This window comes from Mesorhizobium sp. BR115XR7A, from assembly GCF_020165315.1.
In the GTDB taxonomy this organism is placed as follows: Bacteria; Pseudomonadota; Alphaproteobacteria; order Rhizobiales; family Rhizobiaceae; genus Mesorhizobium; species Mesorhizobium australicum.
This window is the reverse complement of record NZ_JAIUHW010000015.1, coordinates 110654-164195: the sequence shown is the minus strand read 5'-3', so window position 1 is coordinate 164195 and position 53542 is coordinate 110654. Positions and strand designations below refer to the sequence as shown.

Annotated in this window: 50 protein-coding genes; 24 read left to right on the top strand and 26 right to left on the bottom strand. The window is 63.7% G+C overall.

All coding sequences use genetic code 11. The features are described from left to right. Positions 1-157 precede the first annotated feature (157 nt). The 3 genes from LB557_RS27265 to LB557_RS27255 form a co-directional block, all read right to left on the bottom strand. Entirely contained in the window at positions 158-766 is a 609-nt protein-coding gene (locus LB557_RS27265; protein WP_224644335.1) for a glutathione S-transferase family protein, read from the bottom strand. 83 nt (positions 767-849) lie between these two features. Beyond that, on the bottom strand, positions 850-1704 hold the full coding sequence (locus tag LB557_RS27260) for an EAL domain-containing protein (RefSeq protein WP_224644336.1): 855 nt from the start codon (positions 1702-1704) through the stop codon (positions 850-852). Beyond that, positions 1701-2597 carry an EAL domain-containing protein gene (locus LB557_RS27255; RefSeq protein WP_224644337.1) on the bottom strand — a complete coding sequence of 299 codons (897 nt, stop codon included), beginning with the start codon at positions 2595-2597 and terminating at the stop codon, positions 1701-1703. The genes LB557_RS27260 and LB557_RS27255 overlap by 4 nt, the downstream gene beginning before the upstream one ends. A gap of 216 nt (positions 2598-2813) precedes the next feature. Here LB557_RS27255 and LB557_RS27250 point away from each other — a divergent pair, with 216 nt between their 5' ends. Next, positions 2814-4016 carry a pyridoxal phosphate-dependent aminotransferase gene (locus LB557_RS27250; RefSeq protein WP_224529284.1) on the top strand — a complete coding sequence of 401 codons (1203 nt, stop codon included), beginning with the start codon at positions 2814-2816 and terminating at the stop codon, positions 4014-4016. Positions 4017-4087: 71 nt separating this feature from the next. Here LB557_RS27250 and LB557_RS27245 read toward each other — a convergent pair whose 3' ends face one another. Then, positions 4088-4483 carry a cupin domain-containing protein gene (locus tag LB557_RS27245; protein WP_140617749.1) on the bottom strand — a complete coding sequence of 132 codons (396 nt, stop codon included), beginning with the start codon at positions 4481-4483 and terminating at the stop codon, positions 4088-4090. 233 nt (positions 4484-4716) lie between these two features. Between LB557_RS27245 and LB557_RS27240 the strand changes: the two genes are divergently transcribed. The 3 genes from LB557_RS27240 (at position 4717) to LB557_RS27230 (ending at position 9719) form a co-directional block, all read left to right on the top strand. After that, entirely contained in the window at positions 4717-6246 is a 1530-nt protein-coding gene (locus LB557_RS27240) for a putative bifunctional diguanylate cyclase/phosphodiesterase (protein WP_224713130.1), read from the top strand. 190 nt (positions 6247-6436) lie between these two features. Then, entirely contained in the window at positions 6437-8488 is a 2052-nt protein-coding gene (locus LB557_RS27235; RefSeq protein ID WP_224644038.1) for an elongation factor G, read from the top strand. 742 nt (positions 8489-9230) lie between these two features. Continuing rightward, on the top strand, positions 9231-9719 hold the full coding sequence (locus LB557_RS27230; protein WP_224644039.1) for a methyltransferase family protein: 489 nt from the start codon (positions 9231-9233) through the stop codon (positions 9717-9719). A gap of 9 nt (positions 9720-9728) precedes the next feature. Here LB557_RS27230 and LB557_RS27225 read toward each other — a convergent pair whose 3' ends face one another. Together LB557_RS27225 and trxB are read right to left on the bottom strand one after the other, a co-directional pair. Further along, positions 9729-10625, bottom strand: a complete 897-nt coding sequence (locus LB557_RS27225) for a LysR family transcriptional regulator (protein WP_015316165.1) — start codon at positions 10623-10625, stop codon at positions 9729-9731. An 89-nt stretch (positions 10626-10714) separates the two neighbouring features. Continuing rightward, positions 10715-11689 carry a thioredoxin-disulfide reductase gene (gene trxB, locus LB557_RS27220; RefSeq protein ID WP_127873462.1) on the bottom strand — a complete coding sequence of 325 codons (975 nt, stop codon included), beginning with the start codon at positions 11687-11689 and terminating at the stop codon, positions 10715-10717. Positions 11690-11952: 263 nt separating this feature from the next. Between trxB and LB557_RS27215 the strand changes: the two genes are divergently transcribed. Both LB557_RS27215 and LB557_RS27210 read left to right on the top strand, forming a co-directional pair. Continuing rightward, positions 11953-12432 carry an Lrp/AsnC family transcriptional regulator gene (locus tag LB557_RS27215; RefSeq protein WP_023770207.1) on the top strand — a complete coding sequence of 160 codons (480 nt, stop codon included), beginning with the start codon at positions 11953-11955 and terminating at the stop codon, positions 12430-12432. A 241-nt stretch (positions 12433-12673) separates the two neighbouring features. Then, positions 12674-13468, top strand: a complete 795-nt coding sequence (locus tag LB557_RS27210; RefSeq protein ID WP_015316162.1) for a glycosyltransferase family 2 protein — start codon at positions 12674-12676, stop codon at positions 13466-13468. A gap of 3 nt (positions 13469-13471) precedes the next feature. Here the strand turns inward: LB557_RS27210 and gmhB are convergent, their stop codons facing one another. From gmhB to LB557_RS27180, 5 genes are all read right to left on the bottom strand, one after another. Further along, positions 13472-14110 carry a D-glycero-beta-D-manno-heptose 1,7-bisphosphate 7-phosphatase gene (gmhB, locus tag LB557_RS27205; protein ID WP_224644040.1) on the bottom strand — a complete coding sequence of 213 codons (639 nt, stop codon included), beginning with the start codon at positions 14108-14110 and terminating at the stop codon, positions 13472-13474. Then, complete coding sequence (locus LB557_RS27200; protein WP_224585822.1) at positions 14103-14675, bottom strand: SIS domain-containing protein; 573 nt, start codon at positions 14673-14675, stop codon at positions 14103-14105. Before LB557_RS27200 ends, gmhB begins: the two co-directional genes overlap by 8 nt. An 8-nt stretch (positions 14676-14683) precedes the next feature. Next, positions 14684-16177, bottom strand: coding sequence for a D-glycero-beta-D-manno-heptose-7-phosphate kinase (gene rfaE1, locus LB557_RS27195; protein ID WP_224644041.1), 1494 nt, complete (start codon positions 16175-16177; stop codon positions 14684-14686). 136 nt (positions 16178-16313) lie between these two features. Next, complete coding sequence (locus LB557_RS27190) at positions 16314-16946, bottom strand: LysE family translocator (RefSeq protein ID WP_140875467.1); 633 nt, start codon at positions 16944-16946, stop codon at positions 16314-16316. A gap of 447 nt (positions 16947-17393) precedes the next feature. Continuing rightward, positions 17394-17630, bottom strand: coding sequence for a type II toxin-antitoxin system Phd/YefM family antitoxin (locus LB557_RS27180; protein WP_224644042.1), 237 nt, complete (start codon positions 17628-17630; stop codon positions 17394-17396). A 142-nt stretch (positions 17631-17772) separates the two neighbouring features. On the opposite strand from LB557_RS27180, the gene rfaD reads away from it, so the two are divergent. The 3 genes from rfaD to waaC are packed head-to-tail and all read left to right on the top strand — an operon-like array spanning position 17773 to position 20680. After that, a complete protein-coding gene (gene rfaD / locus LB557_RS27175; protein WP_224592734.1) occupies positions 17773-18723 on the top strand; it encodes an ADP-glyceromanno-heptose 6-epimerase in 951 nt (316 codons plus the stop codon). Beyond that, complete coding sequence (waaF, locus tag LB557_RS27170) at positions 18696-19703, top strand: lipopolysaccharide heptosyltransferase II (RefSeq protein WP_140664939.1); 1008 nt, start codon at positions 18696-18698, stop codon at positions 19701-19703. The genes rfaD and waaF overlap by 28 nt, the downstream gene beginning before the upstream one ends. Beyond that, complete coding sequence (gene waaC / locus LB557_RS27165; protein ID WP_224644043.1) at positions 19700-20680, top strand: lipopolysaccharide heptosyltransferase I; 981 nt, start codon at positions 19700-19702, stop codon at positions 20678-20680. The genes waaF and waaC overlap by 4 nt, the downstream gene beginning before the upstream one ends. A gap of 118 nt (positions 20681-20798) precedes the next feature. Here the strand turns inward: waaC and greA are convergent, their stop codons facing one another. Together greA and LB557_RS27155 are read right to left on the bottom strand one after the other, a co-directional pair. Continuing rightward, on the bottom strand, positions 20799-21272 hold the full coding sequence (greA, locus tag LB557_RS27160; protein ID WP_015316152.1) for a transcription elongation factor GreA: 474 nt from the start codon (positions 21270-21272) through the stop codon (positions 20799-20801). A gap of 269 nt (positions 21273-21541) precedes the next feature. Continuing rightward, positions 21542-22078 carry a tetratricopeptide repeat protein gene (locus LB557_RS27155; RefSeq protein ID WP_140617735.1) on the bottom strand — a complete coding sequence of 179 codons (537 nt, stop codon included), beginning with the start codon at positions 22076-22078 and terminating at the stop codon, positions 21542-21544. A 141-nt stretch (positions 22079-22219) separates the two neighbouring features. On the opposite strand from LB557_RS27155, the gene LB557_RS27150 reads away from it, so the two are divergent. From LB557_RS27150 to LB557_RS27140, 3 genes are all read left to right on the top strand, one after another. After that, on the top strand, positions 22220-22645 hold the full coding sequence (locus tag LB557_RS27150) for a DUF3775 domain-containing protein (protein ID WP_224644044.1): 426 nt from the start codon (positions 22220-22222) through the stop codon (positions 22643-22645). Between the two features lie 116 nt (positions 22646-22761). Next, positions 22762-23874, top strand: a complete 1113-nt coding sequence (locus LB557_RS27145; protein ID WP_263496847.1) for an extensin family protein — start codon at positions 22762-22764, stop codon at positions 23872-23874. 117 nt (positions 23875-23991) lie between these two features. Further along, the gene (locus tag LB557_RS27140) at positions 23992-24798 is read left to right on the top strand and encodes an extensin family protein (RefSeq protein WP_140617732.1); all 807 of its coding nucleotides are present in this window, start codon (positions 23992-23994) and stop codon (positions 24796-24798) included. A gap of 7 nt (positions 24799-24805) precedes the next feature. Here LB557_RS27140 and LB557_RS27135 read toward each other — a convergent pair whose 3' ends face one another. Then, complete coding sequence (locus LB557_RS27135; protein ID WP_140721789.1) at positions 24806-25516, bottom strand: gamma-glutamylcyclotransferase; 711 nt, start codon at positions 25514-25516, stop codon at positions 24806-24808. A gap of 111 nt (positions 25517-25627) precedes the next feature. On the opposite strand from LB557_RS27135, the gene LB557_RS27130 reads away from it, so the two are divergent. Both LB557_RS27130 and LB557_RS27125 read left to right on the top strand, forming a co-directional pair. After that, positions 25628-26335: an LssY C-terminal domain-containing protein gene (locus LB557_RS27130; RefSeq protein WP_140789627.1), complete on the top strand. Its 708-nt coding sequence runs from the start codon at positions 25628-25630 to the stop codon at positions 26333-26335. 159 nt (positions 26336-26494) lie between these two features. After that, the gene (locus LB557_RS27125) at positions 26495-27805 is read left to right on the top strand and encodes a hemolysin family protein (RefSeq protein ID WP_015316146.1); all 1311 of its coding nucleotides are present in this window, start codon (positions 26495-26497) and stop codon (positions 27803-27805) included. A gap of 67 nt (positions 27806-27872) precedes the next feature. On the opposite strand, the gene LB557_RS27120 is transcribed toward LB557_RS27125, so the two are convergent. From LB557_RS27120 to LB557_RS27105, 4 genes are all read right to left on the bottom strand, one after another. Next, positions 27873-29192, bottom strand: coding sequence for an HlyD family type I secretion periplasmic adaptor subunit (locus LB557_RS27120; protein WP_224642541.1), 1320 nt, complete (start codon positions 29190-29192; stop codon positions 27873-27875). Between the two features lies 1 nt (position 29193). After that, entirely contained in the window at positions 29194-30930 is a 1737-nt protein-coding gene (locus tag LB557_RS27115) for a type I secretion system permease/ATPase (protein ID WP_224642543.1), read from the bottom strand. 34 nt (positions 30931-30964) lie between these two features. Next, positions 30965-32446, bottom strand: a complete 1482-nt coding sequence (locus LB557_RS27110) for a family 16 glycosylhydrolase (RefSeq protein ID WP_224642545.1) — start codon at positions 32444-32446, stop codon at positions 30965-30967. A gap of 323 nt (positions 32447-32769) precedes the next feature. Then, positions 32770-33696: a DMT family transporter gene (locus tag LB557_RS27105; RefSeq protein ID WP_140823238.1), complete on the bottom strand. Its 927-nt coding sequence runs from the start codon at positions 33694-33696 to the stop codon at positions 32770-32772. Positions 33697-34365: 669 nt separating this feature from the next. Between LB557_RS27105 and LB557_RS27100 the strand changes: the two genes are divergently transcribed. Beyond that, positions 34366-34887, top strand: a complete 522-nt coding sequence (locus tag LB557_RS27100; RefSeq protein ID WP_224529353.1) for a hypothetical protein — start codon at positions 34366-34368, stop codon at positions 34885-34887. 334 nt (positions 34888-35221) lie between these two features. On the opposite strand, the gene LB557_RS27095 is transcribed toward LB557_RS27100, so the two are convergent. Next, entirely contained in the window at positions 35222-35827 is a 606-nt protein-coding gene (locus LB557_RS27095) for an NADPH-dependent FMN reductase (RefSeq protein ID WP_140617723.1), read from the bottom strand. A 90-nt stretch (positions 35828-35917) separates the two neighbouring features. Here LB557_RS27095 and LB557_RS27090 point away from each other — a divergent pair, with 90 nt between their 5' ends. Further along, on the top strand, positions 35918-36286 hold the full coding sequence (locus LB557_RS27090; RefSeq protein WP_023770230.1) for a winged helix-turn-helix transcriptional regulator: 369 nt from the start codon (positions 35918-35920) through the stop codon (positions 36284-36286). Between the two features lie 467 nt (positions 36287-36753). Here the strand turns inward: LB557_RS27090 and LB557_RS27085 are convergent, their stop codons facing one another. Together LB557_RS27085 and LB557_RS27080 are read right to left on the bottom strand one after the other, a co-directional pair. Continuing rightward, entirely contained in the window at positions 36754-37149 is a 396-nt protein-coding gene (locus LB557_RS27085; protein ID WP_140664901.1) for an acyl-CoA thioesterase, read from the bottom strand. 424 nt (positions 37150-37573) lie between these two features. After that, a complete protein-coding gene (locus tag LB557_RS27080) occupies positions 37574-38515 on the bottom strand; it encodes a phosphoribosylaminoimidazolesuccinocarboxamide synthase (protein ID WP_140721768.1) in 942 nt (313 codons plus the stop codon). 248 nt (positions 38516-38763) lie between these two features. Here LB557_RS27080 and LB557_RS27075 point away from each other — a divergent pair, with 248 nt between their 5' ends. Genes LB557_RS27075 through LB557_RS27065 form a run of 3 tightly spaced genes read left to right on the top strand, consistent with a single transcriptional unit; the run spans position 38764 to position 42505 of the window. Next, positions 38764-40380 (top strand): GMC family oxidoreductase, encoded by a 1617-nt coding sequence (locus LB557_RS27075; RefSeq protein ID WP_224642589.1) that lies wholly within the window; start codon positions 38764-38766, stop codon positions 40378-40380. Beyond that, a complete protein-coding gene (locus LB557_RS27070; RefSeq protein WP_015316135.1) occupies positions 40377-41591 on the top strand; it encodes a mandelate racemase/muconate lactonizing enzyme family protein in 1215 nt (404 codons plus the stop codon). The genes LB557_RS27075 and LB557_RS27070 overlap by 4 nt, the downstream gene beginning before the upstream one ends. Beyond that, entirely contained in the window at positions 41588-42505 is a 918-nt protein-coding gene (locus LB557_RS27065) for an NAD(P)-dependent oxidoreductase (protein ID WP_224642546.1), read from the top strand. The genes LB557_RS27070 and LB557_RS27065 overlap by 4 nt, the downstream gene beginning before the upstream one ends. Positions 42506-42848: 343 nt before the next feature. On the opposite strand, the gene LB557_RS27060 is transcribed toward LB557_RS27065, so the two are convergent. Continuing rightward, the gene (locus tag LB557_RS27060; RefSeq protein WP_015316133.1) at positions 42849-43787 is read right to left on the bottom strand and encodes a diacylglycerol/lipid kinase family protein; all 939 of its coding nucleotides are present in this window, start codon (positions 43785-43787) and stop codon (positions 42849-42851) included. 888 nt (positions 43788-44675) lie between these two features. Between LB557_RS27060 and LB557_RS27055 the strand changes: the two genes are divergently transcribed. The 3 genes from LB557_RS27055 (at position 44676) to LB557_RS27045 (ending at position 46932) form a co-directional block, all read left to right on the top strand. Then, positions 44676-45110 carry a hypothetical protein gene (locus LB557_RS27055; RefSeq protein ID WP_140617720.1) on the top strand — a complete coding sequence of 145 codons (435 nt, stop codon included), beginning with the start codon at positions 44676-44678 and terminating at the stop codon, positions 45108-45110. 6 nt (positions 45111-45116) lie between these two features. Continuing rightward, positions 45117-46247 (top strand): hypothetical protein, encoded by a 1131-nt coding sequence (locus tag LB557_RS27050; RefSeq protein ID WP_224642548.1) that lies wholly within the window; start codon positions 45117-45119, stop codon positions 46245-46247. Between the two features lie 163 nt (positions 46248-46410). Continuing rightward, complete coding sequence (locus LB557_RS27045) at positions 46411-46932, top strand: hypothetical protein (RefSeq protein WP_140664885.1); 522 nt, start codon at positions 46411-46413, stop codon at positions 46930-46932. Positions 46933-46949: 17 nt separating this feature from the next. On the opposite strand, the gene LB557_RS27040 is transcribed toward LB557_RS27045, so the two are convergent. Continuing rightward, positions 46950-48572, bottom strand: a complete 1623-nt coding sequence (locus tag LB557_RS27040) for an FAD-binding oxidoreductase (protein WP_224642550.1) — start codon at positions 48570-48572, stop codon at positions 46950-46952. 180 nt (positions 48573-48752) lie between these two features. Next, complete coding sequence (locus tag LB557_RS27035) at positions 48753-48995, bottom strand: DUF1344 domain-containing protein (protein WP_015316128.1); 243 nt, start codon at positions 48993-48995, stop codon at positions 48753-48755. A 439-nt stretch (positions 48996-49434) separates the two neighbouring features. On the opposite strand from LB557_RS27035, the gene LB557_RS27030 reads away from it, so the two are divergent. Continuing rightward, on the top strand, positions 49435-49932 hold the full coding sequence (locus LB557_RS27030; RefSeq protein WP_224642552.1) for a YegJ family protein: 498 nt from the start codon (positions 49435-49437) through the stop codon (positions 49930-49932). A gap of 17 nt (positions 49933-49949) precedes the next feature. Here LB557_RS27030 and LB557_RS27025 read toward each other — a convergent pair whose 3' ends face one another. Beyond that, the gene (locus tag LB557_RS27025; protein WP_224642554.1) at positions 49950-50909 is read right to left on the bottom strand and encodes a hypothetical protein; all 960 of its coding nucleotides are present in this window, start codon (positions 50907-50909) and stop codon (positions 49950-49952) included. Between the two features lie 95 nt (positions 50910-51004). After that, positions 51005-52078, bottom strand: coding sequence for a CapA family protein (locus LB557_RS27020; RefSeq protein ID WP_224642556.1), 1074 nt, complete (start codon positions 52076-52078; stop codon positions 51005-51007). A gap of 143 nt (positions 52079-52221) precedes the next feature. On the opposite strand from LB557_RS27020, the gene LB557_RS27015 reads away from it, so the two are divergent. Then, on the top strand, positions 52222-53478 hold the full coding sequence (locus tag LB557_RS27015; RefSeq protein WP_224642558.1) for a hypothetical protein: 1257 nt from the start codon (positions 52222-52224) through the stop codon (positions 53476-53478). Positions 53479-53542: the final 64 nt, after the last annotated feature.

Below are 53542 nucleotides of genomic sequence, written 5' to 3'. Positions count from 1 at the left end.
ACACCGAAATAACCAGCCCATTCAAACCATAAAAACAAAACCCGCCAAAATTGACGGGGTTTGTCAGCAGTCTGAGGCGGGATTTATCCCGCCTTTTTATTTGTCTGGCGTGCAGAGATCACGCTGTGTTGCCGCTTTCGCCAATCGCCTGCGTCGCCTACCCCACCCACTCGATCGGCACATGCCCCGGGTCCGCCTCCACGCGGGCGAGCCAGGCGACCACCGCCGGATAGGCGTCCAGTTGAAACCCGCCCTGCTCCGCCGTGTGGGTATAGGCATAGAGCGCGATGTCGGCGATGCTGAATGTGCGGCCGGCGAAGAAGGCGTTGTTTTCGAGATATGTGTTCATGACGCCGAGCGCCTTGTTGCCGCGCTCCAGCGTCGCCGCCAGCCGCTCCGGCGTGGCATCCGCTGCGCGTTCCGGAAAGGTCAGCAGCGCCTTGCGCACGGCGATATAGGGCTCGTGGCTGTATTGTTCGAAGAACAGCCACTGATAAGCGAGCCCGCGCTCATATTTGTCCGCGGGCAGCAAGCGTGTGCCTTCGGCGAGATAGAGCAGGATGGCGTTGGATTCTGCCAGCCGCCGGCCGTCGTCCAGTTCCAGCAGTGGCACCATGGCGTTCGGGTTCTTGGCGACGAAATCGGCCTTGCGCGTATCGCCGGTATGCGAACTCACCTCGACGGTGGTGAAGGCCAGGCCGAGCTTGGCCATCAGCAAACGCGGCTTGTAGCAATTGCCGCTATCGATCATGCTGTAAAGTATCATCATGGTTCCCCGGAGCGCTGCTTCTGCGAGCCGATTATCGCAGCGGCGCCATCCTCAACCAATGATTTGTTTTGGCGCGACCATCAGCGCCGCTTATGCAATGGCACGACCTTGTTGTCGAAGCCCAGCAGCGCATCGACGGCAAGCGGCTCTTCGTTGAAGATGGTGCCGGCCAGCGCCGGACGCCCAAGCAGAAAGCCCTGCAGCAAATCGACCCCGCCTTCGAGCGCGACACGCAAATGGGTGGGCTGCTCGATGCCCTCGACCAGCACCTTGGCACCGCGATCGTGGAGGCTGGACACCAGCGGGCGGAAGAAGCGTTCCGCGGCGGCGTGGCGGCAGAATTCCGCGAACCAGCCGCCATCGATCTTGACGATGTCGGGCTGAAGCAGGCTCACCCGCTCCACGGTCGAATGGCCGGTGCCGAAATCGTCAATGGCGATGCGGATGCCGTCGCGCCGCATTTCACGCACCAGCCTGGCCAGCAGCGCATCGTCCGCCGCCTGCTCGGTGATTTCACACACCAGCATGGCCGGTGCCAGGCCGAGTTCATCGAGGTGCCGGCTCATCAGCCGGATCTCGGCCAGCGCCCGTCCGGCATGGTCGTTGACCAGGGGATTGTAGTTGAAGAACAGGTCGAGCCCGTGGACCCCGATATTGTGGAAATTCCTCAGATGCAGCACCCGGCACATTGTTTCGATGTACAGCCGCTCCGGAGCCGCGACGCTGTCGAAGAACACCCGCGGCGACACCGGCCGGCCGGCGCGGTGCGGTTCGATCAGGCCCTCGACGGCCACGGGATGCAAGCTGCCGCCGCGCGGGGCGTAGATCGGCTGGTAGGCGCTGCGCAGGCGGAAGTCGCCATGGATGCCACATTCGATGCCGATCTCGTCGACGAAGATCGCATCGCCGACGGTGCGCCGCCGCTCGACGCTCATGGCGCCACCTTGCGCCCGAAGGCTTTTGCGGGCCGCCCGGTGCGCGGCGCGACGGCGGCGGGAGCGGGCGCATGGCCCAGGGGAGGAACCGGCTCGGGACTGCCCTGGCCGAAAGCGCGGAAACTCGTCGGCGCCAGTTCTGGGCGGGCCAGCACATAGCCCTGGACCATCGAGGCGCCCGATCGTTCGGCCAACTCCAGTTGCCAGCCTTCCTCGATACCTTCGAACACTGTGCGGATGCCCTGGTCCTCGAAGCTCCTGACCATGGATGTCAGCAGCGCGAAACCGGCGCCCGATTCCATCAGTTGCGTGATCCAGTGCGCATCGAACTTGACGATGTCGGGGCGCAATTCCTTGACGCGGGTAATGTCGGAATCGTCAGCGCCATAGTCGTCGACGGCAATCCGGAAGCCGTTGGCCCTGAGCGCGGCGACGAAGCCGTGCAGGGTCTCCTGCGATGCCGATCTCTGCTCCGTCACCTCGCAAACGACGCGGCCCGGATCGATGCCGGCTTCGTGCAGCACCAGCCGCATGTCACGCAAGGCACTGTCGGCGACAGCGCGCTCGGTGAACACCGACGGGTCGAAATTGATGAAGATCGACGCCTCTCGCGGCAGGCAGGCGCCGGCATTGAGCAGATGCAGCGTCCTGGTCAGCGCCTCGACATGCAGACGGTCGGCCGCCGGACAGGTCGAAAAAAAGCTCATCGGCGATTGCGGCTCGCCGTCGCGAAACGGACGGATCAGCCCTTCGAAGGCGGCAACCGAAAGCTTGCCCTCGTTGAAGGCAAAGATCGGCTGAAAAGCGCTTTGCAGCGTATAAATGCCCCAGACACCGCTCGAGGTGCCGTCATCATGACGGGTGATATGGGCAAGTCCGATGCTGCGCGACAAAGGTTCCTCGCTCCGCGACCTGGCGGAATTGAACCGCGATCCTGCCATGCAAGCCTCTACCGCCCGTTAATGAACTTTCTTTTGCCGATCACGCCTCATTGACCGCGCTGCCCCACCTGGCCCAGCCGACAAGGCTTGCGCTGACGGGAATGTTGCGACATGAGAAGCGCCGCGGCCGCTCTTGGCCGCGCCGATCCTTTGGAGAGACAAAAGGTCATGGCCTTTCTTGCCGACACCCTTTCCCGCGTTAAGCCTTCCGCCACCATCGCGGTGACGCAGAAAGCGCGCGAGCTGAAAAATGCCGGCCGGGACATCATTGGCCTTGGCGCCGGCGAGCCCGATTTCGACACGCCCGACAACATCAAGAATGCGGCGATCGAGGCCATTCGCCGTGGCGAGACCAAATACCCGCCGGTTTCGGGCATCGTGCCGCTGCGCGAGGCGATCGCGAAAAAATTCAAGCGCGAGAACAATCTCGACTACAAGCCCGAGCAGACCATCGTCGGCACCGGCGGCAAGCAGATCCTGTTCAACGCCTTCATGGCGACGCTGAACCCCGGCGACGAGGTCATCATCCCCCGCCCCTACTGGGTCAGCTATCCCGAAATGGTGGCGATCTGCGGCGGCACGTCGGTATTTGCCGACACCTCGATCGACAATGGCTTCAAGCTGACGCCGGCGGTGCTGGAAAAGGCAATCACGCCGAAGACCAAATGGCTGCTGATGAACTCGCCGTCGAACCCGTCGGGCGCGGCCTATAGCGAGGCCGAACTGCGGGCGCTCGCCGACGTGCTGCTGAAGCACCCGCAGGTCTGGACGCTGACCGACGACATGTACGAACACCTGACCTATGGCGACTTCGTCTTCAAGACCATCGCCGAGGTCGAGCCCAAGCTCTACGAGCGCACGCTGACCATGAACGGCGTCTCGAAAGCCTATGCCATGACCGGCTGGCGCATCGGCTACGCCGCCGGTCCCGTCCAGTTGATCAAGGCGATGGACATGATCCAGGGCCAGCAGACCTCCGGCGCCTGCACCATCGCGCAATGGGCTTCGGTCGAGGCGTTGAATGGCCCGCAGGATTTCATCGCCAAGAACAAGGCGATCTTTCAAGGCAGGCGGGACCTCGTCGTCTCGATGCTCAACCAGGCGCGCGGCATCACCTGCCCGTCGCCGGAAGGCGCCTTCTATGTCTATCCGTCCTGCGCCCAGTTGATCGGGAAGAAGACCAAGGCCGGCAAGATGATCGACAGCGACGAGGCCTTCTGCTCGGAACTGCTCGAGGCCGAGGGCGTCGCGGTGGTGTTCGGCTCGGCCTTCGGCCTTGGCCCCAACTTCCGCATCTCCTACGCCACCTCGGAGACGCTGCTGGAGGAAGCCTGCACGCGCATCCAGCGTTTTACCGCGTCGCTGACCTGATCTGGTAGATCCGAAACAAACCCGGCGTCACCGCTGTCAGGCGTTACCGCCGGGTTTTGTGGATACAGCAATCAGCCGCCATATTGCGCCGCGGTCACCTCTTCCAGCCAGTCGGCATGGACGCCGTCGAGCGCCTCCTGCATGGCGATGTGCGTCATTGCCGATTTCGGCGCCGCGCCATGCCAATGCTTCTCGCCGGGCGCGAAGGAGATGACGTCACCGGCCCTGATTTCCTGGATCGGCCCGTCCCATGTCTGGACCAGGCCGGCGCCTGCGGTGACATAAAGCGTCTGGCCAAGCGGATGCGTGTGCCAGTGGGTGCGCGCGCCGGGCTCGAAACTGACCAGCGTGGCCCTGAGCCGCGCTGGCGGCTCCTTCTCGATGATTGGCGTCTGCAGAACCCGGCCGGTGAAATATTTTTCCGGCGCTATAACGGTCGGCACGCTGCCGCAAGCAATGATCTTCATCGTCTGTTCCCTGGAACTGGTGGTTGCCGGTGAGATGCCGGCCCGCGAAGTGAGCCGCATTCTCGGTCTGGATCGGCTCTGATGCAACCGCCCTTGTCACCTCGCTTGGACGAAGGCCTGATTCTTAACCATGACACTTGCCGGCACGGGACCGCCAAGCGAAATGCCCGGGAATTCAATGTCTTCTTAACGGCTGCGCACTAGCCGTTGGCCTGCATTACGAGGGCTGGCGGATGAGCATACTGGCGACGATCAAGGACCATAGCGGCCGGATCTATCGCGGTATCCAGTCGCTGCTCGTGATCAGCACCGGCGCGGCGGTGCTTGGCGCTTTCGACGTCTCGCAAAACCTGTCAGCCGGCGGTGCCTTCGCCATCTCGATCCTGGCCACGAGCCTGGCCTTGCTGGCATTGATGTACATGCGCAGCAGCGTCGTCCATCGTCTCCAGTCGGCCGCCGCTGCGGAAGCCGAGAAACATCATTTCCTCACCAGGGATGCGATGACCGGCGCCATGACGAGACGCTATTTCCTCGAAGCGCTGCGCGAAAGCCTGGGCACCAGGCGCGACAGGCGCGAGGCAGCCTTGCTCTTGATCGACCTCGACCATTTCAAGCAGTTGAACGACACGTTCGGACACCAGTTCGGCGACCTCACCTTGGCGCATCTGGTCAAGACCGCGGAGCGCATCTTTGCCGGCGCCATGGTCGGACGCCTCGGCGGCGACGAATTCGGTGTCATCATTCCCCATGGCGACCTGGCGGCCATCAACAAGGATGTCAGACGATTGCTGGATGCCATGCGCGCCGGCAAATCGCATGAAGGCAAGACCATTCCGCTCTCCATCTCGATCGGCGTCGCCCTGGCGCCGGCCCATGCCTCGAACACGACGGAACTGATGCTGGTTGCCGATCTGGCGCTTTATGAAAGCAAGGCAGCGGGCCGTGGCCGCGTCACCGTCTTCGACGAGGAGATGCTGTCCGACAAGCGCTACCGGCGGCTGGTCGAACGGGAATTGCGCGCCGCGGTCTATCTGGGCGAACTCGAACTGCATTATCAGCCGATCGTCGGCCCGGACGGTTCCACCGAGGCGTTCGAGGGGCTGATCCGCTGGCGCCACCCGGTTCGCGGGCTGATCGCGCCGGCCGAGTTCATTGCGATCGCCGAGCGATCGACGTTGATCGACATGCTCGGCGAATGGGTGTTCAAGCGGGCTTGTGCCGACATCGGCCAGTTCGCCGGCCGCCGCATTTCCATCAACGTCTCCGGCGAGCAGCTCAAGCGTGACGAGATCGTGACCATGTGCGACCGCGTGCTGAAGGACACTGGCCGGTCGGCATCACAGTTCATCATCGAGATCACCGAGACGGTGGCGACCGCCGCCACGCCCGAGATCCTGCGGCGCCTCGAAGCATTGCGTGGCCTCGGCTTTCACATCGCCCTCGACGATTTCGGCACCGGCCATTGCGGCTTCAACTATCTGAAGACCTTGCCCGTCGATATCATCAAGATCGATAGCTCCTATATCCGCGCCCTCGCTCACGATCAGGTGGCACAGATATTCGTCTCGGCGCTGGCGCAGATCGCGCGCATCCAGGAGGTCACCATCGTGGCGGAAGGCGTGGAGACGGCAGAAGAATTCGCTCTCGCCAAGGCGGCCGGGTGCAATCGCTTCCAGGGTTATTTCTTCGGCAGGCCGGTGCCTCGCGGCAAGCTCGCGCTGCTTGACGGGCGCTCGGTCGAACCGCGCGCGCTCAGCGCCTGAGACGACCGGCCGTGCCTGCTTCCTATTTTTCTTGCCCTGCCGGCAAACAAGTGGGACGATAATCGCGGGCAGGCCGAAACAGGCCGCCCGCGACGGTCGAACAGGCCGGCCGCCGCTCAGGACCGATTGACCCTGGCCTGAACCATGAATGCCAGTCGGTCCCCAGGAAACGCCTGAGTGGAGGTCAGTCATGGGTACTCGCGCCGGAGGACGACGCACGGGACCGAAATGCATTGCCATAGTCGGTCCCTTCGCAAGCGGTAAGACGACACTTCTCGAAGCCATATTGGCCCGTACCGGCGCCATTCCCCGCCAGAACCCGGTTTCCTCGGGCAATACTGTTTCAGATCATTCGCCCGAGGCCCGCGCCCACGCCATGAGCGTCGAGGCGTCGATCGCCACCACCGAGTTCATGGGCGAGCAGTTCACCTTCATCGACTGCCCCGGATCGATCGAGTTCTCCTTCGAGGCCGAACCGGTGCTGGCCGCCTGCGACGTCGCGGTGGTCGTGGCCGAGGCCGACGAAAAGAAAATCCCCGCCTTGCAGCTCATCATGCGCAAGCTCGACGATCTCGGCGTGCCGCGCATCCTGTTCCTCAACAAGGTCGACAAGGCGATCGCGGGCGTGCGCGATACACTGAAGATGCTGCAGCCGACAAGCGCGGCGCCGCTGCTTCTGCGCCAGATCCCGCTGCGCAAGGACGGCGTCGTGATCGGCTCGATCGATCTGGCGCTGGAGCGCGCCTACATCTACCGCGAATATGCCGAAAGCGAGGTGGCCGAGATACCGGGCGACGACAAGGCGCGCGAACTGGAGGCGCGCTTCTCGATGCTGGAGACGCTGGCCGATCACGACGATGAGTTGATGGAGCAGCTGCTGGAAGAGATAGAGCCGCCGAAGGACGCGATCTTCGACGATCTCGCCGCCGATCTGCGCGAAGGCGCGGTCACGCCGGTGCTGATCGGCACCGCCGAGAAAGGCAATGGCGTGCTGCGCCTCTTGAAGACGATCCGCCACGATGCGCCCGACATCGAGGCGACCCGCAAGCGGCTCGGCGCCCCGGACGGCAATGCGACGGTGGTCCAGGTGATGAAGACCATCCACACGCCGCATGGCGGGAAGCTGTCGGTGTCGCGCATCCTGTCCGGCCAGGTCGCCGACGGCTCGGAACTGTGGCTGCCCGGCGGCGACACCGCCAAGGTTTCCGGAATCTACCGGATGCTGGGCAAGGAACAGGTCAAGCTGACCGCCGCCAGGACCGGCGACACCGTGGCGCTCGGCAAACTGGACGCGGTCAAGACCGGCCAGACGCTCACCTCGGCCAAGGGCGGTGCCAAGCAGCTCTTCGATGTCGAGCCGCCGCAGCCGGTCTTCGCCTTCGCACTGCGCCCCAGGGAGCGCAAGGACGAGGTCAAGATGTCGGCCGCCATCCAGCGCCTGGCAGAGGAGGATCCCTCGCTCAGCCTGCGCCACAATCAGGATTCGGCCGAGACCGTGCTGTCAGGGCATGGCGAGATGCATCTGCGCGTCGTGCGCGAGCGGTTGGAGGGCAAGAACCAGATACCGGTGGAAGGCCATGCGCCGGCGGTGCCCTATCGCGAGACGATCCGAAAGCCGGTGCAGCAGCGCGGCCGCCACAAGAAACAGTCGGGCGGCCATGGCCAGTTCGGCGATGTCGTCATCGAGATCAAGCCGCTGCCGCGCGGCTCCGGCTTCCAGTTCACCGACACCATCACCGGCGGCGTCGTGCCCAAGACCTACATCCAGTCGGTCGAGACAGGCATACGTGACTACCTGAAATCCGGCCCGCTCGGCTTCCCCGTGGTCGATGTCGCGGTCAACCTGTCGGACGGCTCGTACCATGCGGTCGATTCCTCCGACATGGCCTTCCAGATGGCGGCCAAGCTCGCCATGAAGGAAGGCATGGCCGCCTGCTCGCCGGTGCTTCTGGAACCGGTGATGAAGGTAGAGATCGTCACGCCGTCGGACGCGACATCGAAGATCATCGCGCTGATCCCGCAGCGGCGCGGCCAGATCCTCGGCTATGACGCGCGGCCCGACTGGCCGGGATGGGACGTCGTCGAGGCGACCATGCCGCAAGCCGAGATCGGCGATCTGATTATCGAGCTGCGCTCGGCCACCTCGGGCGTTGCCAGCTACCGCGCCGTTTTCGATCACATGGCCGAGCTGACTGGTCGTCTCGCCGACGAAGCGATGAACGCCAACGGCAAGGCTGCCTGATTTCGCCCGGTGCCAGATTCCGAATCATGTGGAGCCCCCTCGAACGATCGAGGGGGCGAAAACCAAAAACGACGCCCGGGGGGGCCGGACGTCGTTTTGTTTGCGGACCGTTTTCTCGGGAGGAAAAACGGCAGGTCCGCCGCATGTCGAGGTCGCCGCGCTTCGGCGCAAAAGGTTCGGACGCGGTAGCCGCCTGAGCCCGGGCCGTACGAGTGATGCCCCCATCTCCCGTCCGAACCACACCGCGTCCTATCATCCACTTAGCAGATGGAGGGTGTCCTTGTCATGTTACCAGAGGTTACATGACACTGTTACGCGGCAATTCCGGTGAATTTTTCAGCCATCCCAGTGGCATGCAGGCAACAAAAAAGCCGGATCAACGAAGATCCGGCTGAATTTGATTGGAAGTGCCTGTTAAGGCTAACCTCCAGAGGGGAACACTCGAGGACGCTAATGGGAGGAGAACGCGTCCAGGAGATGATCTCTATATGTGCTCTTCATGCCCAAGAAACAAGCATCTATTTTGCAACACACACATGCAAAAAGGCACAGGCTGTGGTCCAACTCATTCCAGAAGCCAATAGGACCAGCAGAATCATGAAAATGAGGCGCGATTTCGGGTCATTGTCGTCTCGAAAACGCAGATCCCGACCGATTTTGCTCCCGAATGCCGAAAAACACTGATGATGTGGAATGAGGCAGCGGCGGTTCAATTCCAAGGCAGTCAAGCGAGGATCGACCATTGCGCAGGTTTTCGGCGATCGCCGGCAGCGGCATTTTCCTGATTGCGGCTCCCGGCGTTGTCGCCGGGCTGGTTCCCTGGCTGCTTAGCGATCGCTGGGGCCTGCCATGGTCGCCCCTGCCCTTGTTTGCGCTCACCGGCGGCATGCTCGTCATTGCCGCGGCCGCGGTGCTGCTGCATGCCTTCGTCCGCTTCGCGCTGGAGGGGCTGGGCACGCCCGCCCCCGTCGCACCGACCGAAAGGCTGGTGATCGGCGGCGTCTACCGCCATGTCCGCAATCCCATGTATGTCGCCGTGCTGTCGATCATTCTGGGCCAGGCGCTGCTGTTCTCGAGCTGGTCGATCGCTGCCTACGCGGCAATCGCGGCGGCTGCCATGGTCACCTTCGCCAAGCTCTACGAGGAGCCGACGCTCGCTGACCGCTATGGCGCCGAATACGAGGCCTACCGCCGCAACGTACCGGGTTGGCTGCCGCGGATTACGCCTTGAGAGGATAGGCTAGAACGACCAGCTTCTGGCCTTGGCGATGATGAAGTCGCGAAACACGTGCAGCTTGGCCTGGTTTTTCATCGCGTCGGGGTAGGCGAAATAGGTGTCGAAGGACGGCACCTCGGTCTCCGGCAGCAGCTGCACCAGGCCGGAATCCTTGCTGATCACATAGTCCGGCAGCATGGCGATGCCGGCGCCGCCCTGCACGGCGCGCTTGATCGACAGGATGTCGTTGATCTGCAGCGACGGCACGCGCTGGCCGCTCTCGAAATCGCCGACCGTCTCCAGCCAGTTCAACTCCGACAGATGCGACGGCACGGGCAGGCCGAAGGTGACGATGCGATGGGTTCTCAGCTCCGCGACCGAGCCCGGCTTGCCGTGCTTGGCGACATAGGATGGGGCTGCGTAAAGGTGGAAATGCACGGTGAACAGGCGGCGCTGGATCAGGTCCGGCTGTTGCGGCTGGCGCAGCCGGATGGCGCAATCCGCCTGGCGCATGGTGAGGTCGAGTTCCTCGTTGGCGAGGATCAGCTGTAGGCTGATTTCGGGATAGAGTTCGATGAACTCCTGCACCCGCTCGGTCAGCCAGCCGGCGCCGAGGCCAACGGTCGTCGTTACCCTGAGCACGCCGGACGGCCGGTCCTTGGTCTCGGTCAGCCGCGACTTGATGGTCTCGAGCTTCATCAGCACGTCATGCGCCGTGCGGAACAGCATCTCGCCCTGTTCAGTCAGCACCAGGCCGCGCGCATGGCGGTTGAACAGCGGCACGCCGACATCATGTTCCAGCGCGCTGACCTGCCTCGAGATCGCCGATTGCGACAGATGCAGCGTCTCGGCCGCATGCGTGAACGATCCCGCTTCCGCCGCGGCGTGAAACACGCGTAGCTTGTCCCAGTCCAACGCCATGATTTCCCCTCGTTCCGGTTGGCGTCTGAATGAAAAATCAGGCTTTTACACGGCGTTTCTAAGCCGTTTTATACAGTCTGCGGCGGCCCCTATTCCGCTGCTTCGCGATGCACCTCGATGCCGGCCAGATACTTTTCCGCTTCGAGCGCGGCCATGCAGCCCAGCCCCGCCGCCGTCACGGCCTGCCGATAGATATCGTCGGTCACGTCGCCGGCGGCGAACACGCCGGGCACGTCGGTGCGCGTCGAATCCGGCGCTGTCCACAGATAGCCGTTCGGCTTCTGCTTCAGCTTGCCCGCGAACAGCTCGACCGCGGGCGCATGGCCGATGGCCACGAAGACGCCGTCGATCTTGAGGTGGCTCTCGGCGCCGGTCACGGCATGCCTGAGCTTCAGCCCTTCGACCGAAGGCGGCAGCGGTGCCTTGCCGGGGCGGCCGGTGATCTCGTCGACGATCGTGTCCCAGATGACGCGGACATTGTCCTTTTTCAACAACCGTTCGCGCAGGATGCGTTCGGCACGGAAATCCGAGCGCCTGTGGATGACGGTGACGCTCTTGGCGAGGTTGGATAGATAGAGCGCCTCCTCCACCGCCGAATTGCCGCCGCCGACCACCGCGACATCCTTGCCGCGATAGAAGAAGCCGTCGCAGGTGGCGCAGGCGGAAACGCCGAAGCCCATGAAGTCCTGCTCGGTCGGAATGCCCAGCCACTTGGCTTGCGCGCCGGTGGCGATGATCAGCGCATCGGCCGTGTAGGTCGTGCCGGAATCGCCCTTGGCGCGGAACGGCCGGACGTTGAGGTCAACCTCGGTGATGATGTCGTTGATGATGTCGGTGCCTACATGCTCGGCCTGCTTGAGCATCTGCTCCATCAGCCACGGTCCCTGGATCGGATCGGCGAAGCCGGGGTAGTTCTCGACATCCGTGGTGATCATCAATTGGCCGCCCTGCTGCAGACCGGCGACCAGCATCGGCTTCAGCATGGCGCGCGCGGCATAGACCGCCGCCGTATAGCCGGCCGGACCGGAACCGATGATGAGGACGGGCGCGTGCTTGGTGGTCATTTGGAGCCTCTGCGGGGGCGGACAGCGAGTGTGCCTTGGAAAAAGACGTGGAATATCGCTCTTAATGTAAGGGCTGCAAACCACGCCAGCAAGACGAACGGACCGTCGTCCCCGGAAAGCTTCGGCCCCTATGGATATTCGCGCGATGGCCGCTTTCGTTACCTGTCCACAATCGCGTCGACGAGGGCTGGCTTCGACGCAAAAGTCGTTTAATTACAAAATAGCGAAAGATTCTTGCGCCACACTGATCATCGAGAACCCTGATGCCCCTCAAGGCCGATCTTGACGCCATCGACTGGAAGATCCTGCGCGAGCTTCAGTCGGACGGGCGCATGACCAATGTCGAGCTCTCGAACCGCGTCGGCATTTCGGCACCGCCCTGCCTGCGCCGGGTCAAGCGGCTGGAAGAAGCCGGCATCATTCGCGGCTACCGCGCGCTGCTCAACGCCCCGGCGCTGGGCCTCGATGTCGTTGCCTTCTGCCTGGTCGGGCTGCATCACCAGGCCGATGCCGAACTGCGCATCTTCGCCGAGCGTACGCGCGGCTGGCCGATCGTGCGCGATGCCTGGATGGTATCGGGCGAATCCGACTTTCTGCTGCATTGCGTGGCGAGCGACCTCGGCGCCTTCCAGACCTTCGTCATCGAGGAACTGACCTCGACGCCGAACGTCGACACGGTGCGCACCGCGCTCACCATCCGCCGCGTCAAGGATGAGGGCCTGGTGTCGTTCGAGCGCTCCTGAGCCAGGCGAACGCCTGCGCGATGGGCAAATTCCCGACATTCGCCATACCGGTGCCGCGTTGGTATTCGAAAGACGCTGATGTACAAGGCTGGACGGCTCTGCCGGATTCGCCGCTCAACTGACGCTTCATTGGTTTCCCGAGCATTCCAGCATGTGTAACGGTTTTCCGCCCGGAATTGCTTGAGAACAGATGGCGCCAGCAGCGTATATTCCGGGAAGAATCCGCCATGGGAAGGGGACCATGACCCGTTTTGCAAGCCCGGTCTCGGCGCTGATCATCTGCGTGAACGAGGCCGATATGATCGGCCCGTGCCTGGAAAGCATCGATTTCTGTGCCGAGATCATCATCGTCGATTCCGGCTCGACGGACGGCACCGTCGAATGCGTTGAAAGCTATATCGCCAGGGGCTATCCGATAACGCTGCTGCACAATGACTGGCCGGGCTTCCCCCGCCAGCGGCAATTCGCGCTCGACCACGCCAACCAGCCTTGGTGCCTTTCGATCGACCCGGACGAGCGCGTCGACGACCGATTGCGGCAGTCGATCGTGGCCATCACCCAGGCGGCCGGCGGCAAGGCCAGCGGATGGTACATGCGCCGCCGCGACTGGCTGAAGGGCTACGGTTATGCCCATCGCTGGGTGCTGCACAACAGGCTGCTCAGGCTTTTCCGCAGGGAAGGCGCCAGCATGGATCTAACGGCGCGGGTGCATGAATCCGTTCACGTGCCGGGCGAGACCGACACGATCGAAGAGGGTCTCTTGCTGCATCGCCGTGAAATATCGGTCGAGGAGGATCTTGCCCGGGCCAACACCTATTCCAGCCTCAAGGCGGTGACGCTGGTCGAGAGAGGCAAGAAGCCCGGCCTGGTGCGGCTGGTGCTGTCGCCGTTCGGCAACTTCCTCAAATTCTACCTGGCCAAGCGCTACTTCCTGTGCGGCCGGCATGGCTTCGTCTACTCGATGTCGGTGATGATCTATTCCTTCGCCACCGAAGCCAAGCTCTACGAAGCCTCGCAGCAAAACGACCAGGCTTAGGCCCTACGATCCGAGCGCGTCGATAGCGGCGAGCAGGCCGCCGAGATCGTGGTCGTCATGCAAGCGCCTGATGGCGAAGCCAGGCTGAAGCGCCGCCTCACCGTCGACCAGCCAGCCCTGTGCCAGCCCTGCGCGTTGGGCCGCCTGCATGTCGGCCAGCTTGTCGCCGACCATCAGGGAGCGCTGGAGGTCAAGATCAAGGCGCCTGCCCGCCTCGATCAGCATGCCCGGATTGGGCTTGCGCATCGGATGGTCCGTTATGGCGAGCGGCCCGACGCCCGCCTCGTGATAGGCGCAGGCCAGCACCATGTCGACGAACGCGCCCTGCCTGTCCAGCAAATGGAGCACGCGGTCGTTTACCGCGGCAAAGACGCCCCAGTCGAAATAGCCCCGCGCGATGCCGGACTGATTGGTGACCACGACCACCGGAATGCCGATCCGGTTGGCGGCGGCGATCGCCGGCAGCATCTGCGACCTGAGTTCTATCTCGTCCGGGTCGCTGGGATAGTCGGTGTCGACATTGATGGTTCCGTCCCGGTCGAGGAACAGAGCCGGCGAGCGCGCGGGGAAAACCCGCCCGCCGATCCGCTGGACCCACAGGCCCGGCTCGGCCAGCGGAAACGGCGCTGTCTCGTCAGCCATTCGACAGGCGCGCTTCGACCACCTCGCACAGATAGTGATAGAGGCACAGATGGCCCTGCTGGATGATCGGCGTCGAGGTCGAGGGGACGTTGAGCAGGATGTCGGTGAGCGGCTTGAGCTTGCCGCCGGTATCGCCGGTCAGGCTGATCACCGTCATGTCCATCATGCGCGCCTGTTCGGCCGCGGCGAGAATGCTCGGCGAATTGCCGCTGGTCGAGATCGCCAAAAGCACGCCGCCTGCGACGCCATGCGCTTCGACCTGGCGCGAAAACACCGTGTCGAAGCCGTAATCGTTGCCCCAGGCAGTCAGCATCCCGGCGTTGGCCGGCAGAGCGATCACATTGTAGGCCTTGCGTTCCTTCAGGAAGCGGCCGACCAGTTCGGTGGCGATATGGATGGCGTCGCTGGCCGAGCCGCCATTGCCGCAGACCAGCAGGGCCTTTCCCTGGGAAAGCGCCGCCACGACAGCATTCACCGCACGGTCCATCTCGCCGGTCAGATCTCGCTCGACCGTGGCAGTGATGGCGGCCGCCGAGCGGACCAGATAGTCGTTCAATTCGGACATGAATTCCCTCAGTTGGTGGCGCCGCCGGCGCGCAGTTTGCCGATGGTGCCAGTGGTGCTCTTGCCGGCGACGAGATCGACCAGCACGACGCGCCCGCCCGCCTTTTGCACCACATCGGCGCCTACCACGGTATCGACCGTGTAGTCCGCGCCCTTGACCAGTATGTCGGGCAGAAGCGCCTCGATCAGAGCCAGCGGCGTATCCTCATCGAAGACAATGACGGCATCGACCGAAGCGAGCGCGGCAAGCACGCAGGCGCGGTCATGCTGGTCGTTGACCGGGCGGCCCGGCCCTTTCAGCCGCCGCACCGAGGCATCGCTGTTGAGCCCGAGCACCAGCCGGTCGCACTGGCTGCGCGCTGCGTGCAGCAGGCTGACATGGCCGGCATGCAGGATATCGAAGCAGCCATTGGTGAAGCCGACGCTCAGGCCCTCCGCCTTCCATCCCGCCACCATGCGCGCGGCAGAAGTGGCGTCCAGGATAGCGTCCTTGTGCGCGGTCGGTCCGTGCGAGCGGAACAGTGCGCCGGTGAGTTCCTCGACGCTCAGCCGCGCGGTGCCGCGTTTTCCGACCACGACGCCGCCGGCGGCGTTGGCGATGGAGGCAGCGGCGACAGGATCGGCACCGGCGGCAAGCGCCAGCGCGAAGCTCGCGATCACCGTATCGCCAGCGCCCGAGACATCGAACACCTCACGTGCCTGGGTGGCGATGTGGCGCGCCTCGTCGGGACCGACCACGCTCATGCCCTTCTCGCTGCGCGTGGCGACGACGAAGTCGAAGCCATGCGCCGCAATCAGTTCCCGTGCCGCCGCAACGATCTCGTCATCGGCGAACACCGCATGGCCGACCGCCTCGCCAAGCTCCTTGCGGTTGGGGGTGACGGCGGTCGCACCGGCGTAGCGCGCGTAGTCGCGGCCCTTCGGGTCGACCAGCACCGGCTTGCCCGCCTCGCGGCAGATGGCGATCAATTCGGCGGCGACGCCGTCCAGCAATATGCCCTTACCGTAATCGGACAGGATGACGATGTCGGCCTGCTGCAATGCGTTCCGGAAGCGGCGGGTCAGCTCCGCCCGTTCCGCCTCGGCGAGCGGCTTGATCTCTTCCTCGTCGAAACGCAGCACCTGCTGGTTGAGCGCGCTGAAGCGGCTCTTCGACGAGGTCATGCGGCCGCGCTGCTGTGAAAGGCCCAGTGTCTCGGCGCCAAGCTCGCCCAGCATCCGCACCAGACTGTCACCGGCGGGATCGGTGCCGATCACCGAGACCGGAATGGCGCGCGCGCCAAGCGAGACGATGTTGGCCACGACGTTGCCGGCGCCGCCCATGGCCGAGCTTTCGCCACGCCCATGCAGCACCGGAATCGGCGCTTCCGGCGAGATCCGCTCGATGACGCCATTGACGAAGCGGTCGAGGATGATATCGCCGACCACCAGCACGGCGACGTCGCCGAAGCGCGCAATGGCGCGGTGCAGGGGTTCGGGTGAAGGCGGATTGTGCTTGATCATGTCATCTGCCACGCGCGGGTAACGCCGATCTCAGATAGGTCGAAACACCAGATTTGCGAGGCCGGCCGGTCATGCCTGCCGATATACCGCAATTGGGCACCAACGCAACGCCGGGGCGGAGGCAAACCCGGACAGGTCAGGCCTTCTGCAAGGCGACGTGGACGCCCAGCCCGACCAGCACCGCGCCGCCGGCCTTCTGCATCAGCCGCTGCGCACGGCTCGAACGCCGCAGCCGGCCGATCACGAGACCGGCCAGGAACACGCACACGACATCTGCCGACGAGAACATCAGGTTGACGATGGTGCCCAGCACCACGAATTGCATCCAGACCGGCAACCCCGCCGAGGCATCGATGAACTGCGGCAGAAATGCCATGAAGAAGATCGCGGTCTTGGGATTGAGCACCTCGACCGTGATGCTCTCGAAGAACGCGCGCCGCGCCGACTTCCGCTCGATCGCGGGCAGCGCCACGTCGCCCTCCACGCGCTTGCGAAACAGCGAGACGCCAAGCCAGATCAGGTACAGCGCGCCCACCAGCTTGACGGCCATGTAGAGCGGCGGCACGGCGTGGAACAGCACCGACAGGCCGGCGGCGGCGGCAAAGACATGGACATAGCCGCCCAGATGAATGCCGAGTGCCGCCGTCAGCCCCGACCAGCGCCCCCGGGCCATCGTCTGCGCGGCGGCATAAAGCATGGCGGGACCCGGAATGTAGGCGAAGATCGCCGTGGTGGCGAAAAACGCGATCAGCAGTTCGGTCGGCGGCATTTCTTGTCCCTCATGATCCTGCCCTGTCCGATCGCAGGCCTTTCAGTCAGCCCGTGGGATGGCTTTGGATTGGCCTGCGCGAACAGTTGCCATGAAAGCCGACATGACTTTTTTGTGGAATGACGGACTGAATGCGCCGATACGCGCACCCGGTTCGAAATAAGCCGACGATTCCAGAATATCGTGCTTGTACTCGTCGACTATGACCCAAAGCGGGATAGGGTCAAGGCCGGCGCGGCGCGTTCAATTTCCGGAACGCCAACCGCGACGCGATCACGGCCCGGCTGGGTGGAAGTGATTGCAAGGATGAAAAGGTTCGTGCCTCCGGCTTTTCCGGGAAGAACGGCGACGAAGGCGACAGGCCTCGCCTTGCGGCCTTCGGTCTCGCCGTCTGCATGTTGGCGATGCCACAGATATGGATATCGCCAGACGTCCGCGGCCACTGGTTTAATCACGGTCCAATTCCGCGGCGTACTCCTCCAGCATCTCGACATGTTGCAGCGGTGCATCCTCGGCCGCGTAGACGCAACGGCTATCGTTGCCGAAGCGCGCTTCGTAGGCCTCGATGCTCATCAGGACGTATCTCGGTTTGTTGTGCCGAGTGATGGAGACCGGCTGCTGGCTGGCAGCCGCGAGCACATCGCCGAGATTCTGTTTCAGATCAGTGGATGGATAGCGTTTCATTGGAAACTCCGTTTGCCCATAATAGACAAAGTGGACAAAACAGACAAGCTGAGCGGGCGAGCCCCGAGCGACCGCCTGCTTTGTCGACAGCCTGGCCAGCCTCCCTTATAAGGACCGGAATCGCACGCAACCAGAGGCCTTCATGATCATCGTCACGGGCGGCGCCGGCATGATCGGCTCCAACATCGTCGCCGCGCTCAATGCGGAAGGCCATGACGACATCCTGGTCGTCGACGACCTCACCGACGGCCACAAGATCGCCAACCTGGCCGATTTGACGATAGCCGACTATCTCGACAAGGACGATTTCCTGGCCGGCATGGAGGCCGGCTCGCTTGGCCGCGTCGAGGTCGTCTTCCATCAGGGCGCCTGCTCGACCACCACCGAGTGGAACGGCAAGTTCATGATGGAGGTGAATTACGCCTATTCGAAACGGCTGCTGCATGCCTGCCAGGCGCTGCGCGTGCCCTTCCTCTACGCCTCCTCCGCTTCGGTCTATGGCGGCGGCGCCGAATTTCGCGAGGAGCCGGCGCTGGAGCGGCCGCTCAACGTCTATGCCTATTCCAAGAAACTCTTCGACGATTATGTCAGGCGCAAGGTGTTCGACAGCGATCATTCCCAGGTCGCCGGCTTGCGCTACTTCAATGTCTATGGCCCGCGCGAGGCGCATAAGGGAGCCATGGCCTCGGTCGCCTTCCATCTGTTCAATCAGGTCGAGCGCGGCGAGAATCCAAAGCTGTTCGGCGCTTACGATGGCTTCGGGCCGGGCGAACAGAGCCGCGACTTCATCCATGTCGGCGATGTCGCCGACGTCAATTTATGGCTGTGGAAGCGCGGCGCCAGCGGCATCTTCAACTGCGGCACCGGCCGCGCGCAGCCGTTCCGTGCGATCGCCGAAACGGTCATCGACACGTTGGGCAAGGGCGAGATCGAGTTCATCCCCTTCCCCGACCACCTCAAGGGCAGCTACCAGAGTTTTACCCAGGCTGATATGTCCCGCTTGCGCGCGGCCGGCTATAACGGGCAATTCCGCACTGTAGAAACCGGCGTCAGAGACTATGTCGAATGGCTGAAAGCCCAACGATCCTCGTGATCGGCCCACGCTGGGTGGGCGATATGGTGATGGCGCAGTGCCTGTTCTCGGCGCTGAAGGAACTCCATCCCGATGCCGCGATCGATGTGCTGGCGCCCGCCTGGGCGGCACCTCTGGTCAAGCGCATGCCCGAAATCCGACAGCAGATCGACTTTCCGCTGAAGCCGGGTGCGCTGGAATTCAGCCATCGTCGCCGTTTCGGCCGTCTGCTGCGCGGCCGCTACGACATGGCCTATGTCCTGCCGGGCAGCTGGAAGTCGGCGCTGATCCCGTTCTTTGCCCGCATCCCGCGCCGTTTCGGCCATCTGCGTGAAATGCGCTACGGCCTGCTGACCGACATCGTGCCGCTGCCCGATGCCGTAAAACGACGCACCGCGCAGGCCTATTTCGGCCTCGCCCAGGGTGGCAGTTTCCGCGCCCCCCGGCTGACCGTGGACGTGAAAAACCAGGCCACCCTGCTCGATCGTTTCGGCCTGGCGCCGCGGAAATTCGTAGCCCTGATGCCCGGGGCCGAGTTCGGCCCGGCCAAGCGCTGGCCAAGCGAGAGCTATGCCGGCCTTGCCCGCGAATTCATGGCCAAGGGCCTGGAGGTCGCCCTGTTTGGTTCGAAGAACGACCGCGACGTGACGGCGGAGATCGCAGCCCTTGCGCCCGGCGTCGTCGACCTCGCCGGCCAGACGCGGCTGGAGGACGCCATCGACCTGATAGCGGCGGCAAGGCTCGCGGTCTCCAACGACAGCGGGCTGATGCATGTCGCGGCCGCCGTCGGTACATCCATCGTGGCCGTCTATGGCTCGACCTCGCCTGAAAACACGCCGCCGCTGGCGGAGCGTCGCGAACTGGTCTGGCTCGGCCTGTCCTGCTCGCCCTGCCACCGGAAAATCTGTCCGCTCGGTCATCTCAACTGTCTGAAGACATTGGAAGTCGCGCAGGTCGCCGCGGCAGCGGACCGCCTGCTGGAAGTGCCGGCTGCGGCATGAAGGTACTGATCGTCAAGACTTCGTCGATGGGCGATGTCATCCACACTTTTCCGGCACTTCAGGATGCCTGCCGCGCACGGCCCGATATCGCTTTCGACTGGTGCGTGGAGGAGGCGTTTGCCGGCATCCTCGCGCTGCATCCGGCGATCGGCACCATCCACACGGTGGCGATAAGGCGCTGGCGAAAGAACCTCTTCGACACGAACACCTGGCGCGAGGCGGCGGCCTTGCGCCGAACCTTGCGCAAATGCCGCTACGACCTCGTCATCGATGCGCAAGGCCTGCTGAAGTCGGCCCTGGTGGCACGCCAGGCGCGCGCGCCGATCGCCGGCTTCGACCGGTCGAGCGTGCGCGAGCCCTCGGCGACGCTGTTCTATGATATCACCTATGCGGTGCCGCGCGACCTGCACGCCATCGAGCGGACACGGCGGCTGTTCGGGCTGGCGCTCGGCTATCGGCCGGACCTTTTGACGCTCGACTCGGGCATCGTGGCGCCAGCGGGCATGATCGCCGGCGTCGACGGCAGGACCGCGTTCCTGCTGCACGGCACCAGCCGCGAGGACAAGAAATGGCCGGTCGAGGACTGGATCGGAACCGCCCGCCTGCTGGTCGAGCGCGGCAAGATTCCGGTCACAACCTGGTCGAACGAACGGGAGAAGGTGGTGGCCGAAGCGATCGCCAAGGCCGTGCCAGCCACGGTCGTGATGCCAAAGTCGCCGCTGGACGCCATCGCCGCCATCCTCGGCCGCTCGACGCTGGTCATCGGCGCCGATACCGGGCTGACCCATCTCGCCAGCGCCTTCGGCCTGCCGACGGTCGCCGTGTTCCTGGCGACGGAGCCGGGTTTGACCGGACCGCGCGGGCCGTATGCGTCGACGTTGCTGGCGCCTGGTGGCAGACGCGTGACGCCCTCGGACGTGATGGCGGAGGCTGAACGACTTTTAGAGCTTAGGCGGACAACTACCGGGAAAGACTGAATTTTCGATCGAACGATTGGCAGGGTTGGCGCTGCCCCTCATCTGCCTGCCGGCAGGGGCGGCGCCAACCTCGCGCGAATAGCACCTGTCAGCGCGGAGCTGCGCCCAGCCGACGCCCTCAGATGAACTGCACCTGGACGATCTCGTAACCCCTGGCGCCGCCCGGCGCATTCACCTCGATGGCGTCGCCGACTTCCTTGCCGATGAGCGCGCGCGCGATGGGCGAGGAGATCGAGATGCGGCCGGATTTCACGTCGGCTTCCTGGTCGCCGACGATCTGGTAGGTCTTCTTCTCCTCGGTGTCCTCGTCGACCAGCACCACGGTGGCGCCGAACTTGACCTTTTCGCCGCTAAGCTTGGTCACGTCGATCACTTCGGCGCGCGCGATATAATCCTCGAGCTCGTTGATGCGGCCTTCATTGAGGCTCTGCGCCTCTTTGGCGGCATGGTATTCGGCATTTTCGGACAGGTCGCCATGCGAGCGCGCCTCGGAGATCGCCTCGATGATGCGAGGCCGCTCTTCCTGCTGGCGCCAACGCAGTTCTTCCTTCAATGACGCGAACCCCTCGCCTGTCATCGGGACCTTGTTCATAGTGCCTGACCTTTCCTGCTGCCGCCCCCGCATTTCGGGGGAAGCCTTGTCGTTGGGGTACAAAAAGAAAACGGTCCGGAAGCCTCGGGCTAACGGAACCGTTTCACCGCAATTTCCTTGAATATAGCAATCTTTGCGGGCTTTTCACGCCCAAAAATCGGTTTTGTAAAAATCATCCCTTCTTTTGTAGCAGGGGCGGCCGTGGGACGGAGCCGAACAAAAACGGCCGCGATCGCTCGCAGCCGCTTTGAGACATCAGGAGGGCCCGATCAGCTCCTCATGAAATGGTCGATCTGCTCGGACAGCATGCCGTATTCGCGCGAACCCTTGCCGGTGCGCTTTTCGATTTCCATCAGCTGCTGCTGGGCGCCGGCCAGATCGCCGATCTGCAGATGCGCCTCGCCGAGATATTCGCGCACCAGCGTGTAATCGGGATCGATGCGCAGCGCTTCCTCGTAATAGCCGAGGCCGACGGTGACGCGGCCGGAATGGCGGTGCGAATAGCCGAGATAGTTGAGGATGCGCGGATCCTGCTTGTTGGCGGCAAGAACGAGAACCGAGATCGCCTCGTCATAGCGGCCGGCCATCGCCAGCGCATGGCCTGCATCGTAGATGCTGTCGTCGTCCAGCATGCCTTCCTTCGGCGGTACGCATTTCTGCTTCTTCTTGTCCCAGACCTCGCCTTTCTTGCACTGGGTGACAGTCTGGTCGCTACCACCACTGCTGCCGGCGGCGAACGCCGGAACGGCAAGGAACTGCAGAGCGATAAGCGCGCTCGCCGCCTGGATCAGCACTCTTTTATGCATGGAAACCTCCTGAGGGTGTGACAATGCAACACTAACGCCGAGCGGTCCGCGTTTCATCCCGGAAAAGATCGCCTGGAGAACATGAGGTGACGGATGCCGCAAATCCGGTATCATCCGGCAAACGACTGACGGAGAGGGCCCGTGCAGCGACGGCTCGAAAAGGACTGGGATCTCACGATCGGCCCCGATACCGTACGGCTGTTCATTCTCAAGGCCAAGGCGCTGAGCGCGGGCGTTAACGAGGACTATGCCGACGGCGCCGAACACGAGGTCGAGTTCGACGGCGACACGCATGACAACCACCACCATGACGGCCTTGCCGAGGAAAGCTCGGAGAACCTCACCGAGGAAGAGCTGCGCGAGCTGATCAACGACCTCAATATCGACGAGGCCGCCGAGCTGATCGCGCTGGCCTGGGTCGGCCGCGGCGACTACGACCCCTCGGAATGGACCGATGCCGTAACCGCGGCGCGCGAGCGCGCCAACAAGCGCACGGCGAAATACTTGCTCGGCATGCCGCTGCTCGCCGACTGGCTGGAAGAGGGGCTGGAAGCGATCGGCGCGTAACGCGGAGGTAACCGATTGTGATCGGGTCTAAGCGCCTGTCCAGGCAACTTCGGCCGACTGGCGCCGTTTTGTGGATGATGGCAAAGCTGAGCTTTTCCCGAGGGTACAGGATTGCATTGGCCTTGGCCGTCACGGCTCTGCTGGTCATGCCGGCCGACGCCAAACATCGTAACAAACACCATAGGCCGCTGAGCCCGCGCGTGGAGCAGCCGCTGACACAGCGGGCCGATCAGCCGCTGAAACCGCGCGGCAAGCGGCAGTCGAGAGCGCGAACCAGGCAGCATCTCGCGCCCAATCCGGCACCGCCGGCAACGCAGGATGCTCGGCCGTCTGCCGATGTCCCGGTGCCCGAGCCACGCCCGGTGGACACCCCAAAGTCCCAAGACCAGAACGCTGAAAATCCAAAGAGCGGCGCGGCGCCCAACCCGCCCAAGGACCCCGATCTACCCAGCGACGAAGAGTCCCATCAGAAAGGCCCGAAACCACCGGAACCACCAGCCGAAACCGAAGGCGAGCCGGAGCCGCCTGCCGTGGCGCCGACGCCGACGCCAAAGCCCGCCACCACGACGCCCGAACCTCAACCGCCGGCCGTCGCCCCGCAGCCAACGCCAAAGCCGGCGGAAGCAGGTGACGAGGAGAAGATGCTGCCCGATCCACGCTCGGCCGATCTTCCCGCCGACAAGATGCCGGCTGAGGAAGTCGCCTGCCGCGAGCGCCTGAAGACACTCGGGGTCGAATTCGAGGAGCACAAGGCCGAAAGCAACCCCGAAATCGGCTGCTCGATCCCCTACCCCATCGTGCTGAAGTCGCTTGGCAAATCGATCGCGATTGCTCCGGGCACCGAGCTCAACTGCCCGATGGCCGAGGCGGCGGCGCGTTTTGCCGCCGACGTCATCCAGCCGGCGGCTAAAGCCGAATTCGGCGCTGACCTGAAATCGATCGGCCAGGCGCCGGCCTTCGTCTGCCGGCCGCGCAATGGCACACGCAAACTGTCGGAACATGCTTTCGGCAACGCGCTCGACATTGCCAGCTTTACGCTGTCCGATGGCAGGACGATCGAGGTCGGGCCGGCGCCGCCGGAAAAAGACGGCAAATTCCTCGACGCCGTGCGCAAGGCCGCCTGCGGCCCGTTCAAGACCGTGCTCGGCCCAGGCGCCGACGCCGACCACGCGCTGCACTTCCATCTCGACCTTGAGCCCCGGCGGCATGGCGGCACGTTCTGCCAATAAACGCGGTTGACGCAGGATCGCCGCCGCAATTCCGCCGCAGGCGTGAACGCGGACGCTGAGTTTTCCTTTACCCTTGATCGTTAAAATGCCGGATATCCAGAAGTAGGATTTCCGCCAATGGCCGGCAAATTTCGCGCCGTTTTCCTCGCCGCCGCGCACCAATTGAAACCTGCGGCGCTTATGGCCGCCGGTCTTGCATTGGCCACGGTTTCCGCCTGCAACACCGGCAGCGTGCTGTCGCTGCAGCCTGCCGTCGATGTCGGCTCGCAGACCGCGGCCGTGCCGCAATATCAGGGCATGCAGAAGCTTGTTCCGTCCAATCCCTACATGACGCAGGCCGCCTATCCGCGCATGGACGAGCCGATGTCGCCGGTGGAGCAGATTCCAGCCAGCGAAACCGATTGCCGCCAGCAGCTGAAGCGCCTCGATGTCGCCTACACCGACCTGGCGCCGATCCATGAGGGCCAGTGCGGCATCGACTATCCGGTCAAGGTCACGGCTATCGGCAGCATCGAGATGAAACCCGCCGCGACCCTGACCTGCGACATGGCCGCCACCTTCGCCGCCTGGACCAAGAACGAACTCGTTCCCTCCGCCCGCTGGCGCTATTTCTCCGGCGTCAGGACCATCCACCAGGGCTCAAGCTACTCCTGCCGCAACATTGCCGGCGAAGGCGTGCTGTCGGAGCACGGCAAGGGCAACGCGCTCGATGTCATGAGCATCGAACTCAACAATGGCGACGACATCGACGTGCGCAAACCCGGCCTGTTCGCCTTCCGCACCCGCGGCTTCCTCAACAATGTGCGCGCCGACGGCTGCCAGTATTTCACCACCGTGCTCGGCCCCGGCTACAATTACGACCACCGCAACCATTTCCATTTCGACATCAAGAACCGCAGGAACGGTTACCGCGCCTGCCGGTAGGAAAAGATCATGCGTCACCGGTGGACGCGATAATTTGCCGAGCCACGAGATCCTGGATGCGCCAGAGATTCTTGTCCCGAATACCGCTTTCTTCCAGCTTGCTGACGGTCCGGAACAGATACTGCGCCGACGACCCCCAGTGTCCGGCGGCTCGCGCCAGCGTGTCCGCAACCTGCTCCAACGGCAACCGTCCGGCATAGGCCTTGCCACCCGGCGCGGCGACGAAAGCCAGAGCGCGCAGCGGACCCTGCTTGGTCTTGACCTTGATCCAGCAGGGCACGTTGGTTGGTGGGTTGGCATCGATTTCCCGGCGCATCAGCTGGCCGAGCTGCCCGAAATGATCTTCATCGGGAAGCCGGTAGACGATCCCGTTGCAGCTGCCGCCGCGGTCCAGCGCCAGCATCAGGGCAGGCAATTCGCGCGTGCCCCGCCAACGCGTCAGCTTCAGGCAGAACGAACGGTGCCATCCAGGCGCCGTCGCCGGGCGCTGCTCGACAGGAACGAATTCGGGATTCCAGATCAACGAACCATAGGCGAAGACCCACAGCATTTCGGGCCGATATTCGGCAAGCAGTCGAGCGACCAACTCATCGAACTCCGCGTTGGTGTGCTCGGCCGTTCCAGGCTCAGGCCCTGGATCCAGTTCGACGCGCTCGACCCGGGCGACAAGATCCGCGGTCAACGCCATCGTTCTCGGGCCCGTCGGCTTCCGTTTCATTCCCGCCCCCACGAAAAAATGATGGCTGACGATAAACCGTCTGCTCATCTCTGGCCATTGATTTCCAGGGAACCGTCAGGCAACAGATAGCGCTCGGATCGAGCCGCCTTTATGAGCCAACGAAGCCTCCAGCGACGCATTGCGATCTGGGTAGTGGCCGTGCTGGGCGGCTATCTGGCGCTCGCCTATGTCGCGGCGCCGGAATTCTGGACATTCCGTGATCGCGGCTTTCGCGATCGGCATTTCGAGATGGTCACCCACACGCCGCAAGGCATTCCCGGCGACCCCATCAATGTCGGCCTGATCGGCACGGAGAAGGAGCTGGTGCACGCTTTCGCCGTCGCCGGCTGGGACACCGCCGACGCCGTCACCTTGAGAACCGCCATCGACATCGGCGAAAGTGTCCTGTTTTCCCGCCCCTATCCCGACGCACCGATAAGCCGTCTGCTGTTCGAAGGCCGCGCCCAGGAACTCGCTTTCGAAAAGCCGGTCGGCGACAGTGCCGACCGGCGCCATCACGTCCGTTTTTGGCGAACGGATACGGTTGGCGACGATGGCAGGCCGCTCTGGCTGGGTGCCGCCAGCTTCGATCGCGGCGTCGGTCTGAGCCATGACACGGGCGCCATCACCCATCACATCGGTCCCGACCTCGATGCCGAGCGCGACTTTATGGTCGGCGATCTCAATGCCGCCGGCCTGTTGGCCTCGACCAGCGGCCTGGCGGGCATCGGCCCCACCCGGAGCGGCCGCAATGGCGGCGGCGACCCTTATTTCACCGACGGCAAGGCGGTCGTCGGCGTGCTGAAGCAGTTGCCGTGACGGCAGGTCAGGTCGTCGCGATGACGATCTTGCCGAACGGCCCCTTCTCGAAGGCGCGCCGCCCTGGGATGCTGTCTGATCCACCCGCATCCGCTGTCATCTTTCTAAAATGGCCGCCGACTATTTTCGAAAGCCGTGCGGCAATGCTATTGAGCCCTCATGCTATACGTTGAAATCGCCACCGTGGTCGTCCTCATCTGCGTGAACGGCCTTCTGTCGATGTCCGAACTCGCCATCGTCTCATCGCGGCCGGCTCGCCTGAAGGCGATGATCGACCGCAACGTCAAGGGTGCCGGCCGCGCTTTGGCGCTTGGCTCCAATCCCGGCAAATTCCTGTCCTCCGTGCAGATCGGCATCACGCTGGTCGGCGTGCTCTCGGGTGCCTTTTCCGGCGCCACGCTCGGCCAGAGGCTGGCGCAATATCTGGCTACGGCAGGCATCCGCGAGAACATAGCCGATCCGCTCGGCGTCGGCATCGTCGTGGCCATCATCACCTATGCCTCGCTGATTATCGGCGAACTCGTGCCCAAGCAGATCGCGTTGCGCGATCCCGAGCGGGTCGCGGCACGGGCGGCGCCGGCAATGACCATCCTGGCCACCATCTCGGCCCCTCTGGTCTTCCTGCTCGATATTTCGGGCCGTGCCGTGCTCTGGCTGCTCGGCCAGCGCGGCGAAAGCGAGGAAAAGGTCACCGACGAGGAGATCAAGATGCTGGTCGCCGAGGCCGAGCATCACGGCACTATCGAATCCGACGAGCGGCGCATGATCGCCGGCGTCATGCGGCTTGGCGACCGCGCCGTGCGCGCCGTCATGTCACCGCGCACCGATGTCGACTGGATCAACCTGCAGTCCGACGATGCCACGATCCGCAAGCTTCTGATGGACACTCAGCATTCGCGCCTGCCCGCCGGCGACGGCGGGGTGGACGCTATGATCGGCGTCATCCAGACGCGCGACGTGCTGGCCGCACTGCTCGGCGGCCGCGCGCTCGACCCGCGCAAATATGTGCGCGCGGCACCGATCGTGCACGATCAGGCCGATGCGCTTGATGTGTTGCAGAAGCTGAAGGAGAGCGACGTGCCGATGGCGCTGGTGCATGACGAATACGGCCACTTCGAAGGCATCGTCACCCCCGCCGACATCCTAGAAGCCATCACCGGCGTCTTCCGCTCGGATCTCGAGGCCGGCGAGGAAGAAAACGCCGTCCAGCGCGACGACGGCTCATGGCTTCTCGCCGGCTACATGCAGGCCGACGAGATGGCCGAGGTGCTCGGCATCGACCTGCCGGAGAACCGCGACTACGAGACCGTCGCCGGCTATGTGCTGTCGCACATGCACCATCTGCCGGCGACTGGCGAATGTGTCGACGCGCAGGGCTGGCGTTTTGAGGTCGTCGACCTCGACGGCCGCCGCATCGACAAGCTGATCGCCACCCGCCTGCCCAGCGGTCACCGCGAGATGGTGCGCTGACGGCATATGCCTGGTTTCGGTCCGGCGGCCCTCGACGGCGGCCAATATACTGCGCGGACCGCGAGCTCTACCGCTCGGTGAAGGCGCGGGCGAAGGAATCGAGCATCGGCCGTGCCAGATACTCCAGGAAAGTCCGGTCACCGGTGTTGATGAACGCCTCGACTGGCGTTCCGGGATAAAGCTGCTCGGGCTTTACGCCGGGCGGCAGGTCGGCCGCGATCCTCAGCTTGGCTCGGAAATAGGGCTCATGCGTTGCCTCGTCGACGAGCCGGTCCGCTGAGATTTGCGCCACCGTGGCTGAGACCTCGGGAGTGAGCCGCGCATTCAAGGCCGACAGCCGCAGCTTCGCCGGCTGGCCGACACGGACCTGATCGAGGTCTTTCGGCCGCAGCCTTGCATCGACGACGAGGCCCGATGCCGTGGGCAGGATCTCCATGATCTTTTCGCCGGGGGCGATCACGCTTCCCTTGGAATTATAGGCCGACGACACCACGATGCCTGCCGCCGGCGCCTTGATCGTCGTGCGCCGCAGCACCGCCTCCGCCGCCCTGGTCTGCTCCTCGACATCGGCCAGATTGGAGCGAACGTCGTCCAGCTTCGTCAGCGCCTCCTCGACGCGTTGCGTGGTCTGGCGCTCGATCTGCTCCTGGGCTTCGACGATCTGGGTGTTGGCCGTCGCCAGGTTGGCCTCCAGCGCCCCGGCCTGCCCGACGAGATCGGCCTCGCTGCGCAATAGCTGGGAGTACTCGGTACGGTTGGTGAGGCCCTTGTCCAGCAGGCCGGTCTTGATGCCGAGTTCGTTCTTCACGACGTCGGCTTGCTGCTGAATGGCCTGCTGCTGGGCCTGCAACCCCACCACCGACTGCCGATGCATGGCGACGCGTTGTGCCAGGATCGATTTTTCCGACCGGAACCGGGCCAGCCTGGCGTCGAACTCCTTTTGCTGTTCGCGAACCAGGATCTCGAAGTCGTGCTGGAAAGGTGCCGGCGCCGCTTCGATGATGGGCGCCATCCTGTCCAATCCGTCGCGTTCCGCCTCCAGCCGCGCCGCACTTGCCCTGAGCGCGATCGACTGCCTCACAAGCCGGTTGAGCTCGGCCTGCGCGGCGGTTGGGTCCAGCACGACCAGGTCCTGGCCCTGTTGCACGCGATCGCCTTCATGGACCGGTAATTCCCTGATGATACCGCCCTCGCGATGCTGGATGCGGATGTTTCCGCCGGTCGCCGAGATCGTGCCTTGCGTGATCACCGCTCCCGACAAGGGAGCGCTGACGGCCCAATAGCCGAAGCCGCCCGCCAGCACCGCTATGGCGACATAGCCGGTGTGGGCCACGCGTCTTATGTCGGTGCGAGGCTGGCTGTCCCAGGCGAGGCTCTGTGTCGTCATCTCACGATCCGAAACTGCCACCCGCGCGGATTGTCGGGACGAATGCCCCGGTCACCACCGTGCTCTGCTGGGGGGCCTTGCCGATGACCGAGCGCCGCAGCACCTCGTCGGCAGGGCCGAAGGCTTCGACCAGGCCGCCGCGCAAAAGCATCACGCGGTCGCAAGCGGCGGCGATCGCAGGGCGATGGGTGACCACGATGACCGTGACGCCCGCCGCTCGCGCGGCCGAAAGCACCGCCTCGAGCGCGGCCTCGCCGCTGCCGTCGAGATGGGAGCTGGGCTCGTCGAGTACCAGGAGCCGCGGATTTCCGTAGAAGGCGCGCGCCAGGCCGATTCGCTGGCGCTCGCCCCCCGACAGCGCCCTGTCCGACGGGCCGATCATGGTCTGGTAGCCGTCGCGCTGCGCCAGGATCAGCTCGTGCACCTGGGCGCGCCTTGCCGCCTCGACGATTGCGGCGTCGTCCGCTTGCGGGTCGAAGCGGGCGACGTTTTGCGCGATCGATCCAGGAAAGAGCTCAACCTCCTGCGCGAGGTAGCCGACATGCTTTCCAAGCTGGCTCTCGTCCCAGGTCCTGAGGTCGGCGCCGTCGATCCTGATTGAGCCGCCGGTCGGTTGGGCGGCCCCCACGAGCAACCGCGCCAGTGTCGATTTGCCGGCCCCGCTCGGGCCGACGATGGCCAGCGCTTCGCCCGCGCCGATCGCAAAGTTGAGCCGCTTGAGGATGGGTTCCGTGCCGGGTTGGGCGTTCGGCGCCATGAAGAAGACGTCCTGTACGGAAATCGCGCCGGCCGGATCGGGCAGGATCAGTTTTCGCGGCTCGGCCGGACGCATTGCGAGCGCTTTTTCCAGCCGCGTCCACGCCCGCCGCGCGTCGGCGATCTGCCGCCAGGCGCCGATCAGCTGGTCGAGCGGCTGCAGCGCGCGCGACGACACCAGCGAGGAGGCGAAGATCATGCCGGCCGTCATCTGCCCCTGCAGCACCAGCCATGCGCCGGCGCCGAGGATCGCCAGTTGCAGCATCATGCGCAGCGCCCGCGAGGCGCCGCTGAAGATCGCGTTGGCGCTCGATGAACGGTCATGGAAAGTGAGCGCCGCCGCCACGTGCCGTCCCCAGACCAGCGAGGCATTCCGCACCATGCCCATGGCGCGCAGCGTCTCGGCATTGCGGGCAAAGGCCTGTTCCGCCTGGCTGGCCAACGCCGAACACTCCGCGGACAAGGCATCGTTCCTGCCGATCGCAAGCTGGTTGGCCACGACGAGGAATAGCAGAAGCACCGCGCCGGCGACCGTCACCCAGAACAGCACCGGATGGATGAGATAGAGCAAGGCGAGGAAGACAGGGGCGAAAGGCAGGTCGAACAGCACCGCCACGCCGCGTGACCTGATGAAGGCGCAGACCGAAGCGAGATCGCGCAGCGGCGACAGGCCGCCGGCATATCTCGCGCCGAGCGAAACGGCGAAGGTGCTGGCACCCAGCTTGCGGTCGACGGTCGCCGCGACGCGCTGCGTGTAGACGGCGCGGATCGCGTCCAGCAGCCCGAGGAAGGCGAGCGCGAGCACCGCGATAGCTGACAGATAGACAAGCGTCTCGACGCTGGAGGACGGCAGCACGCGGTCATACACCTGCAGCAGGTAGAGCGGAATCACCAACAGCAGGATGTTGATCAGCAGCGAGAAGACGCCGACATCGGCGATAGCGCGCAGGAAGACCGGACGCAGGCCGGACGGTCCAGTCATTTCCGCATTTCCCGCCGCTGCATGATCCCGGCCCTTACGCGTGGCCCCCGAATTCGGAACCGCCGTGCAGCGTGCTGCTGGCGATGCTATGCGTGGCGGTGCTGGTGGTGGTGTGCAAAGCGCTCGCCGGCGCGTTGTCCAGCGTATAGGCGCGGATATAGTCGATCTTCATCTCGGCAGGCGTCGCCAGATGATCGGGAGGCGCGCCGGCAAGACCGCCGACCGCGAGATCGGCCAGCATGTACATGGGCTTGTGCATATCGGATGGCGTCGCCGCTTCCGCGACCTGGACACCGTCATAAGTCCAGACGAGCTTGTCCGGCGTCCACAGCAGCCCATAGGTGTGGAAGCCGGCGGTATCCATGGTGTTTACCGTCGACGTCACCTTGGTGTGGGTTCCCGTTTCATTCGAATGCGCCGTCATGATCAACGAGTTCGGGTCCTGCCCGCGCGTTTCCACCACATCCAGTTCCGGCGGCCACGAGCCGTCTGCCGGCAGCAGCCAGAAGGCGGGCCAGGCGCCGGCGTTCTCGGGCAGGTCGGCGCGCATTTCGAAATAGCCGTAGGTTTGTGAGAAGGTGCTGTGCGTATTGAGGATACCTGACGTGTATTCGTAGTTGTTGATCAGGGGCTTGATGTCGGCCGGCGCCTGCGCGGCGGTGATGGTGAGCACGCCGTTATTCACGCTGAACGGGTGGACGGAACTCGTCGGCCCGTAATTGGCGTCGATGTACCATTGCAGCTCGCCATTGCTGGTCAATGTGCTGCCGTTCGGCGCTCCCCATGAGAAGTTGGTATCCCACGTGCCGCCCTGAGCGTTGTGAAGATTGAGCGCGTTGAAATCGTCGCTGAAGGACAGCTTCATGCCGGACATGTCGATCGGCAATTCGAACTGGTTGGGCTGCAGCTTGTCGATGGTCGTGTCCTTGAACTCGAGGATCTCGCCGGATCCGAGGTTCAGCAGCACGTTCGATCCCGCCTGGATCAGGTTCGAGTGAACGGCATCGAACGACGTGAAACCATAGCCATTGAGGCGGACGGTGTCGGTGGCGGCGAAATTGGCGATCAGGTCGCTGCCGTTGCCTTTCGAGGTGACGAACGTGTCGTAGCCACCGCCGCCATCGATCAGAACATCATTTCCCGCGCCGCCGTCCAGCGTCTGGTGCCCAGCCTTGGCGGTGATGATGTTGTCCAAGCCGTTTCCGAAAGCGTAGTTGTTGGGGTTTGTGACGATGAGGTTCTCGACATTGGCGGGGAGCTTGTAGCTCATCCACGTGCTGATCGTGTCGATGCCTGCCCCGGCGCCCTCGGCCACCTTGTTGCCCGCCCCATAGAGGTAATAGATGTCATCGCCCGTGCCGCCATGCATGGTGACGTTGAGATTGCCCGCTCCGTAAAACGAGTCATTTCCCGCGCTGCCATACAAGTCGGGCCCGGCCCCAGGCGCCGAGAACCAGTGGTTGGACGTACCGCTATAGGGAAGAGGAACACCCACGGCGTTGACGAAGAAGCTCATCGGATACATCCTCCTCGTGAGGCATGGCCGCCTCGAACCGTTCGCTTACGGACTTCCGGATGGCCACGTCGGATCAATGCTGAAAGGAACGATTTCGTTCCGGGGAATCATTACACAATCCACCATAACATCGATCTTTCGGAAGACATATACTTATTGTCCGGGAAAAGAGCGGCGCTTAAGCAAAGATATTTAGTAAAATGGTGTATAAACTAGAAATTGCAAAGGATCTACTTAGATGAATGATCTACTTAGATGACGGCTACCCCTCCGAGCCCATCAGCCTCCCTCCTCGGCGCATGGTGGGCGGGAAGCTTAGGCCATCAGAGAGCGGCTTCGATCGGCTCGGCAAGCCTGGGATTTGAGCGTGCCGCGATCAGGCAACTGGTGACGATGAGACCCGCTCCCGCCAGCGTGGTCCAGGTCACCGCCTCGTCGAAGAAAAGGAAGCCAAGTGCGATCGCCCAGATGAAGGCGGAGTATTCCGTCGGGATCAGATACTGCGCTTCCGCCCGCGCATAGGCCCAGCTCATCAGGAATTGGCCGGCGAGCGACAGCGCCGTCACGCCGGCGAGCGGAAGCCAGAGCTCGCGCGGCAGGGCAATGGCCAGCCAGGGCGCCGCGAGACCAAGGAAGACCGCCACGCAAAGGTTCTGAAACAGCATGATCTCGATCGGCTTGGCCACCAGCGCCTGCTGCCGCGCAAGGATCAGATTGTAGGCATAGAACACCGTCGACACCAGCACCGCCGCCGTGCCGAGCAAGGCATCCCTGGCATGGCTTGTCTGCCCGAACTGTCCGCCGACGATGATTGCGACGCCCGCAATGCCGGCCAGCGAGGCCCAGATCGCCTGACGCTGTATGCGTTCGCCGAGCAGCAACGCCGCCAGCAGCAGGGCGAACAGCGGCGCCACGAAACTGAGCCCGATCGCCTCCGCCAGCGGCAGCCTGGCAAGCCCCCAGAAGAAGGACAGCAGGACAAAGCCGACGACCGCGGCACGCAGCGCATGCAGCCTGAGCACGGAAGGCTTGGGCAGCGTGCGCGGTCCCGCCGACCAGCCGGCGCCGGCAACCACGGTCGCGAGCATGCTGCGCCACAGCACCGTGTTGTAGACGCCGACGGCAAGGACCAGGACCTTCATCGCCGCGTCCATCCCCGACAGCAGGAAGATGCCAAGCGCGCAGACAAGCACCGGGATCATGGGAGAAACGGCGCCTGCCAGGCTGGATGACTTCACGAGGCCCCTCATGTGACGGATCGCAGCCGGATATATCAGGGCGGACCGGCGGGGCCAGATGGCAGCCCCGCCGATATGGCGGTCCAACCATGGCGACTTGTGGAATGGCTGGGAAAGCTCGCAGCGAGCCCGCCAACCATTGCCGGCTTGTCTAGCGGCGCGTGACCGCGAAAGCGGATATCTGAGCATCGAGTTTCGGCCATGGCATGACGGACCGGCTTTTGCGCTATTCTGGCAAGTCCGCCTTCCGAAGGCCCGTTGTCGCGGTCTTCCACCCGTTAAAACGGGGCAGCACCTCCGCGAGGTCCGAAAGCCGCAATGTGGGATCGAATTCGCGCAGGCGCGCATCTTCTCCGCTTCAGAAAGCTGTCCCGCCAAGGCATGACTTGCCATCGCGACACGCATCGCGCTCGCGTAGTTCGGCTGCGAGCGCAAAGATCTCGGTTTGCGCTTGGCACGTTCGATTTCAGCCTCCTCGACCTTCGGCGTGATTGCGCCGACTACGTTTGAGGCGATCTGATCCTGGAGATCAAAGATCTCCGCCAGAGTGCCGTCAAAAACAGTCGGCCCATAAATGGAGGCCGGTGGAAGAGTCGAGGAGCTGTCCTGTACGGCCAACGTTTTGGCGGCAAGAGATTTGAGTTAGGATGACGCAGCACTGGCGCGCTATAGAGCACCCTTATGAACGAATCTGCCAGTAGAGCAGACAGCAACACAGCAGTCGCGAGCGACCTTGCCGACGGCGATCCCCGCCTTGCCTTCATTTATCAGGAGGCGGTGAGAGGCCTCAATCACCAGCAGAACCTCGTCGAGAACATGAACGCCCGCGCCGGCAGCCTCATCTTCGCCACTGCGTTCGCCAACTCGCTGCTTGGCGGAAGGGCGCTTTCCGACGGGCTTGGGCTTTGGGACTGGATCGCGGTGGTTCTGCTGTTCGTCATCGGCGGGCTGATCGTCTTCTTGCTTTGGCCCTACCACAAATACACGTTCCGCTTCGACCCAGAAGAGCTGCTCCATCAATATGTCGACGGCGACAGGCCGGCAAACATGTCGGCCATGCAGCGCGCGCTCGCCCTTCGCATCAAGGCGGACATGGTCAGCAACTGGCGCATTATCCAGCGGCTTCGGGTGGCATTGCAGATTGCGCTGGTCCTTCTGTTGTTCGACATCCTGGCCTGGCTTTTCGCGATCGCGGGTATTTGAGCCGTTCGATATTCGGAGCCGACCCGACCTGGACCGACGACCGCCCTTTGAGGTGGCAGTCTGCCGACGAGCACCTTCGGGAACTAAGGCATCAGCACGACCTTGCCGGTCGAGCCGCCCTCTTCGGGCAAAGGACGAGCACGTGGCTCCCGGGACGGGCGCCTTCGCAAGAGCGCTGTGTCTGCGGCACTCTCACCTGCTTGCGAGGCGCTGAGGGGCGGCGCGGCGTTGCATGCAGATCTTTCGCGCAGCCGCAACTCCTTGCAGGAACGCGAAAAAAGGGCGACGCAAGCGCCGCCCCATATCCCTTGGGAGGACAATCCGATCCGGCGGATCAGGCCGCCTGGGCTTCTCCGGCGATGGCATCGGCGGCGCGGGCGGCCTTCAGCACCTTGGCCCACCAGGCGACGTCGTTGACCAGCGCGGTGGCGGCCTGGTTCAGGTGCTCGAGATCTTCGAGCTTCTTCTCGCCCTGGCGCACGGCGAGGAAATCGCCCCAGGCGATATGGACTGCGGACTTGACCGGCGCCATCTGCAATTCGACGGCGTGGAGACGAAGCTGTTCGACGGCGCGGGCGCCACCGACGCTGCCATAGCCGACAAAGCCGGCCGGCTTCTTGTTCCACTCGTTGGCGGCGTAGTCGATCGCATTCTTCAGCACGGCCGTCGGGCCGTGATTGTATTCGGCGGCGGTGAAGATGAAGCCATCGAATCCGGCGACCTTCTTCTGCCAGCGCTGTGCGACTTCGTTCTGCGACGGCGCCCAGGCGGAGGACGCGACCTCATCGAAAAAGGGCAGCGGAAAGTCGCGCAGATCGACAATTTCGACATCAATGTCGGCATGTGCCTTGGCGATCTTGGCGATCCACTGCGTCGGCACGTCGGCGAAGCGGGCGGCGCGCGTCGAACCGATGACAATGGCGATTTTGGGCTTGGACATAAGGGGCTCTCCTAGCGGGAATTTTTGGTATCGTTTGGATACCGGCGCTATATGTGATACTGACAATTTGAGGCGCAAGGAGGCACGTTTTTGTTACTGAGGCACCCGCATAACACCGAGGACTGCCGCGCCGTGTCGGAAATCCTGCAGCGCGTCGGCGACAAATGGACCGTGCTCGTGGTCGGCAAGCTGGGCGGCGGACCGCTGCGTTTCAACGAATTGCGCGCCGCCGTCGGCGGCATCTCCCAGAAGATGCTGACCACCACCTTGCGCGGCCTGGAGCGCGACGGCTTCGTCACGCGCAAGGTATTTCCGACCATTCCGCCGCGCGTCGATTACGAGCTGACCGAGCTCGGTCACGAGTTGCTGGTGCCGGTCGGCGCGCTCGGCGAATGGGCACGCAAGAACACCCAGCGTGTCCAGTCGGCACGCGCCAGATTCGACGACATGCACGCCTGAAGCCCATGCGCGGCAAGGGATTCGGGACCTGCACTGAGCGGCTCTAGCTGCCCAGGCGAAGTCACGGTTCCCTGAAAGCGACTTGGTCCATGGCGCTCGATGCCGGCCCGACGCGCCCGGCCCCCCTCTCGACGATAACCGCATTCCAACGGCAGCCAGTCAGGCTCTTCGCGCCAAGCAAGGCGTCTGGCTGCAGAGTGTGCACGTCGCTGTTCGCTGCTTCGCATCCGTGGTGTGCAGGCAGGCGGTGCGCCCAAGGTCCTGTTTGACTTCGGCGTAAGCGGTTATGCCGAGCAGGCAGACGAGGGCCACGAGAGCCGCCGCAAGCCAGCCGTTCAACAGATGTTGACGCATTGTCTTCCTCCGGTGCCCGGGAGAATTGCGCGTGGAAGGCAACGGCAGCATGTCGCTGAACGCATCGCTTCGCTCGGGCGATGTTACAAATGCCCGGGCTTGGCGGTGTCGAATCAGCTCTCGGCGGGAACCACCTTCGGCTTGCCCTCGCCGTCGAGCGCCACCATGACGAAATCGGCGTGCGTCACCTTTTCCATCAGGTCGGAAAGGTAGCGCTGCGCCCAGGCCTCGACCTTGAGCGTCATCGAGGTGCGGCCGACGCGTTCGACATGGGTGTAGATGCACAGCGTGTCGCCGATCTTCATCGGCTTGGCGAAGGACATCTCCTTGACCGCCGCCGTCACCACGCGGCCCCTGGCGCGCTCGGCGGCGCGGATGCCGCAGGCAAGATCCATCTGCGCCATCACCCAGCCACCGAAAATGTCGCCGGCGGCATTGGCGTCCGAAGGCATGGCCAGGGTGCGCAGCGTCAGGTCTCCGATCGGCCGTCCGTCCGCGTACTGCACCATGGGCAGAATCCTCAAGCAGTGATGGTCATCGATCCCGTATCGCCGCTACGGGAATAGGTCAACGCGCGGCGGCTGCTGTTTCCTCGCCCCAAGGCCATAGGCTAACCTGGCGTTAGCCCGGTTGTGCCAGATTTTCAGCGGTTTCGGGTTCTGGAACGGGCTTCCCCCACTCCGTCGCTGTTTCGCAGCGCCACCTCTCCCCCCTCCGGAGGGAGAGGAAGGAGCCAGGCCGGGCAAGGCTAGCGCCCCTTCCTCTACCCCGTCGATCGGGGGAGAGGTGGCGCCGCAAAGCGGCGACGGAGTGGGGGTCGACGGCTCGGCGTGGAATTGGCATACCCCGATTGTGCCTGATTTTCAGCGGTGTCGGGCGTCAGGACGGTTTTTCCCAATCGCCGAGGAACGCAGTTCCTGGAGATCGCACCTCTCAGAAATAACGTGCAAGGTTGGCGCGGATGCGGTCGAGAACCGTATCCCCGGAAATGTCCGGGACGAATGCCTTGCCGGTGATCGCCTCGTAAGCCTGGGCATACACCCCAGAGGCCTGTTCGACGATCTCGTCCGGAATCCTCGGGATCGGGTCCTTGTAGGGATCGCAGCGCGCCGTCACCCATGAGCGGATGAAATCCTTGTCGAAGCTCTCCGGCCGCGTGCCATCGGCCAGCGCCTGTTGGTAGCTCGCCGCGATCCAGTACCGGCTGCTGTCGGGCGTGTGGATTTCGTCGGCGAGAATGATCGTCCCGTCCTTGTCTGTCCCGAATTCGTATTTCGTGTCGGCCAGGATCAGGCCGCGTTCGGCTGCGCGCGCCTGGCCGCGGGCGAACAGCTTCAAGGCATAATCCGAAACCGTGTCCCACTGCTCCTGCGTAAGCAGGCCCTGCTCCAGGATCTCGGCCCTGGACAGCGGCTCGTCATGGCCGCCGTCGGCCGCCTTGCTGGTCGGCGTGATGACCGGCTCGGCCAGCCTCTCATTGTCGCGCAGGCCGTCTGGCAGGCGCATTCCATACATGTCCCGTTCGCCGCGTCGGTAGCGGGTCAGGATCGAGGTGCTGGTGGTCCCCGCCAGATAGCCGCGCACGACGATCTCGACCGGCAGTATGTCGAGCCTTGTGCCGACGACGACGTTGGGGTCGGGATATTCCAGCACATGGTTCGGGCAGATGTCGGCGGTTTCCTCGAACCAGTACCGCGCCGTCCGGGTGAGGATCTCTCCCTTGAACGGGATCGAGGTCAGGATGATGTCGAAGGCGCTGAGACGGTCGGTGGCGATGATGATACGCCTGCCGTCGGCCAGGTCGTAATTCTCCCGGACCTTGCCTTTGTAATAGCCCGGCAGTTCGGGAATGAAAGCATCCGACAGGACACGCATGGGTTCTCCTGCCTTTGCGCGGAGTGGCCAGGGGCATGATTCCGAAAAGTTTCGGAAAAAATCATGCCGAAATGATGCCATCCGCATAGTCCGTCGACCCCATGCATATCAAGCGCGATTGTCGGCATTCCCCGAAAGCCGGCCGGTATACCAGTCGCTTTTTTCACAACCGATGCCGGAAGGCGCGGCGACGCGGCGAACCCATGGCGTCTAGGCTGCGCCAGATTTCCGGAGCCGCCATTTTCATCATGCAGACCTATGACTTCATCATCGTCGGCTCCGGCTCGGCCGGCTCGGTTCTGGCCGACAAACTGTCGGCTTCGGGCCGCTTCTCGGTGCTGGTGCTGGAAGCCGGTGGCAGCGACCGGCGCTTCTACGTGCAGATGCCGCTCGGCTACGGCAAGACCTTCTTCGATCCCACGGTGAACTGGAACTACAAGACCGAGCCGGATCCCGGCCTTGGCGGCAATGTCGACCACTGGCCGCGCGGCAAGCTGCTTGGCGGGTCGAGCTCGATCAACGCCATGGTCTGGATCAGAGGCGCCCGCGAAGACTTCGATGACTGGCGCGCCGCCGGCAATCCCGGCTGGGGCTATGACGATCTGTTGCCGGCCTTCAAGGCGCTCGAGGACAACGAAGCCGGCGCCGACGCATGGCGCGGCACCGGCGGTCCCCTGCACATCAGCGACACCACTGATGCCGTCCACCCGCTGACGAAGCGCTATCTCACCGCCGGCCAGCAGGCCGGCCTGCCGCTCAACCCCGATTTCAATGGTGCTGCCCAGGAAGGCGTCGGCATTTACCAGATCTCGACCAAGAACGGCCGCCGCATGTCGGCCGCCCGTGCCTTCCTGCGCCCGGCGATGAAGCGCGCCAATGTGCGCGTGGAGACCAAGGCGCTGGCAAGCCGCGTCCTGTTCGAAGGCAAGCGCGCCGTCGGCGTCGAGTATTTGCAGAACGGTCAGACCAGGACGGCCCGCGCCGGCCGCGAAATCATCCTGTCCGCGGGCTCGATCAACTCGCCGCAGCTCATGCAGCTCTCCGGGGTGGGTCCGGCGGCGCTGCTTGAAGGCTTGGGCATCCCGGTCGTGCATGCCAACGAGAATGTCGGCGCCAATCTGCAGGACCATGTCGGCATCAACTACACCTTCAAGGGCAAGCTGCCGACGCTGAACCAGATCCTGCGTCCCTGGTGGGGCAAGCTTTTGGTCGGCATGCAGTACATCCTGACCCGCTCCGGGCCGCTGTCGCTGTCGATGAACCATGGCGGCGGCTTCTTCCGCACCGATCCGGCCTTCTCGCGCCCCAACATGCAGCTCTATTTCCAGGCCTTCTCGACCCTCATCCCGAAGAACGGCGAGCGGCCGATCCTGACGCCGGATCCGTGGCCGGGCTTCTCCATCGGCCTGTCCAACTGCCGGCCATCGAGCCGGGGCGAGATCATGATCCGCTCCAGCAATCCGCTCGATTATCCCAAGATCGTCGCCAACGCCTATTCGACCAATGCGGACGTCACCGAGATGCTCGACGCGGTGAAATTCGTGCGCAAGATCGCCTCGATGCCCGCCATGGCCGAGATCATCGCCGAAGAGGTGCTGCCCGGTCCGTCGATCCGGTCCGACGCCGACCTGATCACCGATTTCAGGAAACGCTCCGGCACCGTCTATCACCCGGTCTCGACCTGCCGCATGGGACCCGATCCCTCGCGCTCCGTCGTCGATCCGCGCCTCAAGGTGCACGGGCTCGAAAGCTTGCGCATCATCGACGCCTCGATCTTTCCCGACAACATCACCGGCAACACCAACGCCGCCTCGGTCATGACCGGGTGGAAGGGCGCCGAACTGGTTCTGGAGGACCACACATGAAGATCACCGACGTCAAGACCTGGGTTGTCGGCAACCCGCCACCCGGCATCGGCGGCAAGTATTTCATCTTCGTCAAGCTCACCACCGATGGCGGCGTGGTCGGCTATGGCGAGGCCTACAACGCCACCTTCTCCGCCCATGTCACGGCCAAGCTCGTCGAGGACATGGCCGAGCGCTATCTGATCGGCCACGATCCGCACGACATCGAGAATTTCTTCCGCCGCGCCTATTCCTCCGGCTTCACCCAGCGCCCCGACGTGACCGGCATGGGCTGTTTTTCCGCACTCGAAATGGCTTGTTGGGACATCGTCGGCAAGGAAGCCAACAAGCCGGTCTACAAGCTCCTTGGTGGCCAGGTGCACGAGACGCTGCGCTCTTACACCTATCTCTATCCGCACACCGGCAGCGTCCATTCCGAGGACGCGCCGGATGGCAGGAATGTCTATAACGACCCGGAGATGGCGGCGGCCTGCGCGCTCGAATATGTCGAGCAGGGGTTCAATGCCGTCAAGCTCGACCCGGCCGGCCCCTACACCGCCTTCGACGGCCATCAGCCGCGCCTCGTCGACATCGATGTCTCGACCCGCATGATCAAGGCGATCCGCGAGGCGGTCGGCACCCGCGCCGATATCCTGTTCGGCACGCACGGCCAATTCACGGCATCGGGCGCGCTGCGCATGGCGCGCGCCATCGAGCCTTATGATCCGCTGTGGTTCGAGGAGCCGGTGCCGCCCGACATGCCCGAAGTGATGGCGCAGGTCGCCCGCGCGACTTCGATCCCGATCGCCACCGGCGAGCGGCTGACGACCAAATCCGAATTCGCCCGTGTCATCGAGAACCGTGCCGCCACCATCTTGCAGCCGGACCTCGGCCGCTCCGGCGGCATTCTGGAAACCAAGAAGATCGCGGCCATGGCCGAGGCCTATCACATCCAGGTCGCGCCGCACTGCTATTGCGGGCCGATCGTCGGTGCCGCCAACATCCAGCTCGCGGTGACGCTGCCCAACTTCCTGATCCTGGAATCGCTGAAGCAGTGGGACGGTTTCCACGCCACGCTGTTGAAGAAGAAGATCGAATGGCAGGACGGCAATGTCATCCCGTCGAAGGAGCCGGGCCTCGGCGTCGAGCTCAACGAGGCGGTCTGCGACGCCCATCCCTACACCGGCAAGGACCTGCATCTGCAGATGATGCAGACGCCGCTGATGCCGTGAGCGAAAGCTACGCCTTCATCGGCCTTGGCCATCTCGGCGGCAATCTTGCCGCCAGCCTGATCCGCAACGGCTTTGACGTCACCGTCGTCGACCGCGACCCCGCCGCCGTCGAGCGCCTTGTCGCGCTCGGCGCGACGGCCGCCAATAGCCCGGCCGAAGCCGCGGCGCGGGCCGGCAATGCCATCACCTGCCTGCCTTCGCCAAAAGTCAGCGAGGCGGTGCTGGCCGGCCCGGGCGGATTGCTGGAAGGTCTGCCCAGGGGCAGCACCTGGATCGAGATGTCGACCAACGGCCGGGACGAGATTTTGCGGCTGGCCGCCCTCGCCTCGGCCAAGGGGATCGAGACGCTGGAATGCCCGGTCACCGGCGGTGTGCATCTGGCGGCGGCTGGCAAGATCACCGCGCTGGTCGGCGGCGACGCCCCCCTCTACGAGCGTCACCGCCCGGCCATCGAAGCGATGTGCGCCAAGTCGTTCCTGATGGGCCCGATCGGCTCGGCGGCGGTGATCAAGGTTATCACCAACATGCTGGCCTTCATCCATCTGGTCGCCGCCGGCGAGGCGCTGATGCTGGCCAAGCAAGGCGGGCTCGACCTCGCGCAATCCTACCACGCCATCGTCGCGTCTTCAGGCAACAGCTTCGTCCACGAGACCGAAAGCCAGTTGGTGCTGAACGGCTCCTACGACATCGGCTTCACCATGGACCTTGCGCTGAAGGACCTTGGCTTTGCGCTGACCATGGCCGAACGATCCGGCGTGCCGCTCGATCTGGCGTCGCGCGTCAACGCGATCTTCGAGCAAGGCAAGGCGGCTTATGGCGGCGATGCCTGGTCGACCCAGATCGTCAAATTGCTTGAAGATACCGTCGGCACCGACCTGCGCGCGCCGGGCTTTCCGGCCAGGCTGGAAATATGAACTAGCAAATAAAATCAAGATGTTGGGCGAGCATCTAGAATCATAGCGGCAACAACTTGAATCAGAGCTGCAACATCTCGACCGGTTTCTCGGGCGAGAGTTTCGATCGGACTGCATGGCTCGGCGATTGGCGGGAGACACCCCTTCCTTTCGTCATCCTCGGGCTTGACCCGAGGATCCATCCCGTAACATCAAGGCGCTGCAACGGTGCTGATTTCGGCTCCGCCGCACTCTTCGGCCAATATCACGGCATGGATCCCAGTGTCTCCGCGACGAAGCTTCGCTCCTGCTTCGCCCTGGGATGACGACGTTGAGACGCTCCACCGCCGGGCTGTGCCTTGATTCAATATCTCACCAGCAACGCACCAGGCAGGATCTCGAAGGTGGCGGGTATGCGCCCCGGTGACTCGCCGTCTATGTCGACCAGCGCGCCATTCTTCTCGACGTCGCCGAGCGGTTCGACAACCACTTTCCTGCCGCGCAGGATGGTGATCGCTGGATGGTTGCGGTGCCGCCCACCATAGAGCAGGCGGATGTCCCAGATCAGCTTCAGCTTGCCCGCCGCGCGCAGGATGACGATGTCGAACCGTCCATCGGTCAGTTCGGCATCGGGCGCGATCATCATGCCGCCGCCGAAGAATTTGCCATTGGCCACCGCCACCAGCGCCATGCGCGCCTCGACCGGCGTGCCGTCGTCGACTGTGATCCGCACGTCCTGGAAGCGGTAGCGGATGAACTCGACCACGGTGCGCCACAGGAACAGCGCCTTGGCCGACATCCTGCCCTTGCGCTTGTCGGCATTGACGGCGCGATCAGTGGCGCCCGACAGGCCAAGGCTGGCGATGTTGATGAAGTGGCGGCTGGCCAGCGCGCCATGGTCGTCGATATAGCAGATGCGGCCGGCATCGACCGCCCTGGCCTTCGCCCCGGCAATCCGTTCCAGCGTCGCGCCGATCTCCTTCGGCAGGCCGAGCCCGCGCGCGAAGTCGATGCCGGTGCCGCACGGCAGCAGGCCAAGCTCGGTCGTCCTGCCGCCCTCCTCGCGGGCCTGCAGCAAGCCGTCGGCCACCTCGCTCGCCGTGCCGTCGCCGCCGGCCGCGATCACCAGGTCGAAGCCGTTTGCCGCGAGATCGAGCGCCAGCCGCTCGGCGTCGCCTTCGGCCTGCGTCTCGCGCAGTTCGAAATCGCCGAAGTGCTTTTTCAGCGCGGCGGCGACGTCAGGCCAATGCCGTTTCAGCCGGCCGCCGCCGGCAATCGGATTGAGCACCACCCCGACCTTCAAGTTTCGCCCTCCCCGACGCCGGACCTGGATGCCCGATCCTTTGCCGGCATTCAAACTCGTACCGGCCGGCGGAGCAAGGGCGCGTTCGGCCATGGACGCCAAAAAGCGCGGGGCAGGCAGGCTGTCTAAGGCCTTCGCGCTTGAACTTCCCTGGCTTCTGGCATTGGTCCCCGATAATCCCGCTATCCACAGGGGCGCGGCCATTCCCCAAACCCCTTACCCGGCGTAAGTTGAACCCATCTCAGGCGGCTACCGATCATCAAGCCGAAAGGCGAAGTGAAAGGCGGATTTCCTGAGGCCCGTACGGCCCGGAACGAGAGCAGGCTTGCTTGTTCAAGGGACGGAAGCCGAGACCTACGGGGCCGCGGAAAGCGTGCCAACGCCGACGGCGGACCGATGCTGCCATGAAGGACGGCAAAAACCTTCGATGGCACGCAGGGCAAAGGCCCGCGAGGGCCAAGACCGGCGTGGTCTGGAACGGATGCTGCTCTCGGGTGGCTTCTGGCAGGACCGTCAAAATCAAGGCCGGCATGGCGCGACGACTTTACGGAAGTTGCTGCCGCGACCGTGTCCTGATCTGACAGGGAGGCGCTGGGAGAAATCCCGGCGCCGACTGTCTTTTGGCTCTCCCACGCAATTTTTACGGTGTTTCCGGTTGGGGCTGCAACCGGCGGCAAAATCAGCTAACGTTCGACGTCGTCAGAGCCCGTTTGAAAACGCGCTCTGCCGAGTCGGATGGCGTGGTTTTCGAGAACCGAAGCACAGCGGACCTTTGGGTCCGTGAGCACAGTTCTGCTGCGGTGCAGTAGAACGCGGAAGCGCAGAAAACCGCGTCAGGCGGCTGGCAGAGTAGCGTTTACAAATGGGCTCGTAGAAGGGGGATACTTCATGACGCTGATCCAGAAGCTTGCCGTCGCCTACGCGTTCTTGTTCTTCGGCGTCGTGGCCATCGGCTACATTCCGGCCTTCAACGATGCAGACGGCAATCTGTTCGGCCTGTTCTCATTGCAATGGTACGACGACCTGCTGCACGCCTTCTCCGGCGTCTGGGCGTTGGCCGCCGCCTTCATCTCGCATCGCCAGGCGGTGTTCTATTTTAAGCTGTTCGGCTCGGTCTACCTGTTCGACGGCGTGCTCGGGCTGATCACCGGCTCAGGCTGCCTCGATGCCGGTATCTTCATCAACGGCTTCCGCTCCCTCAACGACATCGAATTCCCTGCCCGCTTCTTCGCCAACCTGCCGCACATCGTCATTGGCGGCATCGCCGTCTATATCGGCTTCTGGCTGTCGAAGCGCATCTACGACCACTTCGCCACGGCCTGACGGGCCATGTTCCTGTTCCGCTTGATAAAGCGCATCGTCAAGGCGATCCTCTGGCTGATCGTCATCGTCATCCTGATCCCGATCGCCGGGCTCGCCTATGGCTTCCTGACGACGCCGGCGCTCGACAGGACGCCGCTGCCAGGCATTGCCGACGGCGCGCCGCCCAAGGCACTGGCCGACAAGGTGCGCGCCGAAATCCTCGGCTACCAGCGGCCGGAGGAGTCGACCTTCCTCACCTACCCGGAATGGGCGATCGTCTACGCCGCGCGCGAATATGCCGGTTTCGTCGCCAAGGACCAGCCGAGCGGCTTTCCCTATTGGTCCTATGTCGGCCGCTTCTGGCAAGACTATGCCACGGTGATCCGCGCCAGTTCTCCCTACAGGTTCAACTACGCCAACCACCAGATGCTGGTCATCATCGGCACCAGCCATTCGATCGAGCATATCCTGCAATGGGCCTATGAGAACACGGTCGGTCGCATCACCGAGGCGACGTCAGCCAAGCGCACGGCGGCCGACATCTACCAGGCCAAGGTGGCTGCGGAGTATGCTTCTTTCCTCGATCAGGTGCCGTGGTACCAGTTCCCTTATGCCGAGAAGCGCGCCGGGCTGTTCGCGGTGCAGCCGGCGCCTGGTGACAGTTCCATCCGCACCAGCGAACGCAAGCTTGCCTTCGGTCTCGCCGACACCATCAAGCAGGGCTATGCCGACCTGATCACCAAGGCGCTTGCCGCGACCTCCGACCCGGCCTTCCTCGATGTCCATGTCTGGGCCAGGGGGCCGGTCGGCGAAGCCACCCGCAACGAGCCCGACACCTTGCTGGAACGCGATTACGGCGCGGACGGCACCGTCTTCGTCACCAGGCGCTACCAGGTGTTCACCGACATGATCCCGCGGCTGATCGACAAGGGTGTCTCCTTTGTCGAGATCGGCGGCAATGACAAGATCATGGTCACGGTGCTGTCGACCGATTCGATCGCCATTCCCGAAGGCATGCGCATCCTTTTCAGCTATCCGCTGCCGGCGGAGCCCTCGACGCGCCGCACCGGCATGGTCGTGGCCGTGCGCAAGCTGCATCTGGTGCTGCCGTCGCTGATCAAGGCCGGCGCCAGGCTCGAACACGTCTACGACTACTGAGGTTTTTCAGCCACGCCTGGCCAGGATCGGCGAGCCGTCATGCTCATTCCACAATCGCGGCAAAATCCCGCCTTGTTCGCGCGCAATGGAAAGATCGCATGTCGGCCTGAAGGCGCGACATGCCTGACTGGGCTGCCGGGGGGCATCTCGAAGGGACGAGACCGTGATCAAGACCGCCCTTGTCGCCATGACCATTGTCGGCTGCGACTGCGACGCCAAGCTGTGCGAATATATCGGCGAGACGCCGGCCAAGTGGTCGACCATCGCCGATTGCGAAGCGGCGATGAAGAGCCAGATCCTGCACGAGCGCAATTTCAATTATCCGCTGGTGTCCGGCATCTGCCGCGCGAAAGGCTCGGCGTCCTCCTCGCACCTGGCCGCGATCGCGTCGGGCCCGGAACTGAAGCCCGCCAGCCGGGCCGTCAGGACGGAAAGCCCGCTGCCGCCGGAGCTCAGCCATCGGCCGAGCGTGCCGGTCGGTTCGCCCACGACGGCCCTGGACGCGGCCGCTGCCCGACCCGTCGCCTATGAACAGGTGGTCGACGGCGGAACCGGCGTGCTCTATCGCACGAAGAACGGCTACGCCGTGGTCAAGACCGATCTCGGCCGCGCCGCCTCGGCAACCGCCGACGCGGCAAAGCGCTCCGTGAACTGGCTGGCGGGGCTGATGCCGACGGGCCTGTAGGACGGCCCGCGTGCCGTCTACACCGTCCCGCTCAGCGCCTTGATGGCACGGTAGAAGGTCGAGGAAAACAATTCCGCCGGGTCATAGTGCCGCTTTGCCGTCAGGAAGGCCGGCAGTTCGGGATAGGACGCCAGCAATTCCTTGGCCGTATAGTGCAATTGGTAAGGCAGAAAGAAGCGCCCGCCATGCTTGATCGTCACGTCGATCAGCGCCCGCGTCAGCGCCCGCATCCTGGCATTGCCATCGGCATCGGCCGGCTGGTTGATATAGAGCACCAGCGAATAGGCCGGCTCCGGCGCGTAGGTCAGCGCCACGTCCTCCTTGTGGACGATGCGCACCGAGGCGTTGAGCACCGGCAGATCCTGGTTGCGCAGGATCTCGCGCGCTTCCGCGATGAATGAATTATAGTTCGCGCGAGGAATAAAATATTCGTGCAGTATGTCGGTCTCGTTCATCAGGTCGTTGAACAGATACGGCACCGAATCGTGCATCGGGTTGTTGCGGGTGACGAGACAGGCCTCGCCCTGGGCAAGCGCCGAGCTACGCGGCACCGTGCAGCTTTCGAATTTCGGCTCCAGCGTCTTTTCGGTGAACCATTTCAGTTCCTGGAACGCGCTGCCCCATTTGGCCATGTTCATGATCACCCGCTTCAGGCCGACGCCATCGGGTTCGCCGAGCGCCGGCTGGTCGCCCGGCGGCTGCTCCGCCACCTTATCGTAGCGGTAGACGATCATGTCCTCTAGGAAATTGCCCGGCGCGGTCGACAGATGCCCGTAGAACAGGCCGATGTCCCTGTTCGGCTCCAGCACCTCGGCGAAGAATTTCGGGAAATCGTCGGATCTGATAATCTCGCGCGAGGTGCGGTAGACGGCATTGTCGACGATATCGAGCGTCGCCTCCAGCACCACGCCGAACAGACCGTAGCCGCCGACGACATGTCGGAACAGCTCGATGTTTTCGGTTGGCGAGCAGGTGGTCACCGACCCGTCCGCCAGCATCACCCGCATCGAGCGGATGGAGCCGGCCACCGAGCCCGCCTGATGGTCCATGCCATGCGCGTTCACCGACAGCGAGCCGCCGACCGAAAAAATATCGGTCGACTGCATCGCCTTCACCGCGAAGCGCGGATGCAGCATGGTCTGGATATCGTGCCAGCACGCGCCCGGCTGCAAGGTCACGGTCTTGGCCGCGGCGTCCACCGTAACCTTGCTGAACTTTCTCATATCCAGGACCAGCGCATTGTCGTCGAAAGCATGCCCGCCCATCGAATGGCGGATGGCCGCCAGCGACACTTTCAGCCCGTTGGCGCGCGCGAAGGCGAGCGCTTTGGCGATATGCTCTTCCTCGCTGATCTCGACGACGCCATAGACCGGCGTCCTCGACAGACCGCTGGCATCGTTGATGTCGCCGCCTTTGGCCAGCCAGGGCAGCGACGGATCGAAGGCGGGCGGGCTCGCGATCGGCTTCAGCGGCAGCGCGATACCGTCTACATCGGCGATGCGTCCGGTGTTCTTCGGCCCTGACGGGCCTCGCGCCAGCCGCGCCACGGTGGTGCCGCCCCACAGCACGGCGCCGCCAAAGACGGCCGCCCCCAGCAGCAACCGCCGCGACAGGCGAAATCCCTTTTGTTCCTCGGCCATGCGGATCCCCCGGCGGCCAAGGAATAGCGCGGCCTTTTGGCAAAAACCATAGCGCCTCTGCCGCAACGGCGTTCCGCCGCCGTCGTCGCCTGGCGGTGACGGTCCAAGCTAATGAAAATGGCCGGTTCCCCAAGGAACCGGCCAGATTGGAGCAGGGTCTCAAAGTCCGGTCGGCAGTCTCTATGAGGCCTTCTTGATCGACGTCACCATGCCGGTCTTGTCGTCGACGGTCACCGCCACCTTGGCGCCGACCTTCAGTTTCCCGACCGACGCATCGGGCGACAGCTGGTAGATCTTGCCGTCGTCGAGAGTGACCGACTTGGTTGTCGGATCGACGGCCTGGATGGTGCCCTGAACGGTCGCGGCATAGGCCGTGCCGAGGAAGGCGAGCAAAGCGGCGGTGGTTGCGAGGGTCTTCTTCATGGATAGCACTCCGTGCTGTTTCGGTTTTTCGGTACCGCTTGGGAGAGGGCAGCACCGAACGGCCTGAGACTGGGGCGAAACAGTCATCATCGGCAAATCACGTTGGGTGAATTTTCGCAAAGGATATCATAGGCTTAATTCCAACATATTGTCTGCGGCCGACATCATTTCAGGCCGCTTCGGTTCCCCCGGCGAGCGCATTTCTGTTCGTGAAAAGAGTCGTTTAGACGGATTGTGGCGCGCGTTTGCGATCACGGCGCGGCCGCCGCAATCCGTATCGAGCAGCATCACGAAACAGACCGGCGAGTGGTTATCGATACACATTTTGTGTCATGGATCAGTTCAGATCGCCAATTGAAATGGACGAAACTCGCGCTCCGGTTGCAAATCTGGAACGGATGCGGGATGGTGCGCCGTTACCATGAAGGGGGCCCTTTCCATGAAGCTTGCAGTTCGGTCCATGATGTCCTTGATGATGTTGGCGTGTGCCCCGGGATCGGCCGGCGCGCAAGCCGCGAATCCTAACGATGACAAAGCGCTTATGTTTGCTACGGACGACCCCGAGATGGCGACGGCGACTGCAAAGGCTCTTGCCAGCCTGGATGAGTTCCTGGCCCTGGCCGGAACGCCGCCCTCGGGGACGGACAGGTTCAAATTGAAAGTCGAGGTGCGCGATGGGGATATCAGCGAGCACTTCTGGGTCATCCCGTTCCAGCGTACCGAAACGGGGTTCGTCGGCATATTGGCAAACGAACCGGTAGCTGTGCGCAATGTCGTCCTCGGCCAGGACATAGAATTCACCAGGGACGATATTTCGGACTGGGGATACAGACGCGACGGGCGGCAAGTAGGTAGCTTCACCATGTGTGTGATGTTCAAGAGGATGTCGAAGGAAGAAGCGGACTACCTGCGCGACAAATCCGGTTACGATTGTTGATCGTTTGCCCAACCGGACTAGCTTGCGCCGATCTTGCGCACCAGTGCCGCGGTCGCCAGCATGGCGCCCAGGTCCGAAATCATCGGTGCGACATGACTGGCGTAGTCGAGCGGCACCGAAATATCAGGTAGCTCGAAAAAGTTCTTCGGTTGCGGCAGGAGCAGAAAACCATCGCTGCCGTTGAGCGCGACGCGCGCGGGCTCGTCCGGCCAGGTTTCGCCGAGCCATTTCAGCGCTTGCGCCAGCCGGCCGGTCACCAGCGGCCGCGCCGCCACGACATTGTTGGTGCGGAACTCGTAGGCGGCGTCGAGCTCCGGCACGCCGGACGGCAGTTCCTGCATCCTGGGCGCGAACATGCCGCGGAAAAAGCCGATCACGCCACTGGCACGTCGCGCCGCGACCAGTATTCCTGGAAACGGCTCGATGGTTTCGAAGGCGACGACGATGCCCTTGAATGTGGTGGCCTTGTTCTTGGTGGCGCCCCCGTCCCATAGGTCGGCTTCGTACAGTTCGAACGCAAATCCGTCATATCGTCCGGAGATGATATCGTCGAAGCGGCTCATGGTGAAACCGCCGACGGTCTCGCGCGGCAATCGGTCAAAAGAATGCGGCGTCACGTCATGCTGGTAGCGCATATCCCCAATGAAGCCGAAGATGATGGGCATCAGCGTCTGGCGAAACGATTGCTGCAGCCTCGCCGCCGGCCTGATCGCCCGGAAATAAAGCACGACCGCCACCACGAAGCCGACCACGTACAGAAATACGTGCGGCGTCGAGAACCATTGCTCGTTGGGATCGGCGACCGTGTTGAACAGCCACGCAATGAGCGCCACGAAGACGACCACCAGGCCAACGAACAACGGTGCGCGCCACTTGGCCGCGCGTGCCACCGAGGCCCTTTTCGCTTCGTAGACCTCGATGTCTTTCTTAATGGCTGCGATAGCAGCCGCGCCCGGCATGAAATCCGCTGTCTCCATCGCCAATCCCCGCCGCCAGTGTTGCCGCATGATAGCCATTTTCGCGGGAAAGTCGCCAGCGCTTACCCCTGCCCTGTCGTGGACCTGTCACGCGGTCAGGGCGACGCGTCCACAAGGGAAGCAGGAAAGATCGCGTCCAGCCGGCCCTCGATTTTTTGCCGTATGGGCTCGTCCAATGCCTCGACCGGCAGCAGCCGTTCGTGGTCTCCCGCACGCAAGCGCACAAAGGGATGAAACCAGTAGGACGCGACAGTCCCGCGCGTCTCCGCATCGGCGCTGACGTCCACGATGAAAATCCCGCCAATCCGCCCCGGCCATGGCTGCCGGGCAAAAGCCGTGCCGAGGAAATCGCCGAGCCCATAGGCAATCACCGTCCCGCCGATCCGCTCCACCGGCTGCACGACATGGGCGTGATGGCCGGCGATCAGACCGACGCCCTGCCCGGCCAGCCGCCGCGCCAGTGCCCGTGTTGCGGCGCGCGGAAAATGCCGGAATTCCCAATCCCAGTGCGGCACGACACAGAGGAGATCGACCCCAGCACTCGCCTCGCGCGGCCAGCGCGCCGGATCGCCTTCCATCGAGACGCGGTCGGCAAACAGTCTCTCATCGGCGTTGCGCCAGAGCGTGAAAGCGGCGAAGCCGAGAGCGAGCGGCCCGGCAGCGAAGCGTTCGACCGGACCCTTGGCGGCGAGGCCGATGATGCCGACACCGAGCCGCTTCAACGCCGCGACCGTCGCGTCGAAACCGGCGACGCCCTGGTCGAACACATGATTGTTGGCCAGCGACAGGACCAGTTTTTCGCGTCTGATGCCAACCGCCGCGAGTGCCTCGGCCAGAAAGCGTTCGCTCATCGCATGATGCGTACCGAGCTTTGTCCCCAGCACGGCGCTCGGCCTGTCGACGACAGGGCTTTCGCAATTGCCGATCACCAGGTCGGCCGTGCCCAGCTGCGCCTTGATCGCCGGATCGCAGTCCGGCGCGCTCCGGTTGGCTACCGCCGAGATGTCGCCGATGAAGGCCAGCCGCACCGTCTGTCTCGGTAGCGGGTCCATCAGCGTCCCGGCCGCCGGCGCAAATCCGGTGGCGTCACCGCCGAGCGACGGTTTCAGGAAACGCGGCAGCCAGGACAGTTTGTAGGAGAGCGGATAGTTCGACACGGCACGCCTCATCGTTGGCCTTCTGTAGACCGTCCGCCGGACCGGTTGAAGCGTGCCCGGCGACATTCATGCAACGATGTGGACAGCGTGCCGGCATCGACAGGCGCGGCGGCGCAAATCCGTGTATGGTCGCTGCGGCAAATGGGAGGGAAAAGATGACACGAATAGTAAGCCTGCTGGCATCGGCTTTCATTGTGCTCGTGCCGCTGTCGTCCGCATCGGCGGCCATGCCCGAAGCGGCAACAGCTTTGTTCGAGGCAAGGACCGTGGCCGCGCGCGACGGCGCGCTGTCGACACTGGAAGCGGCCGCGCCGAAAGATCCAGCGTCAGCCTATGCCGCCGGCGCCGGCGAGTTCTTCACCGCGCTGGAACTGCTGGCCAGCGGCCTGCATCGCCATGGGTTTGAGAGCCCGCAATCCTTCATGCTGCCGCTGATGCAGCTGCCGGTACCGGCGAACCCCAATCCCGAGCCGCTGACCTACGAAGAGTTCCGCGCCATACTGGTGGCCTTCCGTGACCGGCTGGCAAAGTCCGCCACCACGCTTGGTTCGGTGCCGGCCGATGCCGATATCGGCATGGTCATCGACCTCACCCATGTCGGCATCGACCTCAACGAGGACGGCACCATCGCACCGGATGAAAGCATGGCGGCGATCATGGCGGCGCTGTCGCGCGGCGGCATCTCCCAGGGCGATACAGCCCCCGCGCTCACCTTCCGCTTCGACCGCGCCGACGGCTATTGGCTGCAAGGCTATGCCGAATTCCTGATGGCGCAGGCCGATTTCTGGCTGGCGCATGATTTCAAGGGTACGTTCGACGGCTCGTTCCACATGCTGTTTCCGCGCGCCAAGCTGCCGTTGCAGGACATCCTCGTGCCGCCGCCAAGCGAGATGGGCTCGAGCATCTTCTCCTCGGAATGGCGCATCGCCGACTTCATCTCGATGGTGCATCTCGTCAACTGGCCGGTTGTCGAACCGGAACGCCGCAAGGCGGCGCGCCAGGAGCTGCTCGAAATGATCCGGCTGTCGCGCGAGGACTGGAAGGCGATCCGCGCCGAGACCGACAATGACCGCGAATGGCTGCCCGGCCCGCAGCAAAAGGGCGAGAACCCGCTCACCGGCCTCGAAGTCGGCGAGGAGCAGGTGCAGGCCTGGCTCGCGACCCTGACGATGGCCGAGGACCTGCTCGAAGGCCGCGCGCTGCTGCCGCACTTCCGCATCACCGGCAAAGGCATCAACATGAAGCGCTTCTTCGACGAGCCTAAACCCTTCGACCTCGTACTCTCGATCACCGGTCCCGGCATCGCGCCTTATCTGGAGAGCGGCAAGGTCCTGACCAGCGAGGATTTCGACCAGATCCAGCGCGAGTTTGCAGGTGGCGGGTTCTTGACGTTCGCGCTGTGGTTCAACTGAGCGGCACGGACAGCCGAACTTCGACTGATCCAAAGTAGAGAATCACGGACAGCGCCTAGAAATA

Coding starts and splice junctions, on each gene's coding strand:
- LB557_RS27115 (WP_224642543.1), bottom strand. CDS start 30,930: ATGACTGGACCGTCCGGCCTGCGTCCGGTCTTCCTGCGCGCTATCGCC.
- LB557_RS27140 (WP_140617732.1), top strand. CDS start 23,992: ATGGCCGGCAAATTTCGCGCCGTTTTCCTCGCCGCCGCGCACCAATTG.
- LB557_RS27105 (WP_140823238.1), bottom strand. CDS start 33,696: ATGAGGGGCCTCGTGAAGTCATCCAGCCTGGCAGGCGCCGTTTCTCCC.
- LB557_RS27210 (WP_015316162.1), top strand. CDS start 12,674: ATGACCCGTTTTGCAAGCCCGGTCTCGGCGCTGATCATCTGCGTGAAC.
- LB557_RS27225 (WP_015316165.1), bottom strand. CDS start 10,625: ATGGCGTTGGACTGGGACAAGCTACGCGTGTTTCACGCCGCGGCGGAA.
- trxB (WP_127873462.1), bottom strand. CDS start 11,689: ATGACCACCAAGCACGCGCCCGTCCTCATCATCGGTTCCGGTCCGGCC.
- LB557_RS27085 (WP_140664901.1), bottom strand. CDS start 37,149: ATGGTGCAGTACGCGGACGGACGGCCGATCGGAGACCTGACGCTGCGC.
- LB557_RS27235 (WP_224644038.1), top strand. CDS start 6,437: ATGGGTACTCGCGCCGGAGGACGACGCACGGGACCGAAATGCATTGCC.
- LB557_RS27135 (WP_140721789.1), bottom strand. CDS start 25,516: ATGAAACGGAAGCCGACGGGCCCGAGAACGATGGCGTTGACCGCGGAT.
- LB557_RS27055 (WP_140617720.1), top strand. CDS start 44,676: ATGACGCTGATCCAGAAGCTTGCCGTCGCCTACGCGTTCTTGTTCTTC.
- LB557_RS27025 (WP_224642554.1), bottom strand. CDS start 50,909: ATGGAGACAGCGGATTTCATGCCGGGCGCGGCTGCTATCGCAGCCATT.
- LB557_RS27080 (WP_140721768.1), bottom strand. CDS start 38,515: ATGCGTGTCCTGTCGGATGCTTTCATTCCCGAACTGCCGGGCTATTAC.
- LB557_RS27030 (WP_224642552.1), top strand. CDS start 49,435: ATGAAGCTTGCAGTTCGGTCCATGATGTCCTTGATGATGTTGGCGTGT.
- LB557_RS27110 (WP_224642545.1), bottom strand. CDS start 32,446: ATGAGCTTCTTCGTCAACGCCGTGGGTGTTCCTCTTCCCTATAGCGGT.
- LB557_RS27130 (WP_140789627.1), top strand. CDS start 25,628: ATGAGCCAACGAAGCCTCCAGCGACGCATTGCGATCTGGGTAGTGGCC.
- LB557_RS27180 (WP_224644042.1), bottom strand. CDS start 17,630: ATGAAACGCTATCCATCCACTGATCTGAAACAGAATCTCGGCGATGTG.
- LB557_RS27040 (WP_224642550.1), bottom strand. CDS start 48,572: ATGGCCGAGGAACAAAAGGGATTTCGCCTGTCGCGGCGGTTGCTGCTG.
- LB557_RS27120 (WP_224642541.1), bottom strand. CDS start 29,192: ATGACGACACAGAGCCTCGCCTGGGACAGCCAGCCTCGCACCGACATA.
- waaF (WP_140664939.1), top strand. CDS start 18,696: ATGGCTGAAAGCCCAACGATCCTCGTGATCGGCCCACGCTGGGTGGGC.
- LB557_RS27015 (WP_224642558.1), top strand. CDS start 52,222: ATGACACGAATAGTAAGCCTGCTGGCATCGGCTTTCATTGTGCTCGTG.
- LB557_RS27095 (WP_140617723.1), bottom strand. CDS start 35,827: ATGTCCAAGCCCAAAATCGCCATTGTCATCGGTTCGACGCGCGCCGCC.
- LB557_RS27155 (WP_140617735.1), bottom strand. CDS start 22,078: ATGCATAAAAGAGTGCTGATCCAGGCGGCGAGCGCGCTTATCGCTCTG.
- LB557_RS27020 (WP_224642556.1), bottom strand. CDS start 52,078: ATGAGGCGTGCCGTGTCGAACTATCCGCTCTCCTACAAACTGTCCTGG.
- rfaD (WP_224592734.1), top strand. CDS start 17,773: ATGATCATCGTCACGGGCGGCGCCGGCATGATCGGCTCCAACATCGTC.
- waaC (WP_224644043.1), top strand. CDS start 19,700: ATGAAGGTACTGATCGTCAAGACTTCGTCGATGGGCGATGTCATCCAC.
- LB557_RS27125 (WP_015316146.1), top strand. CDS start 26,495: ATGCTATACGTTGAAATCGCCACCGTGGTCGTCCTCATCTGCGTGAAC.
- LB557_RS27190 (WP_140875467.1), bottom strand. CDS start 16,946: ATGCCGCCGACCGAACTGCTGATCGCGTTTTTCGCCACCACGGCGATC.
- LB557_RS27215 (WP_023770207.1), top strand. CDS start 11,953: ATGCCCCTCAAGGCCGATCTTGACGCCATCGACTGGAAGATCCTGCGC.
- LB557_RS27075 (WP_224642589.1), top strand. CDS start 38,764: ATGCAGACCTATGACTTCATCATCGTCGGCTCCGGCTCGGCCGGCTCG.
- LB557_RS27250 (WP_224529284.1), top strand. CDS start 2,814: ATGGCCTTTCTTGCCGACACCCTTTCCCGCGTTAAGCCTTCCGCCACC.
- LB557_RS27265 (WP_224644335.1), bottom strand. CDS start 766: ATGATACTTTACAGCATGATCGATAGCGGCAATTGCTACAAGCCGCGT.
- LB557_RS27035 (WP_015316128.1), bottom strand. CDS start 48,995: ATGAAGAAGACCCTCGCAACCACCGCCGCTTTGCTCGCCTTCCTCGGC.
- LB557_RS27200 (WP_224585822.1), bottom strand. CDS start 14,675: ATGTCCGAATTGAACGACTATCTGGTCCGCTCGGCGGCCGCCATCACT.
- LB557_RS27070 (WP_015316135.1), top strand. CDS start 40,377: ATGAAGATCACCGACGTCAAGACCTGGGTTGTCGGCAACCCGCCACCC.
- LB557_RS27050 (WP_224642548.1), top strand. CDS start 45,117: ATGTTCCTGTTCCGCTTGATAAAGCGCATCGTCAAGGCGATCCTCTGG.
- LB557_RS27240 (WP_224713130.1), top strand. CDS start 4,717: ATGAGCATACTGGCGACGATCAAGGACCATAGCGGCCGGATCTATCGC.
- LB557_RS27260 (WP_224644336.1), bottom strand. CDS start 1,704: ATGAGCGTCGAGCGGCGGCGCACCGTCGGCGATGCGATCTTCGTCGAC.
- LB557_RS27100 (WP_224529353.1), top strand. CDS start 34,366: ATGAACGAATCTGCCAGTAGAGCAGACAGCAACACAGCAGTCGCGAGC.
- gmhB (WP_224644040.1), bottom strand. CDS start 14,110: ATGGCTGACGAGACAGCGCCGTTTCCGCTGGCCGAGCCGGGCCTGTGG.
- LB557_RS27245 (WP_140617749.1), bottom strand. CDS start 4,483: ATGAAGATCATTGCTTGCGGCAGCGTGCCGACCGTTATAGCGCCGGAA.
- rfaE1 (WP_224644041.1), bottom strand. CDS start 16,177: ATGATCAAGCACAATCCGCCTTCACCCGAACCCCTGCACCGCGCCATT.
- greA (WP_015316152.1), bottom strand. CDS start 21,272: ATGAACAAGGTCCCGATGACAGGCGAGGGGTTCGCGTCATTGAAGGAA.